The 57671-nt window shown below is 72.7% G+C and carries 45 protein-coding genes and 3 pseudogenes (2 of these 48 running past the window's edge); 32 read left to right on the top strand and 16 right to left on the bottom strand.

Annotation, left to right across the window (positions count from 1 at the left end; all coding sequences use genetic code 11):
* From FHU30_RS18170 to FHU30_RS18160, 3 genes are all read left to right on the top strand, one after another.
* Window positions 1-477, top strand: partial view of a pyridoxal phosphate-dependent aminotransferase gene (locus tag FHU30_RS18170; RefSeq protein WP_253877205.1) — the 3' portion only. The gene continues 690 nt to the left of window position 1, outside the view; only the last 477 of its 1167 coding nucleotides appear in the window; the start codon falls outside the window, past its left edge; it ends in the stop codon at window positions 475-477.
* A gap of 583 nt (window positions 478-1060) precedes the next feature.
* Window positions 1061-1615, top strand: coding sequence for a dihydrofolate reductase family protein (locus FHU30_RS18165; protein WP_253877203.1), 555 nt, complete (start codon window positions 1061-1063; stop codon window positions 1613-1615).
* Between the two features lie 1043 nt (window positions 1616-2658).
* On the top strand, window positions 2659-4608 hold the full coding sequence (locus FHU30_RS18160; RefSeq protein WP_253877201.1) for a glycoside hydrolase family 31 protein: 1950 nt from the start codon (window positions 2659-2661) through the stop codon (window positions 4606-4608).
* A gap of 932 nt (window positions 4609-5540) precedes the next feature.
* Here the strand turns inward: FHU30_RS18160 and FHU30_RS47115 are convergent.
* On the bottom strand, window positions 5541-6509 hold the full coding sequence (locus FHU30_RS47115) for an STM3941 family protein (RefSeq protein WP_253877199.1): 969 nt from the start codon (window positions 6507-6509) through the stop codon (window positions 5541-5543).
* A 206-nt stretch (window positions 6510-6715) separates the two neighbouring features.
* Between FHU30_RS47115 and FHU30_RS18150 the strand changes: the two genes are divergently transcribed.
* Genes FHU30_RS18150 through FHU30_RS18140 form a run of 3 tightly spaced genes read left to right on the top strand, consistent with a single transcriptional unit; the run spans window position 6716 to window position 8791 of the window.
* Window positions 6716-7411 carry an SseB family protein gene (locus FHU30_RS18150; RefSeq protein WP_253877197.1) on the top strand — a complete coding sequence of 232 codons (696 nt, stop codon included), beginning with the start codon at window positions 6716-6718 and terminating at the stop codon, window positions 7409-7411.
* An 11-nt stretch (window positions 7412-7422) separates the two neighbouring features.
* Window positions 7423-7980, top strand: coding sequence for a prepilin peptidase (locus FHU30_RS18145; RefSeq protein WP_253877195.1), 558 nt, complete (start codon window positions 7423-7425; stop codon window positions 7978-7980).
* Window positions 7981-8026: 46 nt separating this feature from the next.
* On the top strand, window positions 8027-8791 hold the full coding sequence (locus FHU30_RS18140) for a phytanoyl-CoA dioxygenase family protein (protein ID WP_253877193.1): 765 nt from the start codon (window positions 8027-8029) through the stop codon (window positions 8789-8791).
* 133 nt (window positions 8792-8924) lie between these two features.
* Here the strand turns inward: FHU30_RS18140 and FHU30_RS18135 are convergent, their stop codons facing one another.
* Window positions 8925-9602 carry a GNAT family N-acetyltransferase gene (locus tag FHU30_RS18135; protein WP_253877191.1) on the bottom strand — a complete coding sequence of 226 codons (678 nt, stop codon included), beginning with the start codon at window positions 9600-9602 and terminating at the stop codon, window positions 8925-8927.
* Window positions 9603-10413: 811 nt separating this feature from the next.
* Between FHU30_RS18135 and FHU30_RS18130 the strand changes: the two genes are divergently transcribed.
* Together FHU30_RS18130 and FHU30_RS18125 are read left to right on the top strand one after the other, a co-directional pair.
* On the top strand, window positions 10414-11694 hold the full coding sequence (locus FHU30_RS18130) for a DUF2252 domain-containing protein (protein ID WP_253877189.1): 1281 nt from the start codon (window positions 10414-10416) through the stop codon (window positions 11692-11694).
* Between the two features lie 935 nt (window positions 11695-12629).
* Window positions 12630-12863 (top strand): hypothetical protein, encoded by a 234-nt coding sequence (locus FHU30_RS18125; protein ID WP_253877187.1) that lies wholly within the window; start codon window positions 12630-12632, stop codon window positions 12861-12863.
* Between the two features lie 240 nt (window positions 12864-13103).
* On the opposite strand, the gene FHU30_RS18120 is transcribed toward FHU30_RS18125, so the two are convergent.
* The gene (locus FHU30_RS18120; protein ID WP_253877186.1) at window positions 13104-14312 is read right to left on the bottom strand and encodes a hypothetical protein; all 1209 of its coding nucleotides are present in this window, start codon (window positions 14310-14312) and stop codon (window positions 13104-13106) included.
* An 85-nt stretch (window positions 14313-14397) separates the two neighbouring features.
* On the opposite strand from FHU30_RS18120, the gene FHU30_RS18115 reads away from it, so the two are divergent.
* The gene (locus tag FHU30_RS18115; RefSeq protein ID WP_253877185.1) at window positions 14398-15243 is read left to right on the top strand and encodes an NAD(P)H-binding protein; all 846 of its coding nucleotides are present in this window, start codon (window positions 14398-14400) and stop codon (window positions 15241-15243) included.
* Window positions 15244-16282: 1039 nt separating this feature from the next.
* Window positions 16283-18517, top strand: a complete 2235-nt coding sequence (locus FHU30_RS18110; RefSeq protein ID WP_253877184.1) for an ABC transporter ATP-binding protein — start codon at window positions 16283-16285, stop codon at window positions 18515-18517.
* Window positions 18518-18962: 445 nt separating this feature from the next.
* Here FHU30_RS18110 and FHU30_RS18105 read toward each other — a convergent pair whose 3' ends face one another.
* From FHU30_RS18105 to FHU30_RS18080, 6 genes are all read right to left on the bottom strand, one after another.
* Window positions 18963-20378 carry an APC family permease gene (locus tag FHU30_RS18105; protein ID WP_253877182.1) on the bottom strand — a complete coding sequence of 472 codons (1416 nt, stop codon included), beginning with the start codon at window positions 20376-20378 and terminating at the stop codon, window positions 18963-18965.
* A gap of 435 nt (window positions 20379-20813) precedes the next feature.
* On the bottom strand, window positions 20814-21605 hold the full coding sequence (locus FHU30_RS18100; RefSeq protein ID WP_253878036.1) for an alanine racemase: 792 nt from the start codon (window positions 21603-21605) through the stop codon (window positions 20814-20816).
* Complete coding sequence (locus FHU30_RS18095) at window positions 21602-22006, bottom strand: alanine racemase (RefSeq protein ID WP_253877180.1); 405 nt, start codon at window positions 22004-22006, stop codon at window positions 21602-21604. The genes FHU30_RS18100 and FHU30_RS18095 overlap by 4 nt, the downstream gene beginning before the upstream one ends.
* Window positions 21984-23165 (bottom strand): ROK family transcriptional regulator, encoded by a 1182-nt coding sequence (locus tag FHU30_RS18090; protein WP_253877178.1) that lies wholly within the window; start codon window positions 23163-23165, stop codon window positions 21984-21986. Before FHU30_RS18090 ends, FHU30_RS18095 begins: the two co-directional genes overlap by 23 nt.
* 19 nt (window positions 23166-23184) lie before the next feature.
* Entirely contained in the window at window positions 23185-25575 is a 2391-nt protein-coding gene (locus FHU30_RS18085) for a serine/threonine-protein kinase (protein WP_253877176.1), read from the bottom strand.
* 67 nt (window positions 25576-25642) lie between these two features.
* Window positions 25643-26803, bottom strand: coding sequence for a DUF2332 domain-containing protein (locus FHU30_RS18080; RefSeq protein WP_253877174.1), 1161 nt, complete (start codon window positions 26801-26803; stop codon window positions 25643-25645).
* Between the two features lie 112 nt (window positions 26804-26915).
* Here FHU30_RS18080 and FHU30_RS18075 point away from each other — a divergent pair, with 112 nt between their 5' ends.
* The 5 genes from FHU30_RS18075 (at window position 26916) to aroQ (ending at window position 32178) form a co-directional block, all read left to right on the top strand.
* A complete protein-coding gene (locus FHU30_RS18075; protein WP_253877172.1) occupies window positions 26916-28472 on the top strand; it encodes a M28 family peptidase in 1557 nt (518 codons plus the stop codon).
* A 446-nt stretch (window positions 28473-28918) separates the two neighbouring features.
* Complete coding sequence (aroC, locus tag FHU30_RS18070) at window positions 28919-30097, top strand: chorismate synthase (RefSeq protein ID WP_253877170.1); 1179 nt, start codon at window positions 28919-28921, stop codon at window positions 30095-30097.
* An 8-nt stretch (window positions 30098-30105) separates the two neighbouring features.
* On the top strand, window positions 30106-30621 hold the full coding sequence (locus tag FHU30_RS18065; RefSeq protein WP_253877168.1) for a shikimate kinase: 516 nt from the start codon (window positions 30106-30108) through the stop codon (window positions 30619-30621).
* Window positions 30618-31685 carry a 3-dehydroquinate synthase gene (aroB, locus tag FHU30_RS18060; RefSeq protein WP_253877166.1) on the top strand — a complete coding sequence of 356 codons (1068 nt, stop codon included), beginning with the start codon at window positions 30618-30620 and terminating at the stop codon, window positions 31683-31685. The genes FHU30_RS18065 and aroB overlap by 4 nt, the downstream gene beginning before the upstream one ends.
* A 28-nt stretch (window positions 31686-31713) precedes the next feature.
* Window positions 31714-32178 (top strand): type II 3-dehydroquinate dehydratase, encoded by a 465-nt coding sequence (gene aroQ / locus FHU30_RS18055; RefSeq protein WP_253877164.1) that lies wholly within the window; start codon window positions 31714-31716, stop codon window positions 32176-32178.
* Between the two features lie 157 nt (window positions 32179-32335).
* On the opposite strand, the gene FHU30_RS18050 is transcribed toward aroQ, so the two are convergent.
* Window positions 32336-32905 carry a TetR/AcrR family transcriptional regulator gene (locus FHU30_RS18050; RefSeq protein ID WP_253877162.1) on the bottom strand — a complete coding sequence of 190 codons (570 nt, stop codon included), beginning with the start codon at window positions 32903-32905 and terminating at the stop codon, window positions 32336-32338.
* A 230-nt stretch (window positions 32906-33135) separates the two neighbouring features.
* Here FHU30_RS18050 and FHU30_RS18045 point away from each other — a divergent pair, with 230 nt between their 5' ends.
* The 4 genes from FHU30_RS18045 to FHU30_RS18030 all read left to right on the top strand — a co-directional run bounded on the left by FHU30_RS18045 (window position 33136) and on the right by FHU30_RS18030 (window position 36464).
* Window positions 33136-33576, top strand: a complete 441-nt coding sequence (locus FHU30_RS18045; RefSeq protein ID WP_253877161.1) for a PaaI family thioesterase — start codon at window positions 33136-33138, stop codon at window positions 33574-33576.
* 36 nt (window positions 33577-33612) lie between these two features.
* A complete protein-coding gene (locus FHU30_RS18040) occupies window positions 33613-34281 on the top strand; it encodes an enoyl-CoA hydratase-related protein (protein WP_253877159.1) in 669 nt (222 codons plus the stop codon).
* 66 nt (window positions 34282-34347) lie between these two features.
* Window positions 34348-35394, top strand: coding sequence for an LLM class F420-dependent oxidoreductase (locus tag FHU30_RS18035; protein ID WP_253877157.1), 1047 nt, complete (start codon window positions 34348-34350; stop codon window positions 35392-35394).
* Window positions 35395-35684: 290 nt separating this feature from the next.
* A complete protein-coding gene (locus FHU30_RS18030) occupies window positions 35685-36464 on the top strand; it encodes a DUF899 family protein (protein WP_253877155.1) in 780 nt (259 codons plus the stop codon).
* Window positions 36465-36475: 11 nt separating this feature from the next.
* Here the strand turns inward: FHU30_RS18030 and FHU30_RS18025 are convergent, their stop codons facing one another.
* Complete coding sequence (locus tag FHU30_RS18025) at window positions 36476-37717, bottom strand: flavin monoamine oxidase family protein (RefSeq protein WP_253877153.1); 1242 nt, start codon at window positions 37715-37717, stop codon at window positions 36476-36478.
* Between the two features lie 55 nt (window positions 37718-37772).
* Window positions 37773-37973: pseudogene (locus FHU30_RS46145) on the bottom strand (twin-arginine translocation signal domain-containing protein); the annotation flags it as partial.
* Between the two features lie 174 nt (window positions 37974-38147).
* On the opposite strand from FHU30_RS46145, the gene FHU30_RS18015 reads away from it, so the two are divergent.
* The 6 genes from FHU30_RS18015 (at window position 38148) to FHU30_RS17990 (ending at window position 43389) form a co-directional block, all read left to right on the top strand.
* Entirely contained in the window at window positions 38148-39227 is a 1080-nt protein-coding gene (locus tag FHU30_RS18015; protein WP_253877151.1) for a M24 family metallopeptidase, read from the top strand.
* Window positions 39228-39271: 44 nt separating this feature from the next.
* Window positions 39272-39829: an elongation factor P gene (gene efp, locus FHU30_RS18010; protein WP_253877150.1), complete on the top strand. Its 558-nt coding sequence runs from the start codon at window positions 39272-39274 to the stop codon at window positions 39827-39829.
* On the top strand, window positions 39829-40245 hold the full coding sequence (gene nusB, locus FHU30_RS18005) for a transcription antitermination factor NusB (protein ID WP_253877149.1): 417 nt from the start codon (window positions 39829-39831) through the stop codon (window positions 40243-40245). Before efp ends, nusB begins: the two co-directional genes overlap by 1 nt.
* 427 nt (window positions 40246-40672) lie before the next feature.
* The gene (locus tag FHU30_RS18000) at window positions 40673-41446 is read left to right on the top strand and encodes a methyltransferase domain-containing protein (protein ID WP_253877148.1); all 774 of its coding nucleotides are present in this window, start codon (window positions 40673-40675) and stop codon (window positions 41444-41446) included.
* A gap of 108 nt (window positions 41447-41554) precedes the next feature.
* Window positions 41555-42832 carry a DNA polymerase IV gene (locus FHU30_RS17995; RefSeq protein ID WP_253877147.1) on the top strand — a complete coding sequence of 426 codons (1278 nt, stop codon included), beginning with the start codon at window positions 41555-41557 and terminating at the stop codon, window positions 42830-42832.
* 146 nt (window positions 42833-42978) lie between these two features.
* Entirely contained in the window at window positions 42979-43389 is a 411-nt protein-coding gene (locus tag FHU30_RS17990) for an SCO2097 family morphological protein (RefSeq protein ID WP_253877146.1), read from the top strand.
* Window positions 43390-43642: 253 nt separating this feature from the next.
* On the opposite strand, the gene FHU30_RS17985 is transcribed toward FHU30_RS17990, so the two are convergent.
* The 3 genes from FHU30_RS17985 to FHU30_RS17975 are packed head-to-tail and all read right to left on the bottom strand — an operon-like array spanning window position 43643 to window position 48595.
* A complete protein-coding gene (locus FHU30_RS17985) occupies window positions 43643-46117 on the bottom strand; it encodes a transglutaminase TgpA family protein (protein ID WP_253877145.1) in 2475 nt (824 codons plus the stop codon).
* Complete coding sequence (locus FHU30_RS17980) at window positions 46114-47547, bottom strand: DUF58 domain-containing protein (protein ID WP_253877144.1); 1434 nt, start codon at window positions 47545-47547, stop codon at window positions 46114-46116. The genes FHU30_RS17985 and FHU30_RS17980 overlap by 4 nt, the downstream gene beginning before the upstream one ends.
* Window positions 47548-47551: 4 nt before the next feature.
* Window positions 47552-48595, bottom strand: a complete 1044-nt coding sequence (locus tag FHU30_RS17975; RefSeq protein WP_253877143.1) for an AAA family ATPase — start codon at window positions 48593-48595, stop codon at window positions 47552-47554.
* A 602-nt stretch (window positions 48596-49197) separates the two neighbouring features.
* Here FHU30_RS17975 and mraZ point away from each other — a divergent pair.
* The 5 genes and pseudogenes from mraZ to FHU30_RS17950 all read left to right on the top strand — a co-directional run.
* On the top strand, window positions 49198-49629 hold the full coding sequence (gene mraZ, locus FHU30_RS17970; protein WP_253877142.1) for a division/cell wall cluster transcriptional repressor MraZ: 432 nt from the start codon (window positions 49198-49200) through the stop codon (window positions 49627-49629).
* A 304-nt stretch (window positions 49630-49933) separates the two neighbouring features.
* On the top strand, window positions 49934-50920 hold the full coding sequence (gene rsmH / locus FHU30_RS17965) for a 16S rRNA (cytosine(1402)-N(4))-methyltransferase RsmH (protein WP_253877140.1): 987 nt from the start codon (window positions 49934-49936) through the stop codon (window positions 50918-50920).
* A 419-nt stretch (window positions 50921-51339) separates the two neighbouring features.
* Window positions 51340-51771 carry a cell division protein FtsL gene (gene ftsL / locus FHU30_RS17960; protein ID WP_253877138.1) on the top strand — a complete coding sequence of 144 codons (432 nt, stop codon included), beginning with the start codon at window positions 51340-51342 and terminating at the stop codon, window positions 51769-51771.
* Between the two features lie 775 nt (window positions 51772-52546).
* On the top strand, window positions 52547-54265 hold the full coding sequence (locus tag FHU30_RS17955) for a peptidoglycan D,D-transpeptidase FtsI family protein (RefSeq protein WP_504928365.1): 1719 nt from the start codon (window positions 52547-52549) through the stop codon (window positions 54263-54265).
* Window positions 54266-54357: 92 nt separating this feature from the next.
* A pseudogene (locus FHU30_RS17950) lies at window positions 54358-55866 on the top strand (UDP-N-acetylmuramoyl-L-alanyl-D-glutamate--2,6-diaminopimelate ligase); the annotation flags it as partial.
* 146 nt (window positions 55867-56012) lie between these two features.
* Here the strand turns inward: FHU30_RS17950 and FHU30_RS47665 are convergent.
* Window positions 56013-56126, bottom strand: a pseudogene (locus FHU30_RS47665) (hypothetical protein); the annotation flags it as partial.
* Between the two features lie 45 nt (window positions 56127-56171).
* Here FHU30_RS47665 and FHU30_RS17945 point away from each other — a divergent pair.
* Both FHU30_RS17945 and mraY read left to right on the top strand, forming a co-directional pair.
* Entirely contained in the window at window positions 56172-57611 is a 1440-nt protein-coding gene (locus FHU30_RS17945; protein WP_253877132.1) for a UDP-N-acetylmuramoyl-tripeptide--D-alanyl-D-alanine ligase, read from the top strand.
* On the top strand, window positions 57608-57671 hold the 5' portion of the coding sequence (gene mraY / locus FHU30_RS17940) for a phospho-N-acetylmuramoyl-pentapeptide-transferase (protein ID WP_253877130.1). Its footprint extends 995 nt past the window's final position; 64 of the gene's 1059 nt are visible here — the first part of the coding sequence; its start codon is at window positions 57608-57610; the stop codon falls past the right edge of the window. Before FHU30_RS17945 ends, mraY begins: the two co-directional genes overlap by 4 nt.

Raw genomic sequence — 57671 nt, 5'->3', positions numbered from 1 at the left:
TCGTCCACGGGCAAGACGTTCTCGGTGACGGGATGGAAGACCGGCTGGGTGTGCGCGCCCGCGCCCTTCGTGAACGCCGTCCGGACGGTCGCGCAGTTCGTCACGTTCACCGCCAGCGCTCCGTACCAGCGTGCGACCGCGTACGCGCTGCGCGAGGAGTCCGCCTGGGTGGAGAACCTGCGCAAATCCCTCCAGGCCAAGCGCGACCGCCTGATCAGCGGGCTGGACGCGGCGGGCTTCGAGACCCTGCGCCCGCAGGGCACCTACTTCGTCCAGGCCGACATCCGTCCCCTGGGCTTCGCGGACGGCCTCGAACTGGCCCGCGCCCTCCCCGAACGCGCCGGCGTCGTCGCCATCCCGACCCAGGTCTTCTACGACCACGCCGAGGCCGGCGCCCACTTCGTCCGCTTCGCCTTCTGCAAACGCGAGGACGTCATCGACGAAGCCGTAACCCGCCTCCGCCGCCTGGCCCCCTGACCAAACTCAAGCCACCCTGAGCGCAAACGACCAACCGAACACCTTCGAGCACTCCTGAGCGTCACCGCCCATTCCGACAGCTCTGAGCATCACCGGCCATTTCCGAACACCACGCGACCACCCGAGCATCCACTCGGGACGCGAACAAACGCACATCGACCGTCCCATCGCCGCTGCGGCCCAACCACGCCATCCGCCCCTCCCCGCATGCCCTCGCCGCCCTCGCCGGGCGTCCGCCAGGCGCGACGCCTTCGTCCGCGGGGGAGGCCGCGCCCTCATCAGCCGGGGACGAGTACCTCAGCCCACCCGACCAGCCAGGACGTCCCGACAACCAGAACACGTCGCCCACGCCGCCCGGCGAGGCGCCTGCGGCATTAGGGGGCTTTGCGCTCGGACCGACTGTCAGGGCTTGGCGGCGCTGGTGGGCATTTGGGACTTTGCGCGCCGACGGACTCTCAGGGCTTGGCTGCGGGGTCGAGAATGCGGGCTTGGGGCCCGGGTTTGCGATGAGTTCAGTGGTGCGCGATGGGTCGGACTGATGTCGGCGGCATGTACGGGCGAGCATCGATCAGAGGAGCACAGCGTGAGCGTCATTGTCATTCAGTTCATCACCGTGGACGGGGTCGTGTCCGATCCGGACGGGTCGGGTGGGACGGCGACCGGGGGCTGGGCTTTCCGGCACGGACCCGAGACGGTCGCCGGGGACAAGTTCAAGCTCGGGGCCACCCTGGACGAGGGCGTGATGCTCCTGGGCCGGACGACCTGGGAGCTGTTCTCGCAGCTGTGGCCAAAGCGCGATGACCCGTTCTCCGCCCGGATGAACGCCGCGCGGAAGCTGGTCGCCTCGCGAACCCTGACCGACGTGTCGGCGTGGCCGAATTCGCAGGTCATGGAGGGTGATCTGGTCGAAGCCGTCCAGCGCGAACAGCGCGACGTGATCATCACCGGGAGCCTCAGTGTTGTGCGAGCGCTGATGGCCGCGGACCTGATCGACGAGTACCGGCTGCTGACCTTTCCCACGGTTCTCGGCACCGGCGATCGCCTTTTCCCGGCGGACGGTCCGCCCGCATACCTGGAGTGCCTGTCCGCCGAGCAGGTAGGCGCCGCCGTCCTGGCCCGATACGCGAAGCCGTCCTGATGACGCCCTCCTCGGCACGCGGAGGGACGACGTCTCTCCCGCAATGCTGAGGGCCACACGTCCCTCGACACACTGAGGGTTCACGCGTCCCTCGACACGCTGAGGTTTACTCTCCCCTCGGCGCGCTGACGGGCCGCGCGTCGTCCGGTGCGCTGACGGGCCGCGCGTCGTCCGGTGCGCTGACGGGCCGCGCGTCGTCCGGTGCGCTGACGGGCCGCGCGTCGTCCGGTGCGCTGACGGGCCGCGCGTCGTCCGGTGCGCTGACGGGCCGCGCGTCGTCCGGTGCGCTGACGGGCCGCGCGTCGTCCGGTGCGCTGACGGCGCGCGTCCTCCGGTGCGCTGACGGGCCGCGCGTCGTCCGGTGCGCTGACGGGCCGCGCGTCGTCCGGTGCGCTGACGGCGCGCGTCCTCCGGTGCGCTGACGGGTCGCGCGTCCATCGGTCCGCTGCTGGGGTGCGCGTCCCTCGGCGGGCTGGGGGCATGCGTCCCTCGTCGCGCTGAGGGGCGCACGTCTTCGACATGCTGAAGGAACACACGCCTCTCGACCCGGCGAGAGGGGTACGCGTCCATTGCTGCGAAGGGGGCTCACGGGCCCCTCGGTGCGCTGTGGGGTACGCGTCCGTCGTCGCGATGAGGGCTCGCGCGCCTCGGCGCGCTGAGGTGTCACCTGTGCCTCGGTCCGTCGAGGGATGACACATCGCTCAGCGTGCCCAGGGGGGGGACGCGGTCCTCCGAGTACGGAGGGGGATGCTTCGCTTGTTGCGTTGAGGAGGATGCGGAGCGTGGGGGTTGGGGGTGTGGTGAGTATTGATCTTCGGTGGGTGCGCATTTACGCTCGGGATGCTTGAGAAACGCTCACTATCGAGCATTCCTGTGAGGTGCCCGTGCCGCGTGTCCATCGACGCAGCCGTCCAGTCCGCCGTGGAAGAAGTACCGCCGCGCTCGCCGCAGGCGCGCTCGTCGCGTCGCTGACCGTTGTCGCGACGCCGTCCGCCCAGGCCGAGAACGCTCATCCGAACAACATCGGTACCGTTCGAGCATCCGTGAAGCAGGATGGTCGAACGGTCACGGTCGAAACCCGCGGGTACCGGATCGACATCGGGCGCAGCCCGTTCTCGATCACCACGCGCCGCGCCGGGAAGACCGTCCTCGCGACCGCGGCGGGCGGCGCGTTCGACGTCACCCGGCCGGACGGGACGCGCATCACGCCGACGCAGGTCAGGAAGGCCCGCTGGTCGCACGGCACGCTGAGCCTGGACGTCGCGACGTCCGACGCGGCGGCGACGCTGAACGTGAAGATCACGCCGTCCGCCGACCGGTACCAGGTGCGGACGGCGGTCACCGGCACCACGGCGACCGCCGCCGCGATGCACCTGGACATGGCGTCCGGAAAGCACTGGTACGGGCACGGCGAGGCCAAGAGCGACGCCGAGGGCGAGCCCGACACGCGGCAGCCTTGGCCGCTGGACGCCGCGACCGGCAAGGAGCAGGTCAACGACACCGCGTTCGGCCCGGCGTCCTACCTGATGATCGAGCCGTTCTGGTTCACCGCGACGTCCGCCGGGCTCTACATGAAGACCGGCAACCTCATGCACGTGTCGCTGGGGCGCGTCCACCCGGGGGTCGCGGACTTCGAGGTCACCGACACCTCCGCCCTGGACGCGACCGTGTTCGTCGAGCGCGACCCGCGCGCGGTGTACCAGGACTACATCGGCATCGCGGGCAAGCCGCAGAAGATCGGCGCGACGCCCGACCAGTTCGAGAAGCCGCTCTGGAACTCGTGGGCGCAGTTCTACTCGACGGTCGACCAGAAGGGCTTCCTTGAGTACGCGCGTTCGCTGCACGACGCGGGCGTCCTCGGGCACACCATGCAGCTGGACGACGGCTGGATGACGCATTACGGCGATTACACCTGGAACACCAAGTTCCCCGACCCCAAGGGCATGTCCGACCAGATCCATGCCATGGGGTACAAGTTCGGCGTCTGGATCACCCAGTGGATCAACCTGGACGCCGACAACTACCAGGTCGCCAAGGACAAGGGCTACCTCCTCAAGTCCAAGCAGGACCCGTCCCAGCCGTGCACCGTGACCTGGTGGAACGGCAAGGCCGGGCTGATCGACCTCGGCAACCCCGACGCCTACAAGTGGTACGAGGGGCAGCTGAAGAAGCTCCAGGCCGACTACGGCGTGGACGGCTTCAAGTTCGACACCCGCTTCTTCGACGAGCGCTGCGCCGCGTCCAACGGGCTCGACGCCGCCGGATACCGGAAGCTCGGCGCCGAGCTGGCGCAGCAGTTCGACCTCCAGGGCGCGGGCATCCGCGTCCACTGGACGGGCGCGCAGAAGTACGGCTTCGTCACCCGCACCGTGGACAAGGGCACCGACTGGGCCTCGCTCAACGCCGCCGTCAAGCAGAACCTCGCCGTCTCGGTCATCGGCTACCCGTTCGTCGCGACGGACATGATCGGCGGTTCGGACAGCATGCCGCCGCCCGCGAGCGATGTCCTCGTCCGGTGGGCGCAGGCCGCCGCCGTCATGCCGATCGAGTACTCCTCGACCTCACCGCTCAAGGTGTACGACTTCGTGAACAAGAAGTGGGTCACCTACCCGCCCGAGGTCGCCCGCGACTACGCCGCCGCGACCCGGCTGCACGCCGCGCTCGCCCCGTACATCCGCGTCCAGGCGGCCCGCGCCGTCCGGACGGGCGAGCCGATCATGAAGCCGCTGTTCTTCCAGCACCCGGACGATGCCGCGTCCTACACCGTCGCGGACGAATGGCTCCTCGGCGACGCGCTGCTCGCCGCCCCCGTCCTCGCCGCCGGGACGGCGCGGGACGTCCACCTCCCGCCGGGCCGCTGGTACGACGTCGTCCGCCACCGCGTCATCAAGGGCGGTGACCTGCACGGTTACGCCGCCGACCTCAACACCGTGCCCCTCTTCGTCCGAATGGGCACCCCCGACACCGCCCGCCTCCTCAAGATCCTCAAGTAACCCCGCGCGCCCCCGGCCCGTTCGTAAAACGGGCCGGGGGCGTCGCTCGCGCAGCCCAGCCTTCGGCTGCCGGACGCCCCGCTCCACCTTCGCTATCGGACGCTCTCGCCGCTCCAGCCCTCGGCCGCCGGACGCCGTCGCCGCCCCGGCCTTCGGCGTCCGTGCCGCTTGAGCGGTCGGTCGTCGGAGGCCCACGACGCTTCGGCCGTCAGCATTTGGACGTCCGCTCCACTCCGGTCGGCTTCTGGACGTTCGCGTCGTTTGAGCCGTCGATCACCGGAGGCCTGCGCCGCTTCGCCCTTCGGTTACTGGACGCCCGCGCCGCTTCGGCCGTTGGTATCGGGCGTCCGTGCCGCTTGAGCCGTCGGCCGTCGGAGCTCCGCACCGCTTCGATCGTCGGGATCTGGACGCGCGCGCCGTTTCGGTCGGCTTCTGGACGTCCGCGTGGTTTGAGCCGTCGATCATCGGAGGCCTGCGCCGCTTCTGCCTTCGGTTACTGGACGCCGGCGCCGCTTCGGCCGCCGGCATCGGGCGTCTGTGCCGCTTGAGCCGTCGGCCGTCGAGAGGCCGCACCGCTTCGGTCGTCGGCATTTGGACGCGCGCGCTGTTTCGGTCTTCGGTTGTCGGACGTTTGTGCCGTTTCGGTCATCGGTTGTCGAGCTTCGCGCTGCTTCAGCCTTCGACTGCCGGACGTTTCGCTGCTTCAGCCTTCAGCCGTTCTCGCTGCCCCGGCCTTCAGTTGTCGGACCTCCTGCCCGCTCCGACCTTCGACTCTCGGACGTCGTCTGCGGGCTAGCCCGCAGACGACTGGCGAACGACGCGAAGCCCCACTCGCCGCCTGGGTGGCAAAGAGTGAGGGCGGGAGGTTGCGGGCGGACCAGGGCGGCAGACGGGGGATCGAGCGGGGCGGGAGGGGGACGGGTCAGGACGGGTCAGGTGGTGCGGATGGGGTGGCCGGTCCAGGAGGCGGCGGCGGTGGCGACCGTGTGGGCTGTGGTGTCGGTGTGGCGGTCGGCGAAGGAGAGGGGAGTGGCGTAGGCGGACAGGGACCGTTCGGCCGCTCGCGCGTAGGGCCCGGTGAGGGTCGCGATGAGGGTTTCCGGGGCGTCCACGGCCAGGGCCAGCACGTGGGCGCCGCCGCGCCGTTCGTTCAGGGTGATGACGCGGATGCCGGTCACCCTGCTCCAGGGGACGGTCGTGTTCCATCCCGCGATGCGGACGCCCTCTTCTGAGAGAGTCACCATCGGGTTGTGCTTTCGAGCGCGAATGAGCACCCAAGCGAGCAAACCGAACACGATCAGGGAGCCCGCGCCGCAGACGACGACCGGGGTCGTGTTCCGTCCGATCATCGCCATCGCCACGGCGGCCAGGGCGAGCACCAGCGCGATGCCGCCGAAGCGGACGGTCAGGCTGCGCATGTTGATCCGGACTTCCAGCGGCTGACCGGGGACGGAGCCGGTTCGGCCCGGCTCCGGCACGGCGGCGCCAGAGGTGTCGGCCGGGCCGGCGGTGGACGATGTGCGGTTCCAGGCGGACGTGTCGCTTGGAACAGAATCGTTCAGGGTGATGATGCGGTTGAACACGATCACTCGTCCGCGGGCCCAGGCGAGCAGGGCGAGCACGAACGGCAGGCTGACCACGGCGGCGATCACCGCCACGGCCGGGGCGCCGATCGCGCCGAAGGCCTGGAGGAGGCCGAGCCCGGTGCCGAGGACGAGGATGTAGATCAACAGGGCCAGGCGTACCCGGCCCCGCACGCGGCCGAGTTCGAGGCGGGCGTAGTTGACCGCGATCCACTGTGCCTCGGGCTCGACGGTGCGGCCGGTCATCAGCAGCTCGCGGCGGATGAACGGGGCGAGCATGAGCCAGCGGGATCGCACTTCGGAGGCCTGGTCGGACACCTGGATCTCCCTGGACGAGGGCGGAGACCGTCCACGGACGGGCGCGCACCGGGCCCGGGACAGGTCGGCGGGGGAGGCGGCGAAAGCCGGAAACCTGCGGATTACATCACATCCGGCGAAAGGCGGCGAGCAATACATGACGCCCATCACGGGACGTGCCGGGCTCATGTCCCAACGTCGCCGCCGCGCCCGGTAACCTTCGTGCCGTGCCGGACCTGACCATTCCCGAACCCCAGTTCCCCGACGACGACGGGAGCGCCGACCCGCGGCTGCGGGACGCGCTCGCCTCCTACGCGGCGGGTCGGGTCGGCGGGCACGTGGTGCTGGAGGAGCTCGCCGGCAAGCGCCTGATCGTCCCGATCGTGGCCGTCCTGACCGAGGAGGAGGACGTCGCGCCGGGCGAGCCGCGCCGGGAGAAGTCCAGCGACATGGCCCTGCCCACGCTGCTCGGCGAGGACGGGCGGCGCGGCGTCCTCGGGTTCACCTCGATGGAGGCCATGGCGGCGTGGCGGCCGGACGCCCGGCCCGTCGCGGTCACGGCCCGGCAGGCGGCCGCCGCCGCGCTCGACGACAGCGCGCACGCCCTGGTCGTGGACGTCGCGGGCCCCGTCCCGTTCGCGGTGGACGGCCTGCGCCTGCACCTGCTCGCCGAGGGCCGGCCCGTCCCGCCCCCGCACGAGGACCCGGACGTCCTCGCCGCGATCGATGCGGCGTTCGGTTCGGAACCGAGCGTCCAGGGTGTTCGGGTGTTCGAAGGTGAGCATACGGACCTCTCTGTTCGTTTTGCGGTCGCGCCCGGCCACGATGAACGTGTCACGGTCCAGCGCGTGTCCGACCGGCTCGCCGAGGTCCTGCGCGGACGCATCGTCGGCGGCGTCGAGCTGAGCGTTTTCCGCCGCTAGGCTGCGGCCCCATGAGCGCCCCCGTGTGGTCGGTCCGAGCCGACTGGACCGAACCGCTGCGGAACAGGTGGACTCTCCCGGGCTGCGCGGTCCTGGCCCTGGCGCTCGGAGTCCGCGTCGGCTGGGGAGCCTCGCTCCCGGCGTTCGTCTTCCTGGGCGTCCTCTGCGTGCTGCTCGGTGCTGTGGACGTCGCGCTGAAGCGCCTACCCGACCCGCTGACCCTGCCGTCCGTCCCGATCGCGGCCGCGCTGCTGCTGATCGCCGACCCGTCCCGCTGGACGGGGATGCTGGCAGGCGCGGGCCTGCTCTTCCTGGTGTTCGCTGTTCAATGGTTCATCGTTCCGAACGCGATCGGTATCGGCGATGTGAAGCTCACGCTCGTCCTCGGCCTCTACCTGGGTTGGCTCGGCCGCACCGGCTGGGTCACCGGCCTGTTCGGCATGTTCGTACTCGGCGGTTTGTTCGCCTTGGGACTGCTCGTGTCCGGTCGAGCAGGACGCAAGGACCAGGTGCCCTACGGCCCGTTCATGCTGGCCGGAACGCTCCTCGCGGTCCTCCTCCACGCCTGAATATTCGCTGGACGCCCCGGCGGACCGTCGGGCAGTCTGCCGACCGATGGACACCGAGAACTTCATCCGCACAGGGTTCGTTCACCTGCCCGAAGCGTTCCCGCGCGATGTCGCCGACGAAGCCCGCGCGCTGCTCTGGCAGGCGTCCGGCTGCGACCCCGACGACCGGACGACCTGGACGCGCCCGGTCATCCGCCTGGTCGACGGGGGCCAGAAGCCGTTCCGCGAGGCCGCCCAAAGCGCGCGCTTGCACGAGGCCTACGACGCCCTTGTGGGCGAAGGCCGGTGGGTCCCCAGGGAGACGGTCGGCGGCAGCGTCGCCGTCCGATTCCCCGTCCCGGGAGATCCGGGCGACGACGGCTGGCATATCGAGTCCAGCTTCCCCGGCGGCCCGGACCCGAACGACTTCACGAATTACCGCGTGAACCTCACCTCGCGCGGCCGCGCCCTGCTCGTCCTTTTCCTCTTCTCGGACGTGGGCGAAGACGACGCGCCCACCCGAATCCGCGTCGGCTCCCACCTGGACGTCCCGCCTCTCCTCGAACCCGCAGGGGAAGACGGACTCTCCTTCATGCAAATCTCACAAAAGGCCGCTGCCGCGACTGAGTACCGAGAAGTAGCCCTGGCCACAGGCCGCGCAGGCGACGTCTACATATGCCAACCCTTTCTGGTCCACGCAGCCCAGCCGCACCGCGGAACCACAGTGAGGTTCATGGCCCAACCAGGCATCGAACCCGCCGTTCCGCTGACCGTGGACGGCCCGTCTCCGGTAGAACGAGCCATAGCCCGAGGCCTCTCCAACAGGCCCTAGCCCGAGGCCTGTCCAACAGGCCCTAGCCCGAGGCCCGAACCGGCCTCTGACCGACCCCTCGCCAGCCCCCGAACGGCCCTGGCCTGCCCCTGAACGGTGCCCAATGCTCGTTCGCCAGTGGAGTGGTTACCGTTTATCGGGCTCGGGGAGTCGGGATTCCCAGAACGGGTAGGCAGGCGGCGACGCCTTTCAAGGTGATGACATCGCGGCGGGTTCTGCGCCACTGGTCGCGGGTGAGGCGCCAGCGGCGGAGTTCGGCGGGGTCGCCTCGGCGGGTGTCCCAATCCATGCCGTTCGGTTCGTAGCCAAGGGCTTGCGAGACGCGGTTCGAGGCGATGTTGTCGACGAATGCGGCGCTGTCGGCCTGCCGGGCACCGAGTCCTTCGAAGGCCAGATGCAGGATGGCCTGCCGCATCTCTTTGCCGACGCCCTGTCCGCGCGATTCCGCGCTGAGCCAGGAGAACGTGTCGACCGTCCCGAACTTGGAGAAGTTGGTGCCGATCAGGTCCTGAACGCCGACCGGCCGGCCGTACAGGAACACCACGAAGTAGAGGCGCCAGAAGCCTTCGGTAACGCGGCCCCGGCCGGCCCAGATGGCGCGAAGCCAGGCCCATTCGCGTTCCGGGCCGTCCTTGTAGTGGGAGATCGGGTCGTCGAACGGCCACGGCGGTTCCTTGACCACGCCTTCCCGGACCACGGGAACGAGCTGCTCCAGCAGGTCGTCCGTTGCCCCGAGCAGGGACAATCGGGGTGTGTGCACCTCAAGGTTCAGCGGCGGGTAGGCGGAGGCGGTTCTGGCGTTCGGCGGCACGGACGCAACCGTAAGGGGCGACTTCCGAACGCGCACCCGAATACTTCCGCACAAGCGCACAAGGGAACCGAACACTCCCGCACAAACGTGCAAGGGCCGAACACCTTCGCGCAAGCGCGCCAGTGACCGGAACGGCGACCCGGACCGCGTGGACAGAATCGCGCAAGCGTGCACCGGCCGCGCAAGCGTGCACGGGATCGCGCAAGTGTGGACGGGGCCGCGCGAGTGTGCATGGGCGCGCGAGCGTCCACGGCGCACGAGCGTGGACAATCGCGCGAGTGTGCACGGGTGCGCGCGAGTGTGGACGGGCCGCGCGAGTGTGGACGGCTGGCGCGAGTGTGGACGGGGCCGCGCGAGTGTGGACGGCTGGCGCGAGTGTGGACGGGGCCGCGCGAGTGTGGACGGCTGGCGCGAGTGTGGACGGGGCCGCGCGAGCGTGGATGGGATTGCGCTGGCGAGCCGGGGCGGGGTCGGCGAATACGAAGCCCATTGATTTCCGACGCTCGGCGGTCAGGGGACGCGGCGCCGATCAGGGCCGAGGGAAGGCTGCGGCTCGGCCTGAACCAGCTGATCTAGGCGGCAGGACGGGGCTTGGTGGCGCCTCCGCGTGGGCGGCCGAAGGCTCACCGGACGGCGGGAGTCCGGGGTGATCGGCCAGGGCGGCGTCTTACCCGTCCAGATGTGGGGGCTGTTCGTTCGGTAAGTGCGAGATGGTCGGTGTTCAGGGGCTTTCGAGGGTCTTCGGACCGGCAGAATGGGCGCGTTGTCCCGCGATGGGAAGCGGGACGGAGTCCGCATGGAGGAGTGCCGGATGGCGAGCATCACCGAGGTTCTGCGCGACCTGACGCCCGGGGAGCGTCAGGAGCGGATCGTGGATGTCCTGGCAGAGGCGTACCGCGATCTGATGCGCCGCAGCCCCGCGGAGTTCCGGCGCCGGTTCCGCCGCATGGCCGCCGACCCGTTCGCGTTCTACCGGGGCAGCGCGCCGCTGTTCTACGCCGACGTCGTGCGCGACGACGACCCCTGGGCGGACGAGCGGACGTCCCGCGTGTGGATCCAGGGCGACCTGCACGCGCAGAACTTCGGCACCTACATGAGCGCCGACGGCGTGTTCATCTTCGACGTGAACGACTTCGATGAGGCCTACCTCGGACATTTCACCTGGGACGTGAAGCGGTTCGTGGCGAGCCTCGCGCTGCTGGCGTGGGGGAAGGCGATCTCCGACGCGTCCATCCGGCGGCTGATCGAGACGTACGTGCGCGCGTACGTGGACCAGGTCCGGCATTTCGCCGAGTGCGAGGGCGACGAAAAATTCGCGATCACTCTGGACACCGCAGACGGCTACGTCCGCGATGTGCTGATCGACGCGCTCGGCTCCACGCGCGTCGCGCTGCTGGACTCGATGACGCTGGTCGAACGGCACGAGCGGCGGTTCGCGGACGGTCCCGGCGTCCGGCGGCTGGACGACGCCGAGCGCGCGAGCGTCGAGAAGGCGTACGCGAGCTACCTGGACACCATCCCGCACGAGCGCCGTTTCGGCAGCCTCACCTACAGCGTCAAGGACGTCGTCGGATCGTCCGGTTTCGGCATCGGATCGGCCGGCCTCTCGGCCTACACGATCCTGGTCGAGGGCCACACGCAGGCGCTGGAAAATGACGTGATCTTGTCGATGAAGCAGGGGAACATCGCCGCTCCCTCGCGCGTCGTGGACGATCCGCACATCCGCGAGTACTTCGAGCACCACGGACACCGCACGGCGGTCTCGCGCCGCGCCCTCCAGGCCGCCACCGACCCGTGGCTCGGCTACACCGAACTGGACGGCACCGGCTACGTCGTCCAGGAACTGTCCCCGTACGAGGCCGACCTCGACTGGGCCGCGCTCACCGAGCCGGACGAGATGATCCCCGTCCTGGAGCACCTCGGCCGCGCCACCGCGAAGATCCACTGTGTTTCCGACCGCGACTCCGACCACACCCTGGTCGACTTCCAGGTCGAGGAGGCCGTGACGGCGGTGATCGGCCCGGACGAGGACGCCTTCGTCGACGCCTTCCGCTCCCGCCAGGGCCCCTTCGCCATGCTCTGGCAGTCCTGAGCCGTTTCCGGCTCTGCGTCGGCCTCGCCGCGCTTCCCGGGCCCTCGGCCAATGCCGGAGGGCCCGGGCCTCGCGCGATGGACGGTTTGCGATGCTCCGCCGCCATGCTTTCGGACGGCCCGTCGAGGCACCGTCTTGTCGGTTCGCGCTCGCGTCGGCGCAGGATCGGCCGGTTCAGTGCGGAGAGGGCTCGGGCGCTGGCCGACATGCCCGGCGCTCCGCTCGGGACGTCCCAGGTGAGGCAGGCCGAGGCGGTCGGCTGAGGGGCGCAATGGGCCGCAGGGCCGGGGTGGACTGCGGAGGCCGCGGAGGGCTGCCGGGACCGTGGTGGGCTGAGCGGAGCGCCGCGCTGCTCTGCTCTGCTGGCTGGGCGATGGTGCCACTGGACGAGATGGTCGGCGCGTCCGAGGTCGACGGCCCGTGGACGCGGTTGACGCCTCATGACGGCGGCGACCGGACGTTGATCCCGCTGAGACCGGGCAGCCCGGCCCGGTCCAGGCATGTGCTTGACCTGCACAGGGTCCGGTGAAGCGAGGGTCCGCCGTCGCTGAGATCCTTGCGACAAGGTCGTTATAAACGGATTCTCAAACGTGATCAACTCATCGAATCGCCGCGGCATCTCATGGGTCGTGAACATCAACCCTCGAAAGGCGGCGTTCCTTGCCGCCACGATCTGCTTGACGGCCGGTCTTACGGCCTGCGGATCGAAGTCCGATGATGCCGGGAAGTCGTCCGGCGCTCCGTCAAGCTCGACCGGCTCGCCGAACTCGTCTGCGGGTCAGGGTTCGTCCCCGGGAACTCAGCCGAGTGGGACCGGAAAGCCGGCGAGTGGCAGTGGCGGCGGGAAGGGGTCCGTCAAACTTGCCCTGACGGCGGCCGTGCGGCAACAACTCGGCGACGCGTACTTCGCCAGGATGTCCGACAACTATAAAGGTGTGACTCGGGGCCAGGTCGTGGGCCCGGTCCACGTCTTCTACGGCAAGGTCGGCGACAAGTACTACGCGGTGGGCGACGTCAGCCTCAAGGGCAAGCCCATCACGGCGCAGGACGGGCCGCATGTTTGGGAGCGAGGCGCCACCGACTGGGAGTACGAGGGTGACACGGGCGGCGATCTCTGCGGCAAGGTGCCGGAGGCGCTCGTCAAGGCATGGGGAAAGGCGTGCAGCTGATTACCGAATGACATGAACTGAGGCTCGGGCCTGTCGTAAGTCATTTGCGACAGGCCCTTGGGCGCGTTGATCGGGGAGAGCGTCCAGCAAAGGACAGATGTAATGCCAGGATCGCTGGCGCGTGAATTTTGGCCCCGCTCTTCTCAACTCACCGGAATTCCGCGTTGAAGGCGCAGTGGCAGGGCGCGACTCGGTGGCCGGGTCGCCGCATTGTCACCACGCGTTTCGACAAGCGTGAGCTCATTCAGCAGGCGCGCCTGAGCAGGCGGACGGGGTCGGGAGGCGACCTGCGAAGAAGGCCGCCGGGGGCACGCCGAGCATGCTTCGGAACTCGGCGGTCATGTGGGACTGGTCGTAGTAGCCGGTGGCCGCCGCGAGTTCGGCGAGCCGCGTCGGAGTGTCGGCGTCGTGCCCGGAGCGTGCGGAGCGGTCTCCGATTTGCCCGAACTGCGCGGGTGAGGCGGCGTCCTGCGCAAACAGCGAGGGCGTAGCGGTGGCGTGCGCAATCTGCCTGGACGAAGTGGTGGCGTACGCAAGGTGCGCGGGCGAGGCGATGGGTTGCGCAAGTTGCGCGGGCACGCCGGTGCGCTGTGCGGTCCGCTGGGGACTGTTGGCTGCGGACGCTTGATGAACGGTGCTTCCAGCTCCCCCGGCGGCACGCGCGAAGGCAGCGTCCCGCCGGTCGGACGGCGAGTAGAGGACGTCCAGCCGATCGGAAAGGGCGGAGGGGCCGTCCGGTTGATCGGACGGGGTGGAGAGGGCTTCTGTTGCGGAGTGTGGTGTGGGCGAGGCGCCTTCGCGGGCGAAGGGGGTGCTGGCCTGGGGGAACTGAGCGAAGGGATCCGGGACTTCGAGGGATCGGAGGTTGCCGGAATTCAGCGCGGCGCGGAGGCGGGTGATGCGGGTGAACGCCTTGGGTGGGAGGCCGGCGTTCTCGGTGAACAGGCTGCGGAGGCGGCGCTCGCTGACAGCGAGGCGGTGCGCCAGGTCGGGCAGGCGCGACGGGTGCGCGGAAGCCAGTTCGTTCGCCGCCGCGTGGACGAGGTCGTCTTCGGGACGTGGGCCGTCCGCGTGCCGGGACCTGGCGTCCAGAGCGGCCTCCAGGTGCTCGGCGATCAGCGTCGGGTCGCCGTCGAGGCTGCGGAGACGGCGTTCTAGACGCGAGCCCTCCAGGCCCCAGAGGTCGGAAAGCGGGACGACCCTGTCGACCAGGCCGGTGATCGGCACGCCGAGTGCGGCACGGGCCGTCCCCCGACGCAGCCGGGCTCGGATGCAGAGCAGCAGGTCCTTGCCTGTGAAGTAGGCGGCGCGGGTGCGCGGACCGGCGACGAGCAGGTCGGCCGGTCCCGTCGCGGTCCGCCGGAACACCAGGGAGGTGGAGGCGTCCGGCAGGTGCGCGAGTCCGGCCGACGCGGACTCGCTCAGATCCCGCACCGATTCGATCAACACGTCCTCACGCTACCGCCCAGGTCCCGGGGTCGAACGTGCCGGATTTTCCAAGAGGGGACGGTCGCCCGGCCGGGAGGCTGGAGCCATGATTCTTGTTACGGGTGCGACCGGAACCGTCGGTCGCGAGCTGGTCAGGGTGTTGGCGGCGCGCGGGGAGCGGGTTCGTGCGGTGACGCGCGAGCCGGCGAAGGCGTCCTTTCCGGACGGTGTGGAGGTCGTCCGAGCCGATTTCGACGATCCCGCCTCTTTGGAAGACGCCGCGAAGGGGGCTGACGCGGTCTTCATGCTCAGCGCCCCCGGGCCCTGGATCGTCAGGCATGACGAGGTGATCCTGGCGGCGGCGCGGGCCGCGGGCGCGGGCAAGATCGTGAAACTTTCCGCGATCGGCACCGGCGATCACCCAGAGGATCGCGACTGGCACCGTCCAGGGGAGCAGGCGCTGAAGGAAAGCGAACACGCCTGGACGATCCTGCGACCGTCCAGCTTCGCGTCCAACACGTTGCACTGGGCGGACGCGATCCGGACCGGTCAGCCAGTGCCCAATTCCATGGCGGACGGGCGGCAGGGCGTCATCGACCCGGCCGACATCGCCGAGGTCGCCGCACACGCCTTCGTCTCGTCCGATCACGATGGACGGACCTACACGCTCACTGGTTCAGAGGCGATCAGCGTCCTGGAGATGGCGGACGTGCTCGGCGAGATCATCGGACGCCGCGTCGAGACCGTCCCGCTGGCGCTGGAGGACTATCGGGAGCGCCTCACCAGGGCCGGGCTCGACCCCGCGTTCGTCACGACCGCCGTCGAGGGTTCGCGCCTCGTCGCGTCCGGCGGAAACGAGACCGTGACCGACGACGTCGAACGCGTCCTCGGCCGTCCGCCCCACACCTTCGCCGACTGGGCAAGAGCGAACCGCAACGCCTTCGCCAGCTAGAACATCACAACGCAACGCCCCGTCTGCCCCCATGAGCCGCCGCGGCAAGTTCCCCGATCAAGCTGCCCACGTGCCGCGCCTCCGTCCACTAGCCGGACCGCCCCCGATCGACCGCAGCGCGGACCGCCATCGAGCCGTCCTTCCGAGCGCGTTTCGAGAGGTCGGTCGCCGTCGCGTCAAGCGCGGACCGAGAGGTAGATCCCTTGCCCGTGGGCCCAGCGCAAGGCGTCGGCGGGGCGTTGCGTGGGCGCGGTGCGAAGGGCCGCGGGTTGTCGCGTCGAGCGCGCTGGAAGAGGCCGTTGAGTGGTCGCTTGGGGCACGGCGGAAGGTACGGGCGGGCGTTGCGCGGACGCGGCGGAAGGTGCGGGTGGGGCGTTGCGTGGACGCGGGGCAAGGTGGCGGCGGGTTTGTCGCGGGAACGCCAGGCGAGGTCGGCGGGACATCGCGTGGGCGCGTTGCGCGGTGGCGGCGGGATGATGCGTGGGGGCTATGCGCGAGGGTGATGGCTTGTCGCGTGGCGCTGTGCGAGAGGGCGATGGGTCCTTGCGTGAGCGTGGTGCGGAGGGCCGCGGGCTGTCGCGTCGAGCGCGGTGCAAGAGGCCGGTGAGTTGCCGTGTGGGCTCGGGCGGGGCGTTCCGTGGGCGTGGATCTAGGCGGCAGCGCGGGCGTCGCGGGGACCGGGGTGTGGGCTTCGGCGGGGTGTTGTGTTGAGTGCGGTGGGGGCGGCTGTCGCGGTTGCGGGGTGGGAGGTCACATTCGCGGTACTTCGGTGGGGGTGGCGTGGGCTCGGGGGACTGTTCGGGTACCTACTCGCTGCCGGAAAAGTCGCGCTCGTGCGCGGCTTCGCGAGGGTGAAGGGCGGTGGGAGCGCCGGATGAGGCTGATCAGACGGGGGACCCGACGAACACGACGGACGACCGATGCCCAGGCTTCCGGGGCGACGAGCGAGGCCGGGGAGAGCCCATCGGCCGAAGGGGTGCCGGAACCCGCCGGAGATCTGGGCGGTGAGCAGCGTGTCCGGGGTGGTCGAGAAGCGGACGTGGGCGATCCGGACGGGCTAGGCGAGCAGGGCCGGGACGGTCTGGGCGGGTCCAGCCGGGACGGGCTGGACGAGGCGGGCCGGGACGGAGTGGAGGAGGCGGGCCGGGGCGGTCGAGACGCGGGCGTGGGTGATCCGGGCGATCTGGGCGAGCCCGGCCGGGACGGGCTGGACCGGCCCGTCCAGGAGGGGCTGGCCGGGCCGGGCCGGGACGGGGTGGAGGGGGCGGGGCCGGAAGACGGGGCCGAGGCGGGGCGGGGAGAGGAGGAGGGCGAGGCGGTTGGGGGGCCGTTGTTGGGGCCCAAGTTGTCCGAGCCGCATGGGTGGTACGGGCGGGCCGAGGAGATGGCGCGGACGGACATGGTGACCATGACGCGCCGGTTGCCTCGCCTGATCGGGCAGGTCGGGCGGCTGGGGTGGCAGGCGAGCCGGCGGGACCTGGTCGTCACTGTGGTGTTCAACGCGGTGGCCGGGGTGTTCACGGCGTTCGGGCTGCTCGCGACGACGCGGGTGCTGACCGCGCTGTTCGCGGCGGGGCCGACGCCGGACCGGGTGCGGGCGGCGGCGCCGGCGCTCGCGGTGGTCGGGGCGGCGATCACCGTCCGCGCGTCGTGCTCGCTGCTCGCGCAGTGGTCGCAGGCGCGGTTGCGGCCGCAGGTGGAGCGGATCGTGGAGCAGCGACTCTACGAGGCGACGACGGCGATCGAGCTGGCGTGGTTCGACGACGCCGACCATCAGGACGCGCTGCACCGGGCGCGGTTGCGGGGGCTCGACTCGGCCTCGTCCATGGTGGACAACGCCGTGGACCTAGGGACGGCGGTCGTCGGGGTCGCGGCGGCGGCGGGGGCGCTCGGCGTCCTGCATCCGGTGCTGCTGCCGCTGCTCGTGCTGACCGCGCTGCCCGAGGCGTGGGCGGCGGTCCGGTCGGCGCGGCTCGGGTACCTGGCGCAACTGTCGCTGGTCGAGGTGCGCCGCCGGAGCTGGATCATGACGGACCTGATGACCGGGCGGGACCACGCCGCCGAGGTGCGGTCGTTCACGGTCCGGCCGCACCTGCTGCGCCAGTACGGGGCGCTCGCCGACCACGTCCGGCGCGTCCTGGTGGCGGTGGCGCGGCGGCGGACGCTCACGCAGGTGTACGGGGACGTGCTGCGCGGGGTCGCGACGGCCGTCCTCTACACGGTGCTCGGGGTGCTGCTCTGGCAGGGGATGATGCCGCTGGCCGTCGCGGGGACGGCGGTCCTGGCAATCAGGACCGGGCAGCAGTCGCTCCTGAACCTCGTCCACGCGCTGAACCGGACGTACGAGGACGGCCTGTACTTCGCGGACTACCTCGGCTACGTCGAGATGGCTGAGCGTTCGATCACCCGCGAACACGAAGTGCTCGAACGAGCAGAGAACGGTGTTTCGCTGCGCGATTTCCGCCTGATCAGCGTGGAGAACATCACCTTCACCTACCCCGGCGCGGACGAGCCGGCGCTGCGGGACGTGTCGGTCCACCTGCGGCGCGGCGAGGTCGTCGCGCTGGTGGGGGAGAACGGGTCGGGCAAGACGACGCTCGCGAAGATCCTCGCCGGGCTGTACACGCCGGAGGACGGCCGGGTCCGCTGGGACGACGTCGTCGTCACCCGCCTCGACCCGGACGTCCTGCGCCGCGACATCGCGGTCGTCGCCCAGGACCACACGCACTGGCCCATGACCGCCGCCGACAACATCGCGATGGGCGACGACATCAACGTCCCCGCCGCGCGCCGGGCCGTGCAGGACGCCGCGTCCGACTCGGGCGCGGACGAGGTGATCGAGGCCCTCCCGTTCGGCTACGACACGCTGCTCGACAAGCGCTTCGACCAGGGCCAGGAGCTGTCCGGCGGCCAGTGGCAGCGGCTCGCCGCGGCGCGCGGCTTCTACCGGGACGCGCCGCTGCTGATCTGCGACGAGCCGACCGCCGCCCTGGACGCCCGCGCCGAGCACCGGCTGTTCGAGCAGATCCGGGCGCACGCGGCCGGCCAGGGGCGCACCGTCCTGCTGATCACGCACCGTCTCGCCAGCGTCCGGCACGCCGACCGGATCTACGTCCTGGAGAACGGCCGCGTCACCGAGCACGGCGCGCACGCCGACCTCATGGCCCGCAACGGCCTCTACGCCGACCTCTACACCCTCCAGGCCTCCGCCTACGACATCGACGGCACGTTCCTCAACACCCCCACCGCCGAACCCGACCTAGCCGCCGACTGACCCCCACCCACCCAAGCACCGGACCCCGTCCCGCCCAAGCACCGGACCCCGTCCCGCCCAAGCACCGGACCCCGTCCCGCCCAAGCACCGGACCCCGTCCCGCCCAAGCACCGGACCCCATCCGAAGCGCCGGACCCCATCCGAAGCGCCGGACCCCGGCCCAAGCGCGGGACCGCGCTTAAGCGGCGGACCTCGTCCCAAGCGGCGGGTCCCGTCGCAAGCGCCGGGCCTCGGCTCAATCGCGGGGCCTCGGCTCAAGCGGTGGACCCCGTCCCAAGTGCCGGCCCCCGTCCCAAGCGCCGGGCCTCGGCCCGATCGCGGGGCCTCGGCCCAAGGGGCGGAACCCGTCCCAAGTGGCGGGCCTCGGCCCGAGCGCGGGGCCCGGCTCGATCGCGGGCGGGAGGCAGGGACGGGGGTGCTGGAGCGGGGTGATGCTGGGGGCGGGCTAGTGCGCTGCGGTGGCGGGGGTTTCGTCGTCGGTCCAGACGCGGCCCATGGCGTCCAGGAGGGTGGGGCGGTTGCGGACGATCCAGGCGAGGTAGGCGAGGCCCGCGGCCATCCAGACCACGATGAGGACGAGCGCGACGCGGTTCGGCCCGGTCGGGAGCGGGACGAGCTGCCCGTACATCGGGAGGAGGAGCAGCAGCGCGGCCAGAACCGGGATGACGCCGTGGCGCAGCGCGGAGAACTCGGCGCGGTGCTCGCGGCGGTAGTAGCGGACCAAAGCGATGCTGATCGAGATGTAGACCAGGACCATCGCGACGCCGACGATCTGGCCCGCGAAGCCGTACATGCCGAGCGGGCCGATCCACAGGCCGCCGACCAGGGTGGCGGCGAGCGAGAGGATCATGTAGCAGGCCAGCGCGGCCTGCGGGACCTGGCCGTGGCCGACGGTGCCGAGGACGCGCGGCAGCAGCCCCTCGCGGCCCATCGCGAAGACCACCCGGACCTGCGCGGTGACGCCGGAGATCAGGTTGGCGAACTGGCTGTTCAGGACGGTCAGCGCGAGCAGCCAGCCGAGGCCCCAGTAGCGGTGCATCAGGGTCGTCCAGGGCTCGGCGTCGTTGCGCAGCGCGGCGTGGTCGCCGAAGCCGGTCGCGGCGGCGAACCCGGAGAGGACGTAGAACGCGCCGATCGCGAGGACGGCGGTGAACAGCGCGATCGGGATGGCGCGCCGCGCGGACCGCGCCTCCTCGCCGAGCGTGCCGGCCGACTCGAAGCCGATGAACATCAGGATGCCCCAGAGCATCCCCTTGCCGAGGCCGCCCAGGCCGTCCGGCGAGGAGGACGGGCTGAACGGCGCGAGGCTGACTCCGTCCGCGCCGCCCTTGCCGAGGATCATGCCGAACAGCGCGAGCAGCACACCCAGCTCCAGCACCAGGAAGACCAGCGCGGTCTTCGCCGACTGGGACACCCCGAGAGCGCTGATGCCCCACACCGCGGCGCCGTAGAGCAGGGTGAGCAGCCACCATGGAACGTTCCAGCTCAGTTCCGCGCGGAGGAAGTCGTGCGTGTACGAGCCGATCGCGGACAGCAGCATCGGCGCGACCATCCCGTACGCGAGCAGCAGCAGCCATCCGGACGCGAACCCGCCGCGCCTGCCGAACCCGTGCGAGTTGAAGGTGTAGGCGAAGCCCGCCGTCGGCAGCTTGCGCGCGAACGAGGCGATCACGGAGGCGACCAGCAGGCACACGACCATCGCCAGCAGGATCGCCAGCGGCAGCGCGTACCCGGCCGCCGACGCGGCCAGCGGCGTGTTGAAGAAGACGCTGGTCGCCGGGCCCATGAAGGCCATCGAGATGACCGCCGCGCCGACCGCGCCGAGCGCGCCCCGGCGCAGACCGGGTGATTGCTGGGACATTCTTCCCTCCAGGGGCTGGAACGGACCGCCGGAAACGTGGACTTCGGGTTGCCGCCGGGCCCGGGGCCAGGGGCCCGGAGCCGGGTGCCGCTAGAAAGCGGCTGTGCGGCGAAGTCAGGCGGCGCCGCTGGGCGATGCGGCGGCATTGTGGGTCTGGGTGATGTGGTCGAACGAACGTTGCTGAGCGAAGGTGACTGAGTGAACGCGGCCGAGCGAACGTGGTCGAGTGAGCGTGGCTGAGCGAATGTGGGCTAGTGAGCGTGGCTGAGCGAATGTGAGCGAATGGGCGTGGTCGGGCGGAGGTGGGCGAGCGAACGTAGTCGGGCGAATGTGGTCGGGCGAATGTGGTCGGGCGAACGTGGGTGAGTGAACGTGGTTGAGTGAATACGGCCGGGTGGATGATGACGTTGGACGGGTGTGGCTGGGTGGGTTTGGTTAGGCGACGCCGTTCGTTGGGTGGCCTTCGGCGTCGTGGACGGGGTGGAGGTTGAGGGCGCCCTCGCGGATGCCCGCCACGGCCTGCGTCCGCCCCCGCGTGACGAAGACCTGCGGACGGAAGCAGAAGACGACCGTGTCGCCCGTCCGGACGCCTCGTGCGCGCGCGTCGGGGATGCGGCAGTAGTAGTGGATCGCGCCTGGATCGGCCGTCTCGACGTCCAAGACCTGCAAGGAGTCTTCGGACGATCCGACGAGCGCTCTCAGCTGGTAGTCGCCGAGCACCTTGTCGACGTAGTAGCCGGCGGCGAACACGTAGGCGTCGTCGCCGTCCAGATGCGAGACCTCGGAAACATAGACGATCGCCGGGACCTCGGGCTGGGACGGGTCGAACAGGTGCAGCGGCGTCGTGCCGTGCAGGCCGTTGCCGGGTTCGACGTGCGTCGCGCCGAGCCGCGCCTGCTCGGCGAACGTCCCGGCGGACGTGGTGCCCGGCGCGTTGACCTGCGTGATCTCGAACCCGGCGGCGCGCAGGCGGGCGGCCGCTTCGAGCGCGGTCGCGAAGTTCCGGGTCGGGACGACCGTCCGCGCGGACGCGTCGGCGAGCATGCACGGGAAGTTCGTGACGCCCGTGACGCGCAGCCCGTCGAGCGCGTCGACCTGCTTGGCCGCGTCCTCGATGGAAGCGAGCGGGAAGCCTCCGGCGTGTCCGAAATAGTAGGTGTCCTCCGGGCCGCGGACGCGCAGGAGCACCGGCTGGACGCGTCCGGCGCGCTCGGCGGCGGCGCTCAGCCGTTCGGCGACGGCGAGGTCGAAGACGGTGAGACCTCGGGTTCGGCGGCGATCACCGCGTCCTCGGTGCCCCGGTGCGGCTGGACGAGATGACCGACATGCCCGACACGGACACCCGCCCGCCGGACCGCCTCCATGTCCTGGAGATCGACGCAGACGGCACTGCCGATGCCCGCCTCGGCGATCGCGCGCAGCGCGTCCGGGTTACGACCGAACTGCTTCGACATGGCGTAAAGGTTCAGGCCCGCTGATCGAGCGGCCGCGACTTCCGCGGCGGTATTCGCGCGAAGCGCGTCCAGATCGATGAGGTAGGTGTTGGCGCGCACGCGTCCCTGCCGGTGCAGCCGCACGGCGGTGGCGGCGAGGGCCGGGTTGGTGTCACGCAGACGGCGCAGGAACATGGCTTCCCTCCCGATCGAGGTGGTCGAGGACGGACGCGGCGACACCGCCGAGGTCCGGCTGGTCGACGTCCAGGTCGCGGTACAGCGCGTGCAGGGCGGTCACCCACGCGCCGACCGCGCCGCCCGGCTCGCCGAGCGCGGACGGCCGCAGCTCGGGCGGCGGTTCGGTGACGTCGGCGAGCCGCTCGCGCAGGCCGTCCAGCCAGGGCGCGAAGGACGGCGCGACACCGCCGGACAGCACCACGACCTCGGGCTCGTACGCGACGGTGACCGCCGTGAGCAGGGTGGCGAGGGCCTCGCGCGCCTCGTCCAGGACGGCCCGGGGCGCGCCCTCGGCGAAGATCCGCGCGGCGTCCGGGACGGGGTGGCCGAGGGCGCGGGCGCGCCGGACCATGCCGCCGCCGGAGATCGCGTCCTCCAGCGTGCCCGGCCCGTGCCGCAGCACCCCGAACTCGCCGACCGACCCGGTGCGTCCGGTGAGCGGGCGGCCGTCCAGCGCGACCGCCGCGCCGAGGCCGGTGCCCGCCGCGATCATCACGACCGAGCCGCGTCCCCGCGCCGCGCCCGCGGTCATCTCGCCGACCAGCGCCGCGTTCACGTCGTTGCCGAGCAGCGTGGTGCCGGGCAGGTCCGCGGCCAGCGCGTGCCGGAACGCGGTGCCTTCGAGCTGCGGCAGGTTCGGCGCCGTCCGGACCGCGCCCGTGGCCGGGTGGACGGCTCCGGGCAGCCCGACGGACGTCGCGACCAGATCGTCCCCGGCCAGCTCGCGGACCCGTGACGCCAGCCATCCCGCCAGCTCGGACGTGGTGGTCTCGTGCGGCGTCGGCTCGCGGTGCCACGCCCGGACGCGTCCGGCGGCGTCGGTGACCAGGAACCGGGTGGTGGTGCCGCCGAGATCGACACCGCAGACCGCGCGGTCCTCGCCCGCCAGCCGCAGCGCGAGCGCCTGCCGCCCGGGCCCGCGCCCGCGCTCACCGCCCGCCAGCGGCCCGGCCTCGCGGACCAGGCCGTCCCGCACCAGCTCGTCCACCACGCGGGTGACCGTAGCCTTGCTCAGCCCGGTCGCCTGCGCGACCGCGATCCGGCTGGCCGCGCCGCCCGCCAGCAGGGTGCCCAGCACCGCCGCCCGGTTCGCCCGGCGCGCGTCGCTGCTCTCCACCCGCGTCCCCCTTTTGGTTTCAGGGTGAAACTAATAAGCGCAGGTATACCCGGCGGGCCACGCGCACGTCAAGGACGAGTCGGACGAACGTCGAGGTCAGGAGCCTTGCAGGTAGTTCCGGAGCTCTCGCGTGTAGCCGAGGACGGCCTTCCGCTCGTCCGCGGACGGGGCGGTTCCGAAGCCGTTGGGACCGGATCCGGGCGCCTCGGTCTCGGGGAGCAGCCGAGGACCAGGAGACGGTGATGATCAGGTTGGAGACGCGGAACGACGCGGACGGCGCCGGCCAGTTGGCCTCCTCGCGGATACCCGCGAACCCGGGCATTCCCGACAGGACCCCGTACGCGTCGCCGAAGCCTCCGCGCGCACGGGCCGACGCGCCGAACATCAGCACGTGGCGGTAGCGGTGCTGGCTCACGGTCAGCTCGCCGAGCCCGAGCGGCCCGGCGCTCGTGACGTTCCACGCGCAGTCGGGCCCGGCCTGGTTGCTCGGCGTGGTGGGGTTCTCATGGAGCGACGGCGGCTGCAACGCTCCGCAGGGAAGCGCGTGCGCGAACTGCCCCTTGTCGATGAACCCACCCGGATCGGCCTCCAGGACGCCCACGACCACGGCGACGACCAAGAGGAGCACGAGCACGGGCCTTGAGGGTGCCTTCTTGCGCCGCCACCATGCCGGCAGGATCCGCCTCCGCCGCGGACCGGCCGCAGCAACCGACGCCACAGACACCTCATCACGCACCAAGGTCGACCGCCCCCGCCGAACACCCCCACCAACAGCCCCAAAGCGCCCACCGGTCACCCCCGTCGCACCCCTCACCCCGCCACGGCCACTCCCACCGCCCGCCCCGCCAGGGCCGCGCCCGCCGCCCGCGCCACCGAGGCTGGTCCCGCCGCTCGCGCTGCCCGCCCCGCCGGGGCCGCCCGCGCCACCAGGCCCGCCTGCACCAGTCGCACCGGCCGCGTCGCCAGCACCGGCGGAGCCGCTCGCGCTGCCCGCGCTGCCCGCGCTGTTCGCGCTGCCCGCGCTGTTCGCGCTGCCCGCGTGGCCAGGGCCGCCGGGACCGTTCGCGCTGCCCGCGCTGCCAAGGCCGCCCGCCCCGCCGGGGCTGCTTCCGCCGCTCGCGCCGCTCTCACCAACGAGGCTGCTCCTGCCGCTCGCGCCGCCAGGGCCGTTCGTCCCGCCGGGGCCGCTCGCATCGTTCGCGCCGTCCGCGCCGTCCGCGCCGTCCGCGCCGTCCGCGCCGTTCGCGCCGTCCGCACCGCTCGCACCGCTCGCACCGCTCGCACCGCTCGCGACGTTCGCGCCGCCCGCGCGGGTCGCACCGCCCGCGCGGGTCGCACCGGTCGCGCTGCGAGGACCGGCGGAGCTGTTCGCGCTGCTCGCGCGGCCAGGGCTGCCGGGGGCGGTCGGGCCGCTTGCAGCGGTTGTGCTGTTGGGGCTGCCAGGGGCGGTTGTGCTGCTCTTGCGGCCAGGGGCGCTCCCGGCGCTTCTGGTGGTCGGGCTGGTTGCGTTGGACGGGGTGGTTTCGCTGGTTGTGTTGGAGGGGCCGGATGCTTCGAAGGCGAACTCTCTGAGGTCGGTGGCGACGGCAGAGGCTGGGCCGGGGCGTTTGGTCTGTGGCTTGCTCAGCAGCGCGCGGATCAGGTCGGATAGTTCCTGCGGGACGTCCGGACGCTTCGATCGCGCGAGGGGCGGGGGAGACCTGAGCACGGCCCGCCGCATTGCGGACGCCGACGACCACGAGAACGGCGGCGAGCCGGTGAGTAGCGCATATACGAGGCCGCCGAGCGCATACAGGTCCGTCTGGGCGTCCAAGCGGCCGCCCGAGGACAGGCGCTCGGGGGCCAGGTGGGCGATCGTTTTTCGGGTCGCTTCGTCATCGGCGTCGAGCGCGCCGCCCGCTTGCCGCGCGTGGGCGGCGGTGATGCCTGCGAGGCCGAAACCCGTGACCTTCACCGCGTCCTGCGGGGACCCGTCCAGCAGGGTCACGTCGGCCGGGGTGAGGCTGCCGTGGACGACCTTCATCCAGTGCGCGGCGTTCAGGGCGTCCGCGACCTGTACGCCGATCGCCGTGGCCCGCTCGACGGGCAGGCCGTCCGGGTGCTCCTCGATCAGCTTCGCGAGGGAGCGTCCGGACGGCCGTTCCATGACCACGTAGAGGTCGTCGCCGTGCGTCCCGCAGTCGCGGGTCTGCGCGATGTTCGGGTGGTGCATGCGGGAGCAGACCTTCACGTCGCGCGCGAAGGCGGCCATGAGCGAGCCGTCCGGATCGTCCGGTGCGGGGAGGAGGCGGACCGCGACCGGACGGCTCAGGCGCAGGTCCGTCGCGCGCCAGGAGCCGTCCGCTCTGGGGCCGTCGGGTGGCGCGTCCAGTCGGTATCGGTCCGCCAAAATGTCCCCGCGTTCGGTCACCTTCCGATCATGGGGCACTTCCGGTCGTCCGCACTACCGAAACGGCATGTCCGCATTGCCCGGGGGTTCAGCGCCAGCGGGCCGGGACGCCGTGGTGCGGGGTGTCGGCGAGGACGCGCCGCTCGCCGCCGAAGTGCGGCCAGAGCCGCAGCGTCAGCACCGGAAGGCTGTGGTAGTCGCCGTCGACCGCCTGCTCAAGGTGGAGGTGCGCGAAGGGCGCGTCCGGCGTCGCCTGGGCTCCGGCGCGTTCCACGGAGGCGGTGACCCGCGCCTGCTCGGCGGGCGAGAGGTACTGCCACATGATCGAGTGCCACACGACCGTGACCACGTCCGGACACGGCTCGACGCCTTCGAGGAAGGACGCGGCGTCCGCGCGGACGACTGTCGCCGGGACCCGCGCGGCGACCTCCAGCGCGCCGCGCAGCCGGGCGACCCGCTCGTGTTGGTCGGGCCAGACGAACGACAGCAGCCGGGTCCCGTCCGCGACCGGGTCCACCGGGGCGAGGTCGCAGCCCGTCCGCTCGATGATCGACAGCCCGGACGTCAGCGGCGGCGGCGAGCCGAGCCAGCAGTCGCGCAGCACCACCGGCGAATCGGACGGGCCGAAACCCACGTCCGCTGACGCGTGACCGGAAGCCGGACCGCCCGGTACGTCGCCGGAACCCGCGCTGGCTGACGCGTGCTCGGGGCCTGAACTGCGCGCGTGCCCGGAGCCCAGGGCGGCTGGTATGTCGTTGGGGGCTGCGCCGGCTGACTCGTAGCGGTAGTGGTCGGCGCGGAGGTTGAGGCCTGCGCTCGCCCCGACCTCCAGCAGGCGGACGGGGCGCTCGCCGATCGCGGCCATGATCGCCAGCAGGCCGCCGGTCAGCGGGGCGGCGCGGCCGACCTCGTTGGTCTGCGGGGCGCCGGTCATCGCGGCGCGCACCTCGTCCGGACGGTCCGCCAGCAGCGCCCGGAACGCGGGCCAGGCGGCGAGCGGGTCCGCCGTCCCGCCAGCTGTCGGGTAGTGCGCGGCCAGCTCGGGCGCGCGGCCCTCCAGCACCAGCCGGTGCACCGCGCCGAGCAGCCGCAGGGCGCGGCCGGCGTCCGGGCCGTCCGTCATCAGGTCCGCGACCGGACCGTCCGCGTCCTTCGCGGCGCGGCGCAGGAGCTCCGCGTACATGGGGGAGCCGCCTTGCTCGCAGGTCATCGCCTGGGCGAGCAGCGCGGCGCGGATCTCAGCTGTCATGTCCTGAATTCTGCCCGTTGACCCAAAAGATCTTGATTGGGACGATCGCGTCCACTCACATCCGCGATCGGGGGGCTCCGCGAGGGGCGAATCAGGGAGGCGCATGACGCCCATGGACCGACACGGAGGACGACACCGCAGGCGTGCCGTCGCGGTGCTCGCGGCGGCGGCCCTCGCCGCCGGGCTCGCAACGGCCGCGCACGCCGACGCCGGCAGGACCGACACCAGCAGCAACACCAAGCTCGCCCGCAAGCTCGTCAGGGAGGTCACCGCGGACAACGCCTGGCGGCACCTCCAGGCACTCCAGAAGATCGCCGACCGGAACAAGGGGATCCGCGCGTCCGGAACGCGCGGCCACGTGGCGTCCGCCGAGTACGTCGAGAGCAGGCTGCACGCTGCCGGGTACCGCACGACCCGGCAGCCGTTCACCCACGACGACTTCGTGTTCATCGCCTCGGAGGGCCGCGTCGTCGCGCCGTCCGCCCGGACGCTGCACCCGCTGGTCGCGCGGTTCTCGGCGAACACGCCGGAGGGCGGCCTGACCGCGCCGCTCGCCGTCGTCCCGTTCGCCGGGGACGCGACGCCGGGCTGCGAGCCGTCCGACTACGCCGGCGCCGACTACACCGGGAAGATCGCCCTGATCCCGGCGGGCGGCTGCGGCAACACGGTCAAGCAGAAGACGGCCGCCGCCGCGGGCGCCGCCGCCGCGCTGATCAACACCAACAACCCCAACCCGGACATGATCCTGCGCACCCGCCTCACCGCGGCGGACGTCAAGATCCCGGTCGCGTCCATCGGACGGGGCGAGGCCGACGCCCTCGCCGCCGACGCGCGGAGCGGACCGGTCACCCTCACCGTCGACCTGCGCGGCCGCGCCACCAAGGTCGACACCTTCAACGTGATCGCCGAGACCCCGACCGGACGCGCCGGCAACGTCGTCATGCTCGGCGCGCACCTCGACAGCGTCACCGAGGGGCCGGGGATCAACGACAACGGCTCGTCCAGCGCGATGGAGCTGGAGACCGCGCTCCAGCTCGCCCGGCACTTCAAGCAGGTCAGGAACAAGGTCCGGTTCGCGTGGTGGGGCGCCGAGGAGCACGGCGACCTCGGCTCCGGCGCCTACGTGGCGCAGCTGTCCGACCGGGAGAAGGCCGACCTCGCCCTCTACCTGAACTTCGACATGATCGGCTCGCCGAACTACGCCCGGATGGTCTACGACGGCGACGACAGCGACCACGAGGGCGCCGGCCCCGGCCCGGAGGGCTCGGCGCAGATCGAGAAGGTGATCACCGGCTTCCACGGCTCGCGCGGGCTGCCGACCGTCGGCCGCGACTTCGACGGACGGTCCGACTACGGCCCGTTCATCGCCGCCGGGATCCCGGCGGGCGGCGAGACCAGCGGGTCCAACCTCATCAAGACCGAGGAGTGGGCGCGGCTGTTCGGCGGCAAGGCCGGGCAGTCACTCGACTGGTGCTACCACTCGGCCTGCGACACCGTGCGCAACGTCAACCGGACGATCTTCGGCCAGCTCGGCGCGGGCATGGCCTGGGCCACCGGCCGCTTCGCCCTCGACATCTCCGACGTCACCGGCGACGACCCCGTCCAGCGCGCGCACGCGCGAGCGAAGGCTCCGAAACCCCTCGTCCACCTCACCGCGGACGAGGACTGACAACCCGCCCCCGAACGCCCGGCCCGACCGGGTCCGCACGTCCTGACCGAAGGCCGCGCATGTCTCGACCCGGAGGCCGTGCGCGTCCCTGGCCTGAAGGCCGTGCGCGTCCTGCCCCGAAGGCCGCGCGCGTCCTGACCCCAGAGGCCGCGGGCGTCCTGGCCTGAAGGCCGTGCGCGTCCTGATCCGAAGGCCGTGCGTGTCCTGACCCCGGAGTCCGCGGGCGTCCTGGCCTGAAGGTCGCGCGCGTCCTGATCTGAAGGTCGCGCACGTGCTGCGCCTGAAGGCGGCGCGCGGCCTGGTTCGGACGGCCCGGGTGTCGTGATCCGGGGGCCCCGCACGTTCTGCATGTCCAGGACGTGCGGGGCCTCCCCCGGCGGACGCGGCGGTCTCAGAAGCTGGACACCGGGCCCGAGCGGCCCCGGCGACTCAATAGGATCGTGGGCATGCTGCGCTGGTTGACCGCGGGGGAGTCCCATGGCCCGGCCCTCACCGCGATCGTGGAGGGCCTTCCGGCCGGTGTGCGCGTGACCTCGGCGGACATCGCCGAGGACCTGCGCCGCCGGCGGCTCGGGCACGGGCGGGGCGCCCGGATGAAGTTCGAGCAGGACCAGGTGTCGATCCTCGGCGGTGTCCGGCACGGCGTGACGCTCGGCGGGCCGGTGTCGATCCAGGTCGGCAACACCGAGTGGCCCAAGTGGGAGACCGTGATGTCGGCCGACCCGGTGGACCCGGACGTGCTGGCCGCGCAGGCCCGCAACGCGCCGCTCACCCAGCCGCGTCCCGGCCACGCCGACCTCGTCGGCATCCAGAAGTACGGTTTCGACGACGCCCGGCCCGTCCTGGAGCGGGCGAGCGCGCGGGAGACCGCCGCGCGCGTCGCGCTCGGCACGGTCGCCAGGGCGTTCCTCAAGCAGGCCCTCGGCGTGGACGTGGTGAGCCACGTCGTCTCGCTCGGCGAGATCGAGGCGCCGGAGGGCGTCGCGCCCGGCCCGGACGACCTCGCCGCCGTGGACGAGTCGCCCGTCCGGTGCTTCGACGCCGACGCGTCCGCGAAGATGGTCGCGCACATCGACGAGCTGAAGAAGGCCGGTGACACGGTCGGCGGCGTCGTCGAGGTGCTCGCCTACGGCCTCCCGCCCGGCCTCGGCAGCCACGTGCACTGGGACCGGCGGCTCGACTCGCGTCTCGCCGGCATCCTGATGGGCATCCAGGCGATCAAGGGCGTCGCGGTCGGCGACGGCTTCGAGACCGCCCGGCGGCCCGGCTCCCGCGCGCACGACGAGATCGACAACACGCCTGACGGCGTCCGGCGGAGAACGAACCGGGCAGGCGGCATCGAGGGCGGCATGACCACCGGCGAGCCGCTGCGCGTCCGCGCCGCGATGAAGCCGATCTCGACCGTCCCGCGCCGGCTCGACACGATCGACGTCGCGACCGGCGAGCCCGCCAAGGCGATCAACCAGCGCTCCGACGTCACCGCCGTCCCGGCCGCGGGGGTGGTGGCCGAGGCGATGGTCGCGCTGGTCCTCGCGGACGCCGCGCTGGAGAAGTTCGGCGGCGACTCGGTCGCGGAGACCGCCCGCAACCTGACCGGATACCTGTCCTCCCTCACGATCAAGTAGAGGAAACGATGGCCCGTCCCAAGGCCGTGATCATCGGCCCGCCCGGCTCCGGCAAGTCCACCGTCGGCGCGGCGCTCGCCGCCCGCCTCGGCGTCCCGCTGCGCGACACCGACGCCGACGTGGAGGCCGCCGCGGGCAAGCCGATCGGCGAGATCTTCGTGGACGACGGCGAGGAGCGCTTCCGCGAGCTGGAGCGCGCCGCGGTCGCCGCCGCGGTCGCCGAGCACGAGGGCGTCGTGGCGCTGGGCGGCGGCGCGATCCTGGCCGCCGAGACGCAGGAGCTCCTCGCCGGCGGCCACACGGTCGTCTACCTGGAGGTCGGGCTGGCCGAGGCGGTCAAGCGCGTCGGGCTCAACCAGGCGCGTCCGCTGCTCGTCCTGAACCCGCGCAGCCAGCTGCGCAAGATGCTCGAAGAGCGGCTGCCGATCTACGAGCGGCTGGGCACCGTCCGGGTCAAGACCGACGCCCGGACGCCCGAGGAGGTCGTCGAGGAGATCGTCGCCGCGCTGGAGACCGCCTCGTGACCCGACGCGTCCACGTCGGCGGGGCGGACCCGTACGACGTCGTGATCGGCGAGGACGTCCACGGCGCGCTGCCCGGGCTGCTCGGGGAGCAGGTCCGGACGGTCGCGGTCGTCCACGACCAGGCGCTGTCCGGGCTCGTCCGGCCGGTGGTCGCGACGCTGGACGCGGCCGGGTACGCGGTGCACGAGCTGCCCGTGCCGTCCGGCGAGGCGGCGAAGGAGGTCGGCGTCCTCGCCGGGCTCTGGTCGCGGTTCGCCCAGCTCGGCATGACGCGGACGGACGCGGTCGTCGGCGTCGGCGGCGGCGCGACCACCGACCTCGCCGGGTTCGCCGCCGCGTCCTGGCTGCGCGGTGTGAAGGTCGTGCACGTCCCGACGACGCTGCTCGCCATGGTGGACGCGGCGGTCGGCGGCAAGACCGGCATCGACATCCCCGAGGGCAAGAACCTGGTCGGCGCGTTCCACCCGCCCGCCGGGGTGCTGTGCGAGCTGTCCGCGCTCGCGTCCATGGACCGGGTCGACTACGTCAGCGGGCTCGCCGAGACGATCAAGGCCGGGTTCATCCGGGACCCGAAGATCCTCGACCTGGTGGAGGCCGACCCGGAGGGCGCCGCCCGCCCGGACGGCCCGCACACCGCGGAGCTGGTCGAACGCGCGGTCCAGGTGAAGGCCGACGTGGTGTCGGCCGACCTGAAGGAGAGCGGCCTCCGCGAGATCCTCAACTACGGGCACACCCTCGCGCACGCGATCGAGAAGGCCGAGGCGTACCGCTTCCGGCACGGCCACGCCGTCGCCATCGGCATGGTCTACGCCGCCGAGCTGGCCCGCCTCGCCGGACGCTCCGACCTCGTGGACCGCACCGAGCGCGTCCTCGCGTCCGTCGGGCTGCCGGTCACCTACAACGCCGACGCCTGGGACGAGCTGCGCCCCGCGATGACCATCGACAAGAAGTCCCGCGGAGCGACGCTCCGCTTCGTCGTCCTGGACGGCCTGGCCGAGCCCGGCCGCCTGGAGGGCCCGGACGAGGCCCTGCTCACCGCCGCCTACCAGAGGGTCGCCCTGTGAACTCCGCCGCCTACCGGGGGATCGCCCTGTGAACTCCGTCCTCGTCCTGAACGGGCCGAACCTGCGCCGCCTCGGCACCCGCGAACCGGACGTCTACGGCGCCGACACCTTCGACGACCTGGTGGCCCTGTGCCGCGACACCGGCCGCCGCCTCGACCTGCACGTGGAGGTCCGGCAGACCGACGACGAGGCCGAGATGATCGGCTGGGTGCATCAGGCCGCGGACGAGCGCATCCCGGTCGTCCTGAACCCGGCGGCGTTCACGCACTACTCCTACGCCCTCCGCGACGCCCTCGCGCAGCGCACCGCGCCCCTCGTCGAGGTGCACATCTCCAACCCGGCCGCGCGCGAGGAGTTCCGCCACAACTCGGTCGTCGCGGGCGTCGCCACCGGGACGATCGCGGGCTTCGGCCTCATGTCCTACGTCCTCGCCCTCCAGGCCATCGCCGAGATCCTCGCCGAACAGTCCCAGAACCACCCATCGACCGACTGACCGCCCAGTCCCGGACGCCGTCCGGCGGCGGGCTGATCGCGCTGGCTCGGATGCCTTCCGGCGGACGGCTGACCGCGCCGCGGCGCGCCGCGGCTGCGAGCCGCGCAGATCCAGCCGCCCTCCAGCCGCCCTCCGGCGGCTGACCCGGGACCGCCGGCTACTCGATGGCGGTGCGGGTGAGGGCTTTGAGTTCGGCGACCACGGCGTCCAGGGGGCGGAGGTCGCGCTCGGCGCGGCAGAGGATCGTGGCGCCCTCGACCGCGGACACGATGAGGGTGGCGAGGCGGGCGGCGCGGTCCGGGGAGGCGCCGGCGTTCTCCAGGCCGGTGGCCAGGGTGTCCTGCCAGCGCGCGAAGGCGCTCGCGGCGGCCTGGACGAGCTGCGGCGCGTCGTCGTGCGACTCGACGGTGACCGCGACGACCGGGCATCCGGCGCGGAACTCGCTCTTCAGCAGGACACCGCGCCACCAGCCGACGAAGGCGTCCACGGCCGAGGCCGCGTCGCCGCCCTCCACGGCGGCCTGGATGCCCGCGTTCAGGAACTCGCCCGCGTACTGGACGGCCTCCTCGGCGAGCTGCACCTTGCCGCCCGGGAAGTGGTGGTAGATCGACCCGCGCGGGGCGCCGCTGTGCGCGATGACGTCGCGGAAACCCGTCCCGGAGTAGCCGCGCTCGCGGAAGAGGTAGGCGGCGCTGCGCACCATGCGTTCACGGCTGTCGGTACCCATACCTGCGATTATGACATTCATCATAAGCTTCCCGGGTTGACCATGACGAGCGTCATAGCGACGCTGGGTCATGACGGTCGTCATAACCGTCGCGGCTGGGCCGCCGGAAGGTGGAGGCCCCACGAAGGGGTGCCGGAAGGCGGAGGTTGGACCGCCGGGCCGCGACAAGGGGACGCCGGAAGCCGGGATGTTGGAAGGCCCGGGACGCTGGGGACGCTGGAGGGTGGACGTTGACCGCGGGTCTGGAACAGCTGAAGCAGGCGATCAACATGGGGGCGGAGACGGGTGTCGGCGTCGGCGCGCTGCTCGGCATGACCGCCGAGACGCTGGAACCGGGGCGCGTGGTGTTCGCGCTGACGCCGGACGCGCGGTTCAGCAACCCGCTCGGGACGGTGCACGGCGGCGTCCTGTCCACGCTGCTGGACTCGGCGATGAGCTGCGCAGTGCACACCACGCTGCCCGAGGGCGCCGGCTACACGACGCTGGAGCTCAAGGTCAACTTCGTCCGCGCGGTGCCGGTCGACGGCGGGCGGCTGAGCTGCGAGGGGACGACCGTGCACGTCGGACGGCGGGTCGCGACGGCCGAGGGCCGGATCGTGGACGGGAACGGGAAGCTGGTCGCGCACGGCACGACCACCTGCATGGTCTTCCCGCCCGTTACCGACCAGTAGGGTTCGGGGTGGGCCACTCATCGGACGGAGAGCACCGTGATCGAACTGAAGCGCGAGGGGGACGTTTTCGTCCTGCGCATGGACGCGGACGAGAACCGCTTCCACCCCGACTTCCTCGCGGCCGTGGAGCAGGCGCTGGTCGAGGTCGAGGAGGCCGAGGGGCCCAAGGCCCTGGTCACCACCGGCACGGGCAAGTTCTACTCCAACGGCCTCGACCTGGACTGGCTCGGCGCGCACCAGGACCTGTTCGCCGAGTACCTGGAGTCGGTCCACGCGGTGTACGCGCGGATCCTTGAGCTGCCCGCGCCGACCGTCGCCGCGATCAACGGGCACGCCTTCGCGGGCGGCGCGATGCTGACGCTGGCGCACGACTTCTCGGTCATGCGCACCGACCGCGGCTACTTCTGCCTGCCCGAGGTGGACCTCGGCATGAGCTTCACGCACGGCATGAGCTCGCTGATCCAGGCCCGGCTGACCGCCCCGGTCGCGCACGAGGCCATGATCACCGGACGGCGGTACGCGGCCGAGCAGGCCCGCGAGGCCGGGATCGTGCACGCCACCGCCGCCGAGGCCGACGTGCTGCCCGCCGCGATCGGGCTGGCAGCGTCCCTGGCCGGCAAGGACGGCAGGACCGTCAAGGCCATCCGGGAGGGCATGTACCGGCCGGCGATCGCCGCGCTGCGCGGCCCGGCCCTGGCGAAGTAGCCCGCACCGGCTACGTTGAACACCAACAGAATCTGATTCGGTTCGTCTGCGGGAAGGATGCCGGGCATGCGCATCGGGATGGCCCTGAACTACTCGGGCGGCTTCAAGGAGACCGTCGCCGAGCTGGCCGACTATGAGAAGGCCGGCCTCGACATCGTCTACGTCGCCGAGGCCTACAGCTTCGACGCGGTGAGCCAGCTCGGCTACATCGCGGCGAAGACCGAGCGGCTGGAGATCGCGTCCGGCATCCTGCAGATCTACTCCCGGACGCCGACCCTGATGGCGATGACCGCCGCCGGGCTGGACTACGTGTCCGAGGGGCGGTTCACGCTGGGCATCGGCGCGTCCGGGCCGCAGGTCATCGAGGGCTTCCACGGCGTCCCGTACACCGCGCCGCTCGGCCGGACGCGCGAGATCGTCGAGATCTGCCGCAAGGTGTGGCGGCGCGAGCGCCTGCAGCACGAGGGCGCGCACTACAACATCCCGCTGCCGGAAGGCCAGGGCACCGGCCTCGGCAAGCCGCTGAAGATCATCAACCACCCGGTGCGCCCGGACATCCCCGTCCTGATCGCCGCGATCGGCCCGAAGAACGTCGAGATGACGGCCGAGATCGCCAACGGCTGGGAGCCGATCTTCTACCTGCCGGAGAAGGCCAAGGACGTCTGGGGCGAGGCCCTGGCGGCCGGCAAGGCCAAGCGCGACCCGGCCCTCGGCGAGCTGGACGTCGTCGGCCAGGCGCACCTAGCGATCGGCGACGACGTGCAGGACTTCCTGGAGTTCGGCCGTCCGATGGCCGCCCTGTACATCGGCGGCATGGGCGCCAAGGGCAAGAACTTCTACAACAACCTCTGCCGCCGCTACGGCTGGGAGAAGGAGGCGGAGGAGATCCAGGACCTCTACCTCGCGGGCAAGAAGGACGAGGCCGCCGCCAAGGTCCCGTACGAGCTGCTGGAGAAGATGTCGCTCATCGGCTCCGAGGGGCACGTCCGCGAGCGGCTCGCCGCGATGAAGGAGTCCGGCGTCACGACCCTGAACGTCGCGCCCATCGCCGGTGACCACAAGGGCCGCATCGCCCTGATCGAGAAGATCAAGAAGATGGCCGAAGAGGTCTGACGCCCTCCGCCCGTCCCGCCCCGGTGAGCCAGGTCACCGCCGGGGGGTCTGACGTCTACTGGACGGCCCGCCGCCGGTGAGTCCTTCTCACCGCCGGCGGGCCGTCGGCGTGAACGGACGGGACCTTTCGCTCGCGGTCCTGCTCGTTTCTGTTCTTCTGATGTGCGGTTCTTCGGATGTGTCGTTTGACGAGCGGTTCTTCGGATGTGCTCTGCGATCGCGATGAGTTCGCGGCCGGGCGCGAGTCGTTCTGGGTGACGACCAGAACGACGCCCCATCGGGAGGACACCATGACGAACACGCCGGACGACCCGACCGCCGCGCTGCCCGGACGTCCGCCCATCGTCGACCGCGACACCTGGCAGGCCGCCCGCGACGAGCTGCTGATCCGCGAGAAGGCGCACACCCGCGAGGGCGACGCCATCGCGGCCGCCCGCCGCCGCCTGCCGATGGTGGAGTTCGACGGGACGACCGAGATCGTCGGCCCGGACGGCCCGATCCCCTTCATCGACCTGTTCCAGGGACGCGAGGAACTCCTCGTCTACAAGCACATGTGGCACGACGGCGCGCCGCACCAGGGGCAGTGCGAGGGCTGCACGACCATGGCCTGGCACCTGCGGGACGCGGTCTACCTCAACGCGCGCGGCGTCTCGTTCGCCATCCTGACCACCGGCAGGTGGGACGAGGTGGCCCCCTTCGTCGAGTTCATGGGCTACACCCAGCCCTGGTACTCGGTCCGCGACGTCCCGGAGCCCGTCGGCGGCGCGATGGGCTACATCACCAGCTACCTGCGCGAAGGCGACCGGACGTTCCTGACCTACGCCACGAACGCGCGCGGGAACGAGCCGGCCACCGGCTCCTTCGGCCTGCTCGACATGACGCCGTACGGGCGCGGCGAGGCATGGCAGGACAACCCCGAGGGCTGGCCCAAGGGGAACCACCCCTGCTGGTACTGGCGCACGGACGTGAACGGAAACGGCGACTGGGGCCCGTCCAGCCGTCCCGCCCCCCAGTGGACCCGCCCCGGCGCCACCCCCGAAACCACCCTCGGCCGCCAGGGTGACCACTGACACCACGAGTCTCAGAGCGCGGCGGTTACTTCCTTGGCTGCGCGTTCGCCGGAGCGGACGGCGCCGTCCATGTAGCCGGTCCAGAAGGTGGAGGTCTCGGTGCCCGCCCAGTGGATGGGGCCGCACGGTGTTCGCAGGGCGGGGCCGAACTCGGTGAGGACGCCGGGCGGCGCGATGCCGACGGGGCCGCCGCCGCTCCAGGTCTCGTTGTCCCAGCGCTGGAAGGCGGTGCGGACGGGCGTCCTCGCCTTGTCGCCGAACAGGGCGGTGAAGGACGCGAGGCCCGCGGCGCGGACGTCGTCCGGCGACGCGCCGTCCAGCCTGCGGATGTTCGACTGGTTCATGAAGCCCATCAGGATGCCGCGCGAGCCGTCCGGCGGGCTGTTGTCGAAGGTCGCGTCGATCGCGCCGCTGTCGGCGACGGCCTGGCCGGTCAGGCCGTCCGCGCGCCAGAACGGGGTGTCGTAGACCGCGACGAACTTGGCGATCGAGCCCATCGGGTAGCGCTGCATGAGCTGCGCGCGCGAGGCGGGCAGCGCGGGGGAGTAGTCGATCCTGTTCGCGATCGCCGGGGACATCGCGACGACGGCGCGGCGGCAGGTGGCTGTGACGCCGTCGGCCGCGACCGTGACCGTTCCGCCGTCGACGGTGATCGAACGAACAGGCGCGTTGTACCGGATCCGGTCGCCGAGCTTGGCGGCGAGCCGGAGCGGCACCTCCTGCGAGCCGCCGACGAACCGCGACTCCTGGCCGCCGCCCTTGGTGTTGATCAGGCGGTCCACGGTGCCGGGGTTCGACTCGTCGCCCGCCGAGGCGATGTAGTTCAGGACGTAGAGAAGCGACACGTCCTTCGAACGAACAGAAAGCGTGGACGAAACGAACTCGTCCATCAGGAAACGCGCACCCGAGCTGAGCGAGTGCGAACGTGACCAGGTGAAGAACGTCTGGCTGTCCCAGTCCTCGGCGTCCGGGGCCTTCCACGGCTCGCCGACCGGGACCTTGCTCGCCATCCCGCCGAGCATGAGCAGCGCGGTCTCCAGGTCCAGCACGCCCCAGTCGGGAGGGACGGCGCCGAGCAGGCCGTCCGTCGCGTAGAGGGAGCGCTTGCCGTCGCGCAGGTAGACGTTCTTGCCGGTGTTGTAGGTCGGGAACGTCGCGACGCCCATGTCCTTGGCGAGGGCGGCGATCCGGTCCTGCGTCGGGCCGATGAACTCGGCACCGCCCTCGCTGGTCGTCCCGTCGCCGAGGGGCATCCCGTAGACGCGTCCGCCGGGGGCGGTCGCGGGCCTCCAGGACGAGGACGGACCGTCCGGCGTTGCTCAGGTCGCGGGCGGCGGTGAGGCCCGCCAGGCCCCCGCCGACCACCACGACGTCCACGGAAAGGGAGGCCGTTTCACGGGCGGGGGCGGCGGCGCGGGCGGGGGAGGCGAGTGCGGGGGAGGTGACGGCGGCTCCGGCGGCGGTGAGCGCTCCGGTGCCGAGGAGTCGGCGGCGGCTGAGGACGGACATGAGCATCTCCAGTGGGGGAGGGGCGAGCCGCGCTCGGAGCGGTCCGCTGCGCGGGCCGCGAACGGCGCCCTCTGGGGGGTCGGGGAGAGATGATCAGCTGCGCCGGACACCGTAGGGCACCGCTGCGGGGAAGTCGAGAGTTCTTCACGTTCAACGATGAACTACAGTCCGATCATGGGGGAGACACAACGCGAACGGCGGCGGGCGCTCGGCGCGCTCGTCGCGGCGGCTGGCGCGGACGCGCTGCTGGTCACGCGCCTGGTCAACGTCCGGTACCTGACCGGGCTGGACAGCTCGAACGCCGCCGCGCTGATCCGCGTGGACGGCCCGGACCTGCTCTGCACGGACGGCCGGTACGCCGGGACGGCGGAAAAGGTCGCGTCCGACATGGAGATCGTGGTCGACCGGAACCCGGACGCCGCGCTCGTCGGCCTCGCCGCCGACGCGGGCGCGGACACGCTCGGCTTCGAGCCGCACCACCTCACCGTCGAGCGCCACGCCGAGCTGGTCGCGCTCGACCACGGGGTCGCGTTCAAGCCGCTCGGCCACCAGGTCGAGGAGCTGCGCGTGGTGAAGGACGAGGGCGAGATCGACCTGCTCCGGCGGGCGTGCGAGATCACCGACGAGGCGTTCGAGGCGCTGCTGCCGTCCGTCCGGCCGGGGATCACCGAGCGTGCGCTCGCGGTCGAGCTGGACCGCTACATGATCGACTTCGGCGCGGACGGTCTGGCCTTCGACACCATCGTGGCGTCCGGGCCGAACGGCGCGATTCCGCACCATTCGCCCGGCGCGCGCGAGCTGGCGTCCGGCGACCTGGTCACCTTCGACTTCGGCGCGCTGGTCGGCGGTTACCACGCCGACATGACCCGCACCGTCGCGGTCGGCGCGCCCGCCGCGTGGCAGCGCGAGCTGTACGACCTGGTCAGGAGCGCGCAGCAGGCCGCCGTGGCCGCCGCGGAGCCGGGCGCGGAGTACGTCGCGGTGGACGCCGCCGCGCGCGACCTGATCGCCGGGGCGGGGTTCGGCGACGACTTCCCGCACGGGCTCGGGCACGGCGTCGGCCTGGAGATCCACGAGGCCCCGCTCATGGGGCCCCGCGCGACCGGTAAGCTGGTGGATCGAGTTCCGATCACCGCCGAGCCGGGGGTCTACCTCGCCGGCCGGGGCGGAGTCCGCATCGAGGACACGCTCGTGGCGCGGACGGGCGGGCCGGAGCTCCTCACCAAGACGACCAAGGACCTGCTCGTCCTCTAGCCGACCGGCGGACGGGGCGCGGTCCGCCGACCGGGAGAACACCTGTGGCGACGACGAACGACCTGAAGAACGGTATGACGCTGAGGCTGGAGGGCAACCTCTGGACCGTTCTGGAGTTCCAGCACGTCAAGCCCGGCAAGGGCCCCGCGTTCGTCCGCACGAAGATCAAGAACGTGCTCACGGGCAAGATCATCGACAAGACCTTCAACGCGGGCAGCAAGGTGGAGGTCGCCTCGGTCGACAAGCGGGACATGCAGTACCTGTACCGCGAGGGCGAGGACTTCGTCTTCATGGACACCGAGACCTACGAGCAGCCGCACATCCCGGCCGCCGTGGTCGGCGACGCCGCCAAGTACATGCTGCCCGAGCAGACCGCGGTGATCGCCTTCAACGAGGAGAACCCGCTCTACGTCGAGCTGCCCGCCGCGGTGGTGCTGGAGATCTCCGAGACCGAGCCGGGCCTGCAGGGCGACCGCTCCACCGGCGGCTCCAAGCCCGCCACGCTGGAGACCGGCGCCCAGGTCAACGTCCCGCTGTTCATCACCACGGGCGAGAAGATCAAGGTCGACACCCGCTCCGGCGAGTACCTCGGCCGCGCCTGATGGCCGCTCGCACCAAGGCGCGCAAGCTCGCCCTGGACGTGCTGTTCGCCGCCGAGCTGCGCGAGGAGAAGCCCACCGAGGTCCTCGCGCAGCGCGGCCGGCCGAACCAGGGCGAGCTGGCCGAGTACCCGCACGCCGTGCGGATCATCGAGGGCGTGGAGCGCAACGCCGAGCGCATCGACGAGCTGATCTCGACCTACGCGACCGGCTGGACCCTCGACCGGATGCCGGTCGTCGACCGCAACATCCTGCGCATGGGCCTGTTCGAGCTGCTCTGGGTGGACGACGTCCCGGACGGCGTGGCGGTCAGCGAGGCGGTGTCGCTCGCCACCGAGCTGTCCACCGACGAGTCCCCGCGCTTCGTCAACGGCCTCCTCGCCCGCATCCAACAACTGAAACCGTCCCTCTCGGTGTAACGGAACCCGGGCTGACGGGCTTGTCTCGGCAGGGGCCCGGCCAGGCACGCGAACGCGCGTAACCAACCGCGCGGGCGCGATGCCGAAGGCGAGCGTCCGCGCGGTTGATCGCAAAGCGATGCCGCCTTCGCCAGGGCACGGTCACGGAGCGAGCCACCAGGCGAGCGCAGTGGGCCGGGACCTTTCCAACAGAGCCTAGGGCCTGTTTCGAAGTGGCCTCGGCCATGCGCGCGAACGCGTGACCAGCGCGGTGCCGCGACGCCGGAGGCGAGCGGCACCGCGCTGATCGCGAAGCGATGCCGCGTTCGCCCAGGCACGGTCACGGAGCGAGCCGCTAGGCGAGCGCAGTGGGCCGTGACTGCGTAAGCACGCCGCTAGGCGAGCGCAGTGGGCCGGGACTTTGAAATACGGCCTAGGGTGGGGGGACATGAGCGGTGAGAGGGGCGCGGGCGCGCCCGCGCAGCAGAACTGGCGCAACCGCGGCGGCGGCCGGGTGCGCGGCGCGGTCCTTTGGGACGTGCTGCGCGAGGTGCTCGCCCGGGTGGCCCCGCAGGGCCCGTGCGACGTCGTGGACGTGGGCGGCGGCACCGGCGGGTTCGCCGTGCCGCTCGCCGAGCTCGGCCACCGGGTGACCGTGGTGGACGCCAGCCCCGACGCGCTCGCCGCGCTGGAGCGGCGCGCCGCCGAAGCCGGCGTGAGCGTCCGCGCGCTTCAAGGCGACGCGGGCGACCTGCCCGACCTGCTCGGCGAGTCCGCCGCCGACCTGGTGCTCTGCCACAGCGTGCTGGAGTACGTGGACGACCCGGCCGAGGCGATGGCCGCGCTGACCCGGGTCGTCCGGCCCGGTGGCGCGGTCAGCGTGCTGGTGGCCGGGCAGATCGCCGCCGCGCTGCACCGCGCCGCCGCAGGCCGCTTCGACGACGCGCACCGCGTCCTCACCGACCCCGACGGCCGCTGGGGCGAGCACGACCGGATGCCCCGCCGCTTCACCCGCGAGACCCTCGCCGAGCTGGCCGGACGCGCCGGACTCACCGCCCGCGAGCTGCACGGCGTCCGGATCTTCGCCGACCTCGTCCCGAGCGCCCTGCTCGACGAGGCCGGCGCCACCGAGGACCTCGTCGCCTTGGAGCGTGCCGCCTCCGTCCACCCCGTCCTGCGCGAGCTGGCCACCCAACTCCACCTCGTAGCCGAACGCCCCTGATGGCGGCCCCTCCGCCCGGCCGACCCGGCGCCGGGATGTGGTGTTCTCGGAGGTCGTGAGGGGATTCGGGTGGCGCGGACTGTCGGACCGGGGATCTAGGTTGGTGGCATGAGCCGGAAGCAGCAGCTGCATCGGCCGGGGCCGCAGCCCGGACCGCCCGCCGACGACACGGGTTGCTCGATCCTGCACGTCGACATGGACGCGTTCTTCGTCAGCGTGGAGCTGCTCGACCGGCCCGAGCTGCGCGGGCGGCCGGTGGTCGTCGGCGGCCTCGGCGGCCGGAGCGTGGTGTCGGCGGCGTCGTACGAGGCGCGCGAGTACGGCGTCCACTCGGCGATGCCGATGACGAGGGCGCGGCGGCTCTGCCCGCAGGCCGTGGTGCTGCCGCCGCGGCACGAGCGGTACACGGCGGTGTCCCGGGCCGTGTTCGAGATCTTCCGGTCGATGACGCCGCTGGTGGAGCCGCTGTCGGTGGACGAGGCGTTCCTCGACGTCGCAGGCGCCCGCAAGCTGTACGGGCGGCCCGCCGAGATCGCCCGGCTCGTCCGCGAGAAGGTCTTCGAGCAGCAGGGCGTGACGTGCTCGGTCGGGGTCGCGCCGACCAAGTTCGTGGCGAAGCTGGCGTCCACCCGCTGCAAGCCGAACGGCCTCCTGGTCGTCCCGGCGGACGGGGTGGAGGAGTTCCTGCACGCGCTGCCCGTCGCGGCGCTGTGGGGCGTGGGGGAGCGCACGGAGCAGCAGCTGGCCCGGCTGGGTCTGCGCTCGGTCGGGCAGCTCGCCCGGGTGCCCCTCGCCACGCTCCAGCGCGAGCTGGGCAACGCCCTCGGCGCCCACCTGCACGAGCTGGCCTGGGGGCGCGACCCGCGGCCGGTCGTCCCGGAGAGCGCGGACAAGAGCATCGGCGCCGAGGAGACCTTCGACACCGACCTGGACGACCCGGACGAGATCCGCCGCGAGCTGCTGCGGCTGGCCGAGAAGGTCGGCGCGCGGGTCCGCGCGGCCGGGTACGCGGGCCGGACGGTGAGCATCAAGCTGCGCGACGGCGACTTCAAGACGATCACCCGCGCCCGGACCCTCCGCGAGCCCACCGACCTCGCGAGAGTGATCTATGTCACAGCGTGTGAGCTCTACGAGGCGTCCGGCTGGGAGCGGGTACGACTCCGTCTGGTGGGCGTGCGCGTGGAGAACCTCACCCCCGCCGGCGACGCTCCGCGCCAGCTCGCGCTGGACGAACCGGAGACCGGCTGGCGGGAGGCGGAGCGCGTGATCGACCAGGTCGCGCACCGGTTCGGTACCGGCGCGGTCCGTCCGGCCGCGCTGGTCCGGCGGAGCGACGGGCGCCCCACCGCCCGGGACGGACGGGACGGCGGTGACGGGAGGGGATGAGGCGGATGCGGAGATGAACGGCGAAGGGTCCGCGGTAGGCCGTTCGCTTTCGTTGACCTGTCCGGGCTCGTATTCTGGGCATATCACCGTTGAGGTTCTCGTCCTGCATCGGATACCCCGTCGCGGGGCAGTCGTTGGGAGGCGCCGTGCCGCTCTCTGATCACGAGCAGCGCATGCTCGACCAGATCGAGCAGGCGTTGTACGCCGAGGATCCGAAGTTCGCCCATGCGGTGCGCTCCACGAGTCCTCAGGTGCACTACAAGCGCCAGATGATCAAAGCCGCGCTGGGCTTCGCCGTCGGCGTGTGCGCCCTGATGGCCGGGCTGGTGGCGAACGCGGGAGCGGTCACCATCGCGGTCAGCGTGGCCGGGTTCCTGCTCATGGTCGCCTGCTGCGTCTGGGCGCTCACCAGCTGGAAGCGCATGACCGGCATCGCCGAACCGGCCCGCGGCGGCCGCCGCGCCGCCTCCGGCGGAGGCCGGTCCCGGCGCTCCCAGCGCTCCGGCTTCATGGAGCGCATGGAAGAGCGCTGGCGCCGCCGCACCGAAGAGCGCTGACCCCCGCCGAGCCCGCCCGCGCATCCCCCCACCGCGCGAGGCGGGCCCAGCACTGCCCCAACCCCAACCCCATGGCCCCGATCCCGGTCCTAGTCCCAGCTGCGGCTGTGGCTTGTGTCGCGGGTTGGGGAGGGGGGGGTGTCCAAGTGAACGGGTGTCGGACTTTGGCGCGTCTCCGTTAGGAGGCGCGTTTTTTGTGTCGGGTTGGCTACGTGGTCGTCCCCGTCCCCGGTTGGGGACGGGGACGGGGGTGTTAGGGGCGTTTTCTGGGGAGGTGGGTGCGGGTGAGGGTGATGAGGTGGGCCAGGGCTTGTTCGGCTCGGCCGGTGGCTCGGGCGGTGCGTTCGCCGGCCACGCGGGCGGCGTCGCGGGCCTCGGCGACCGTGGAGGCGGGCAGCAGCCGGGCGCGCCAGCGCGTGGTGGCCGTGGCGGACGAGGCGAACGCCGTGCGCATCGTCCGGACGTCGGCGCGGAGGACGTCGGTGGGCGGCGGGGGGCGGTCCGCGGGGGCGTAGCGGGCGAGCTCCTCGGCGGTGGCGATGCGGCGCAGCGCGGTGGCGGCGGTCTCGTCCAGGCCGAGCAGGTCGTCCAGGCGGCGGACGGTTGCGCGCGGCGTCTCGCTGGACGGCCAGGAGACGCCGTGGTCGATCGCGTCCGCGCGGAGTTCGCGCCACGCGGCGTGGGCCGCTTCGATGGGCGGCCGGGGCCCCCTCGGGCCGGTCGGACGGGACGTCTCGGGCCCCGGCGGCGGCTCCAGCGCGGCCGACCAGCGGCGGCGCCGGGTCAGGATCCGCACGGCCGGCGCGGCGGCCAGCAGCAGGACGACCAGGACGCCGCCCGCGATCCAGGGCGTGTAGTCCGGTCCGTGGTGCTTCGGCTTGGCGTTCAGCAGCGGGTTCCCGCCGACTCCGGGCAGGTCGTTGCGGTGCCGCTCGCCCGGCGACGCCGACGCGTGCGGACCCGACGACGTGGACGGCTCCGGCTGCGAGCCGGAGTTGCCGTTCCGGTTGGGGTCGGACCCTTCCGGAGGCAGCGAGTAGACCGGTTCGGTCGCCGTGCCCTGGCCCGTCGCGCCGGTCGGCGTCGGCTCGAACCGGACCCAGCCCGCGCCGTCGAAGTACAGCTCGGGCCAGGCGTGCGCGTCGCGCCCGCGCACCTCCCACTCGCCGGGACGCACCTCGCGGCCCGCGGTGTACCCGACCGAGACCCGCGCCGGGACGCCCAGCGTCCGGGCCATCACGGCCATCGCGGCGGCGAACTGCTCGCAGTAGCCGCGCTTGTCCTTGGTCAGGAAGTTCAGCAGGTCCGAGCCGTGCTCGGGGGTGCCGGCGTTCAGGTCGTAGCGGAACTCGCCGCCGGTGAACCACGCCTGGAGCTTCACGGCCGCCTCGTAGGCGTTCCGCGCGCCCTTGGTCTTCTGGGCGGCGATGTCGTGCACCTTGGACGGGACCGACTTCGGCAGCCAGACGTAGTCCGCGAGCTGCTCGCTGGTGTAGGAGTTGCCCGCGGCCAGGTCGGACGGCGACGGCAGCACGCGGCGGCTGGTCACGTCGAACGTCTTGCCGCCCGCGCCGTCCTGCAGCGAGTAGACCATCAGGGTCGGCGCGTGCACCCGCCAGTCGCCCTTGATCCGCACCTGCACCGGCGCGTACGGCATCGGGAGGAACTGCAGGTCCTTCAGGTCCTTGCTGACCTTGATCCGGGTGTCCACCGTCCGGGTCGGCGCGACGGTGAGGCCGGGCGGCGCGGGCAGCGGCGCGGAGGTCACCCGGTCCTTGGCGGTGCTCGGCACGCTGTAGGTCCAGCGGTCCCCGTCGAACCGGTCGAGCGCGTAGAGCCGCAGGTAGTCGGGCCGGTCGCTGTCGTTCGACCGGTAGGTGAGGACGACCCCGTCGTCCGGGTTGGTGAGCTGCTTGGACAGGCTGACCATCGGGTCGGGCGTGGTGACCGTCCGGGTGCCGTCGCCGCCGGTGCCCGCGCCCTTCCCGCCGAACACGCCGCGCGGGTGGATGCCCGGCACGGCCATCGGCAGCAGGACGGCGACCGCGACGGCGGCCAGCCCGATCCGGCGGCCGCTGCTGGCGAGGGCCGAGGCGTCCGGACGCTCCCGGTCGCCGGGCGTCTCCTCGTGCCAGCGCGGGGACGAGATCATCCGGCCCCAGCCGCCGACGCTCTCCCGCGCGTCCGCCATCAGCAGCGCGAGGAACCCGGCCGCGCCGAGCCCGAACGCGATCCAGTTCACGCCGTGCTCGCGGATCGCGGCGGGCACGCTGTACATGGCCAGCAGCGGCAGCCCGGCGGGCGCCGCCCGGCGCAGCCGCACGGCGAGCAGGTCGACGACGGTCGCGACCGCGCCGACGCCGATCGTGACGATCAGGTGCAGGCCCTGGCCGTCCGGGACGGGCGCGGCGTACCGGTTCGCGGTGGACCAGCCGTCGGCGATCAGCTCGCGCAGCCCGTCCAGGGACGCGGGCGTCGGGACGAACCCGAGCAGCGCCTGCCCGGGCGTGAACACCAGGGTGCAGTAGAGCAGCAGCGCGAGCGCCGGGCCGAGCGGGTCGAACACCGCCGGGATCCGCAGCCGCCGCACGGCGACCGCGCCCGCGCCGGCCGCGATGACCGCGCCGGCCGCGTGCCAGAACCACTGCCCGCCCATGAACAGCGGATACAGCCCGACCGACCCGGCCAGCGTGGCCAGCCCGGCCATGACCGTCATCCGGATCCTCATGCCGCGCCTCCGCCCCCGGTCCCCTGCGTGTAGCTGATGCCGGCGTCGACCGGCTCGGACGTCGCGGCCCAGGCCGCCGCCAGCTCCGTGGCCGTCCGGACGATGGCGACCCGCCACCCCGCGGCCCGCAGCACCCGCGCCGCCCCGACCCCCGGCACCTCGTCCGCCCCACCCGGCCGCTCGCCGCCTCGGCCGGTGCGCGCGGCGCCGGCCAGGTCTTCGAGCCCGCGGCCGGACGAGTCGTCCCAGCCGGTTCGCGGGTCCCCGTCCCCGCTGCCCCGCGCGTTGTTCCGGTGGGCGCGGGCATCGCTCGCGGCGGCGGCCTCCGGGTCGACCAGGATCGCCACGCACGCCGTCGTCCCGCGCCGGACGGCCGCGACCGCGCGCGCCTCATCCGGTGTGAGCAGGCCGAACACGGCCACGACTAGGCCGTCGCCGTCCCGGCCGGAACCGCCGATCAGGGCGGCCAGGCCCGCGTCCAGAGTGGTGAGGTCGCCGGGGCGCGCGACCGCCAGGGCGTCCAGCAGCAGCCCCTCGAACTCGCCCGCGTAGTCGGCGGACGCCGCGAGCCGCTCGCCCGCGTCGGTGACCAGGCGCAACGCCAACCCGGCCCGGCCGAGGTGCACGCCGACCGACGCGGTCGCCGACACCGCCTGCTCGAACGGCGCGCCGGGGCCCTCGCCGCCGTACGCCATCCGGCGGGTGTCCAGGAAGAGCGCGCCGCGGCTCTGCCAGTGCTGCTCCTCGCGCCGCACCATCAGCTCGCCGCGGCGCGCGGTGGACCGCCAGTGGACGCGCCGCAGGTCGTCGCCGTGCCGGTACTCGCGCGGCGCGACGTCGTCCTCGCCCGCCGTGGAGACCGTCCGGGCGAGGCTGTCGCCGCCCCCGGCCCACGCCCCGGCGATCCGTCCGGACGGCAGCGGCACGATCGCCGGGGTGACCGTCAGCGTGTCGGTGAGGCTGAACGAGCGGACCAGCTCGACCATCCCGAACGGGTCGGCGAGCCGGACGGTCAGCGGCCCGACCCGGAACCGCCCGCGCACGTCCGACCGGATGCGGTAGCTCAGCTCGCGCGACCCGCGCGGCTCGATCCGGTCGATCACGAACCGGGGCCGGCCGCCGAGCGCGAACGGCACCCGGTCCTCGACCATCAGGAGCCCGCTCGGCAGCCGGGACACGTTCTCCAGCCGCAGCTCCGCGCGCGACTCGTGCCCCACCGGCAGCCGCGGCGGGTCGAGCCGCCGCGCGCACGCCAGCCGGTACCGGGTCCGCGAGACGCCCCAGGTGCAGATCAGCGGCAGCGCCAGGACCAGCACCCCGGCGCGCAGCAGGTCCCGCTCGCCGAGCACGAACGCGCACACGATCGCGGTCGCGCCGGCCGCCACGAACGACCGGCCCCGCGTCGTCAGACCCGCCAAGGCCCGTCGCACCGCGTCACCCCCGGGGGGACGGGACGGGCAGCCGGTGCACCAGCTCGGTGACCACGTGCTCGGGCCGCCGCCGCTCGACCTGCGCCTCGGCGGTCGGCAGCAGCCGGTGCGCCAGCACCGGGACGGCCAGCTCCTGGACGTCGTCGGGGAGCACGTAGTCGCGGTCGTCCAGCGCCGCGTACGCGCGCGCCGCGCGCACGAGGTGGAGGGTCGCCCGCGGGGACGCGCCGAGCCGCAGCTCCGGGTGGTTGCGCGTCGCGGTGACCAGGTCGATCGCGTACTGCCGGACGGACGCGGCGACGTGCTGGCGCCGCACCACCTCGATCAGGTCCCGGACGTCGGCGGCGTGCGCGACGGGCTCCAGGTCGTCCAGCGGGTTCGCCTCGCCGTGCGCGTCCAGCATCTCCAGCTCGGCGGCGGGGTCGGGGTACCCCATCGAGATCCGGGCGGTGAACCGGTCGCGCTGCGCCTCGGGGAGGGGGTAGGTGCCCTCCATCTCCACCGGGTTCTGCGTCGCGATCACCATGAACGGGCGTTCCAGCGGGTAGGTCGTGCCGTCCACCGTGACCTGGCGCTCCTCCATGCACTCCAGCAGCGCCGACTGGGTCTTGGGGGAGGCGCGGTTGATCTCGTCGCCGACCACGATGTTGGCGAACACCGGGCCCGGCTTGAACTCGAACTCGCGCAGCTCCTGGTTGTAGGCGCTGACCCCGGTGATGTCGCTCGGCAGCAGGTCGGGCGTGAACTGGACGCGGCGCACCGAGCAGTCGACCGACCGGGCCAGCGCCTTGGCGAGCATCGTCTTGCCGACACCGGGGACGTCCTCGATGAGCAGGTGGCCCTCGGCGAGCAGCACCGTCAGCGCGAGCCGCACCGCCCTGGGCTTGCCCTCGACCACCGTCTCCACGGCGTCCCGGATGCGGCCGCTCACCCTGGCCAGGTCGTCCAGCCCGCCGCCGCCCAGGCCGCGCGAACCGTCCGCCGGGCGGGGCACGGACGCCGAACGCCCGGTCCCGGTCGACGGGTCCCCGTGCATCCCTACTGCCACCAACAACCCTCCTCAGCCGTCCGGGCCGCCCCGACGGCGCCGCGGTGCGCCCCCCGAACGGCCGCCGCGCCGCGTCCTCGGCTGAGGATCGGCCGCGCCGCCGCCGTTCCACCGGCGGGCGCCGCCTCCGGTGCTCCACCGACAGTACGTCTCCCCGCCGACGGCCGCGATGGCCGTGGGGAACGGGAGCCCATTGTGCTCCACCGGAGCGGTCGCCACAGCCCGCGCGGCGCTCCACTTTCCCCCAGCGGACGCCCGGACGGGGGGTTCCGGACGCCCGTCCGGGACGGCCGGAAACGCTCCGGGCTGCGTCAGGACGCGGTGTCAGGACCTTCCGGCCAGGGGGTTCCACGGCCTTCCGGCCGGGGTGCGGCAGGACCGTCCGTCCGGGATGTGTCAAGACCCCGCGACGGCCGCTCGTCTGCGGGCCGCCCGCCGCGCCCCACCCCGCCCCCTCGCCACCCCACCCCGGCTGACCTGCGGAATCGTTCGCGAAATCGGCGCGCGGCAGGTGTTTTCGTAGTTGACGGTGGGGAAGAGTGGAGTAGAGTGGGGCGCCGTGGGGAGCAGTAGCGCCCCATGCGGCGCGGGAGGTGGGGCCGGTGTTCCTCGGCACCCATACGCCGCGCCTCGACGACAAGGGACGACTGTTCCTGCCGGCGAAGTACCGCGAGGAGCTGTCGGGGGGATTGGTGATCACGAAGGGCCAGGAACGCTGCCTGTACGTCTTCCCCATGGCGGAGTTCCAGCGCATCACCGAGGCGCTTCGTGCCGCGCCGGTCACCGAGCGCACCGTGCGGGCCTACAGCCGGGTCTTCTTCGCGAGCGCATCCGACGAGGTCCCCGACAAGCAGGGCCGGATCACGATCCCACCCCCGCTGCGGAAGTACGCCGGGCTCACCCGCGACTGCACGGTCATCGGCGCGAACTCGCGCCTGGAGATCTGGGACAGCGGCGCCTGGGAGTCCTACCTCGAACAGGAGGAGCAGGCGTTCGCCGACATCTCCGAGGAGGTGTTGCCCGGGATTCTCTGACGATCTGCTGAGCGTCGGTCGCGACGACCGGCACTGGCCCGCGTTCGGCCAGGTCTCCAGCCGCTCTCCAGGCCCTCTGGCGCAGCTTCCCCGGCGCCAGAAGGCACCCCCCGCGGTGACGCGGTGATCTTCCTCAAAGGGCAGCGGATGGGGACCTGGCCGGACGAGGCCGCCGGGGTGCCCGCACAGGGGGTTTCACAGGGCACCCGCACCGGCAGGCCGCGCACCGGCCCGCACGCGGGCCGAGCGGCCGACGATGCCACGCATTCCGCGAGCGAGGTGGCACCGACATGGGGGGTGGAGCATGGACGTGGGCGACCACGCGGCGGACGCCGGTCACGTTCCGGTACTGATCGACCGCGTTCTCGAGATTCTGGCGCCCGCCGTCCAGGCCGCCGCCGACTCCGGGCGCACACCCGTCTACCTGGACGGGACGCTCGGCATGGGCGGCCACGCCGAGGCCATGCTGACCGCCCACCCGACGCTCCGCCTGATCGGCCTGGACCGGGACACCTACGCGCTGGAGCGCTCCGCCGCGCGGCTGGAGCGCTTCGGCGACCGGGTCTCGCTCGTCCACGCCGTCTACGACGACGTCCCGGCGGTCCTGGACCGGCTGGGCGTGCCCGCGGTCGACGCGTTCCTGTTCGACCTGGGCGTCTCCTCGCCGCAGCTGGACGAGGCCGAGCGCGGCTTCGCCTACTCCTACGACGCGCCCCTCGACATGCGGATGGACCGCACGCAGGCCCTCACCGCCGCCGAGGTCGTCAACACCTACCCGCCCGCCGAGCTCGCCCGCATCCTGCGCGAGTACGGCGAGGAGCGGTTCGCCCAGCGCATCGCGTCCGCCATCGTGCGCGAGCGCGCGAAGGAACCGTTCGAGTCGACCGCACGCCTCACCGAGCTCGTCCGCACCGCGATCCCGGCCGCGACCCGCCGCACCGGCGGCAACCCGGCCAAGCGCACCTTCCAGGCGCTGCGCATCGAGGTGAACGGCGAGCTGGAGATCTGGCGCCGGGCGCTGCCCGCCGCCCTCGACGCGCTCCCGGTCGGCGGCCGGGTCGCCGTGCTCAGCTACCACTCGCTGGAGGACCGCATCACCAAGCAGGTCCTCGCCGCGGCCACCGCCGACCACACCCCGCCGGACCTGCCCGTCCCGCTCCCGGAGTACCAGCCGCGCTTCCGGCTGCTGACCCGCGGTGCCGAGGTGGCGTCCGAGTCCGAGACCGAGACCAACCCACGGGCCGGATCGGTGCGGCTGCGCGCCGCCGAGCGGGTCCGGGAGGCCACATGAGCACACGGACACGCCAGCCGGGGACCGCGACCCCGCCCGTGCCCACGCAGCGCCGCGAGCGCCGCCGCCGGCCCGAGCCCCGCACCCGCACCGCGGAGCCACCCGCACGCCCGACCGACGACGCCGCACCGACCCGCGGCGAAGCCGCCCCGCGCGAAGCCACGCCCACGCGCGCAGGGACGTCCGCCCGCCAAACCACACGCTCACGCGACGGCAGCACCTCACGCGAAGCCACGCCCACGCGCGGAGGGGCCTCGACGCGCGAAGGGACGCGTTCACGGGATGGGGCGTCCACCCGGGGGGGCTCGGGTTCGCGCGGGGGTGCGGGGGTCAAGAGGCGGCCGGGGGGCGAGCCTGCGACCAAGGCGCGTGCCACGAAGACGGCCCCGTCGGGGGCGGCGCGGCGGACGGCTCGGGCGGTGCGGCAGTCGGCGCCGCCGCGGACGCCGTTCGTGCTGCTCATCGTGGGACTGCTGGGCGGCGCGCTGGCCAGCCTCCTGCTGCTCAACACCGTGCTCGCCGAGGACGCGTTCACGCTGTCCCGGCTGCAGCAGAACAACAAGCTGCTCGACCAGCAGCGGCAGCAGATGCAGAGCGACATCGCGCGGGAGGAGGCGCCGGCCTCGCTGGACGCCAAGGCCCGCGGCTACGGCATGCGGCCGCCGACGCAGCCCGCGTGGATCTCGCCGGACGGCACGGTGACCGGGACGCGCGGCGTGCGCCCGGTGCCGAACGCCGCCGCGGCGACCGCGGGCGCGGCGGGCGTGCTCGGCGTGCCCGGCGCGATCATCCCGGGCGAGGGCGTGCCGAGCGCGCCCGGCGCGGGCGACGGCGGTCAGGGGGCGCCGTGAGGACGCCTCGGGAGGCGCGGTGAGCAGGCGTCCGGCCGGTCCGCCGTCCGGGCGCGGGCGGGGGCCCCAGGGCCGGGGACCGCGCGGCTCGGGCGGCGCACCGCCCCGGCGGCCGGCGCGTAACGACATGGTCCCGCCGCCGCGTCCCAAGAAGGACGGCGACGGCGGCAAGACCCGCGACAAGTCCGAGCCCAAGCCTCGCGACGCGTCCTCGCGCTCGCGGGACGGCGCGGACGGCTCGTCCCGCACCCGCGAAGGCCGCAACGCCAAGGACGCCCCCACCCGCGACGGCAAGGGCGCCTCCTCGCGCACCGGCCGCGACGGTAAGGGTGGTTCCTCGCGCGCCGGCGCGAGTGGTTCCGGCCGCGGCGGTAGTGAGGGCAAGGGCGGTTCCGGGCGTAGCGGCAAGGGCGCCTCGACACGCAGCGGCGCAGGCGGCTCCGGCCGGGCCGGTAGCACCGGCGCGAGCGGTTCCGGCCGCGGCGGTAGCGGTGGCACGGGCGGTTCCGGCCGAGGTGGGCGTGCTGGGAAGGCTGCTTCTGGGCGCGGTAAGGGGGCCACCTCGCGGATGCGTGAGGGGGCGCCGCCGTCCGCGCGGACTCGGGACGGGCGCGCAGGTTCGGGCCGCGGACCCGGCCGGACGGGCGAGAGCCGCAGCGGCGGACGCGTGGACGGGCGCCGGACGCGCGCCGGGGCGCCGCAGCGCGGACGCGGCGGACCGCCGAGAAGGCCGCCCAGGCGCAAGATCAGGGTGCCGTTCCGGCGGCGCGACCCGATGAAGCGGCTGAACGCGGGCCTGCTCGCCGTCGCGTTCGTGCTGTCGCTGTTCGCCGGGCGGCTCGTCCAGCTCCAGACGATCGAGTCGGGGCACTACACGGCGCGGGCGCTGGAGCAGCGGCTCCGCAAGATCGACCTGCCCGCCGTGCGGGGCGACATCACCGACGCGCAGGGCAACCCGCTCGCGATGACGGTCGAGGCGCGGCTCATCTACGCCGACCCGAAGGTGATCAAGCCGGAGAAGCGGCAGCCGATCGTGAACGCGCTCGCGCCGATGCTCGGCGTCGATCCCGCCACCATGCTCAAACGGCTGTCCAAGCCGAACAGCCGGTACGAGGTGCTCGCCCACGGCGTCCGCCCCGACCAGGCGCGGCTCGTGCTGGGGATGAAGTTCCTCGGCATCGGGACGTATCCGGAGTACCGCCGCGAATACCCCAACGACTCGCTCGGCGCGGGCGTGATCGGGTTCGTGAACGCGGAGGGACGCGGCGGGGCAGGCCTGGAGTACTCGCTGAACAAGCAGCTCGCCGGGCGCGCCGGCTGGCAGCGGATCGAGATCAGCCCGGACGGCCAGCACATCCCGATGGGCGAGGACCAGAAGCGCCCGCCGGTGCCGGGCAAGGGCGTCCGGCTGACGCTGATGCGGGACGTCCAGTACAAGGCGCAGCAGGCGATCGAGGCGCAGGTGAAGGCGACCGGCGCGCGCAGCGGCAGCGTGATCGTGATGGACCCGCGCAACGGCCAGCTGCTCGCGATGGCGTCCGCGCCGGGCTACGACCCGAACGAGTACGGAAAGTCCGACTGGCGGCTGTGGGGGAGCCCGCTCGTCCAGGAGGCGTACGAGCCGGGCAGCACCGGCAAGGTCGTCACGGCGGCGGCGGTGCTGGAACGCGGCGGGATCACGCCCCAGACGCCGTTCAGGGTGCCCTACAGCGTCCGCAAGTACGACCGGACGTTCCACGACTCCGAGCAGCACAGGACCGAGAAGCTGACCTTCGCCGGGGTGCTGGCCAAGTCCAGCAACGTCGGGACGATCCTGGCCAGCGAGCACATCGACCAGAACACGCTGTACCAGTTCCTGCGCGACTTCGGGTTCGCCCAGAAGACCAACATCGGGCTGCCCGCCGAGACCGCCGGGCAGCTCCGGCCGCCGAACCAGTGGTCGGGCACCGACCGGTACCCGATCGCGTTCGGGCAGTCGATGTCGGTGAACGCGCTGCAGATGGCGAGCGTGTACTCCACGATCGCCAACGGCGGAGTGCGGGTCGCGCCGAACCTGGTCGCGGGCACGACGGGGGAGGACGGCTCGTTCACCCCGGCCGCCGCGCCCGCGCAGAAGCGGGTCATCAGCCCGCAGACGGCGCAGGAGATCCGGGACATGCTGGAGGGCGTCACCACCAAGGACGGCACCGCGCCGAAGGCGCAGATCCCCGGCTACCGGGTGGCGGGCAAGACCGGCACCGCGCAGATCGTCAACCCGAGCACCGGCACCTACGAGGACGGCGGCTACACCGCCTCGTTCGCCGGATTCGCCCCGGCGGACGCGCCGCAGCTGGTGGTCCAGGTCGTGCTCCAGCACCCGAGTAGGGGAAGCTACTTCGGTGGGGACGTCGCGGCCCCGGTGTTCCGGGACGTGATGGGCTTCGCGCTCCAGTCGCGGAAGATCCCGCCGAGCGGCAGCAGGGCGCCGTCGGTCAAGATCTACGCCGACGACTGAGCGAGCCGGTAGCCTGACCCGCCGTGAGCTCCGCACCGTTGACCCCGCACATCCGTCGAGAACCGGCTCCGGCCCGCACCGAAAGACACGCCATGCGCCCGACCTCCAACCCGGCCCGTCAGCTGACCGGCCTCGCGTCGACGCTGGGCCTCGCGGCCGCGGACGAGTGGTCCGGGGTGACCGTCTCGGGGATCACGCACGACTCGCGCGCGGTGCTGCCCGGCGACGTGTACGCGGCGCTGCCGGGCGCGCGCGTGCACGGCGCGCAGTTCGCCGTCCAGGCGGCCGAGAAGGGCGCCGCGGCGGTCCTGACGGACCCGACGGGCCGGGAGCGCGCCGAGCAGGCGGGGCTGCCCGTCCTGATCGTGGACGACCCGCGCGCGGTGCTCGGCACGGCGTCCTCGTGGGTGTACGGCGACCCGGTCGCCGACCTGACCCTGATCGGCGTGACCGGCACCAGCGGCAAGACGACCACGACGTTCCTGCTGGACGCGGGCCTGCGCGCGGCCGGGAACACCACCGGCCTGATCGGCGGCGTGGAGATCCGGGTCGGCGACGAGACCGTCCCCGGCGAGCTGACCACGCCCGAGTCGACCGACCTGCACGCGCTGTTCGCGATGATGCGCGAGCGCGGCGCCCGCGCGGCGGCGATGGAGGTGTCCAGCCACGCGCTGGAGCAGAACCGGGTCGGCGGCGCGCGGTACGACGTCGCGATCTTCAACAACCTGTCCCAGGACCACCTGGACTACCACCCGACGATGCGGGACTACTTCCTGGCGAAGGCGAAGCTGTTCACGCCCGCGTTCAGCCGGGTCGGCGTGGTGAACCTGGACGACCAGTACGGCCGCGAGCTGCTGGAGGTCGCGACCATCCCGACCACCACGTTCTCGGCGTCCGGCGACGCCGAGGCCGACTGGCGCGCGGTGGACGTCCGGATCGGCGCGGACGGCAGCGTGTTCCGCGTGCTCGGCCCGGGCGGCATCGAGGCCGACGCGTCCGTCCAGCTGCCCGGCCCGTTCAACGTGGCGAACGCGCTCGGCGCGATCGTGGCGCTGGTGGAGGCCGGGATCACGCTGCCGGTGGCGGTGCGCGGCGTCGCGTCGCTGACCGGCGTCCCGGGCCGCCTGGAGCGCGTGGACGAGGGCCAGGAGTACGTCGCGCTGGTCGACTACTCGCACAAGCCCGGCGCGGTCGAGGCGGTGCTCACCTCGCTGCGGAAGGTCACCGAGGGGCGGCTGACGATCGTGCTCGGCTGCGGCGGCGACCGGGACCGCGGCAAGCGCCCGCTGATGGGGGAGGCGGCGGTGCGGCTGGCCGACATGGCGTATTTCACCAACGACAACCCGAGGTCGGAGGACCCCCTGGCGATCCTCGCCGCTATGGTCGAGGGCGGGCTCAAGGTCCCGCAGTCCGAGCGCGCGCACCTCGTGGTCGAGCCCGACCGCGCCGCCGCGATCGCGCTGGCGATCGGCCGGGCCCGCCGCGGCGACGTCGTGGTCGTCGCGGGCAAGGGCCACGAGCAGGGCCAGTACGTGGCCGGCGAGGTGCACCCGTTCGACGACCGGCGGGTCGTCCGCGCGGCGATCCGGGCCCAGCAGGACCGCGCGCGCGACCGGGACCGGACCGCGGACCCGGGCGCGCCGTCCGGCCGGGACGGCTCCGCCTGGGATGCTTCCGACCGGGACGCGTCCGACCGGGACGCACTCGGAAGGGACGCACCCGACAGGGACGCACCCGACAGGGACGCACCCGACAGGGACGCACTTGGAAGGGACGCACCCGGAAGGGACGCGCCGGGCCGGGACGCCTCGGGCGCGGACGCGTCCGGCCGGGACCCGGCCGGGCGAACCCGGGCGGGCACTGGCGCGTCGAACGGGCAGGACGTGAGAGGGGACGGGACGCAGGCGTGATCCCACTTCCGCTGTCGACGGTCGCCGAGCTCACCGGCGGCACGGTGACCGGCCTTCCGCCGGACGGGCCCGAGCCGGTGGTGCGCGGCCCCGTGGTGATCGACTCCCGGGAGGCCGTTCCGGGCGCGCTGTTCGCGGCGCTGCCGGGCGAGCGCGCCGACGGGCACGACTTCGCCCCGGCGGCCTTCGCCGGGGGCGCGAGCGCCGTCCTGGCGGCCCGCCCGGTGGACGGTCCGGCCGTGGTGGTGCCGGACGTCCAGGAGGCGCTCGGGCTGCTCGCCCGCGGCGTCCTGGCCCGGCTGCCGGACGCCGTCGTGACCGGCGTGACCGGCTCGGCGGGCAAGACCTCCACCAAGGACCTGATCGCCCAGGTGGTCGAGCGGGCCGGGCCGACGATCGCGCCGGTCGGGTCGTTCAACAACGAGATCGGGCTGCCGCTGACCGCGCTGCGCGCCGACGAGGGCACCCGGCACCTGGTGCTGGAGATGGGCGCCCGCGGCATCGGCCACATCGCCTACCTGTGCGGCATCGCGCGGCCCGCGATCGGCGTGGTGCTGAACGTCGGGTCGGCGCACCTCGGCGAGTTCGGCTCCCGGGAGGCCGTCGCGCAGGCGAAGGGCGAGATGGTCGAGGCGCTGCCCGCGTCCGGCACGGCCGTCCTGAACGCCGACGACCCGCTGGTCGCGGCCATGGCGAGCCGCACCGAGGCGCAGGTCGTCACGTTCGGCCGCGGCCCGGACGCGACCGTCCGCGCCGTCGACGAAGACCTGGACGAGGCCGGACGAGGCCGGTTCACCCTGGTCACGCCCGAGGGCGAGGCGAAGGTGGCACTGCGCCTGGCGGGCGCGCACATGGTCCCGAACGCGCTGGCCGCCGCCGCCGTGGCGCGCGCCGCCGGGATGGGCGTCGCGGACGTCGCGGACGCCCTCTCGGCCGCGGGGCCGCGCAGCCGCTGGCGGATGGAGGTCACCGACCGCCCGGACGGCGTGACGGTGATCAACGACGCGTACAACGCCAACCCCGAGTCGACCCGCGCCGCGCTGGACGTGCTCGCGCACCTCGCGCGGGGCCGCCGGGCCTTCGCGGTGCTGGGCGAGATGGCTGAGCTCGGTGACACCTCGGTCGCGGAACACGCCAAGATCGGGCAGCATGTCGCGCGCAGCGGAGTCGCCGGCCTCGTGGTCGTCGGGGACGCCGCCGCGCCGGTGGCCGAAGGGGCCGCGCAGGTGGCGGCATGGACGGGAGAGTTGGTACAGGTGGATGACGTCGGCGCGGCGGTGACCGCGCTCAGCGGGCGGCTCCGGCCGCACGACGTCGTACTGGTGAAGGGGTCCCGGGTCGCGGGCCTGGAACGGGTCGCCGCGGCCCTGCTGCCGGAGGCGGCCGGGCCGGACGGGGCCGCGCCGGACGCGCCCGCGGGGGGTGCCCGGGCATGACCAACATCATCATCGCCGCCGGGGTCGCCCTGCTGTTCGGCATGGTCGGCACGCCGGTGT

It is taken from the genome of Actinomadura rupiterrae, from assembly GCF_024172125.1.
Taxonomy (GTDB): domain Bacteria; phylum Actinomycetota; class Actinomycetes; order Streptosporangiales; family Streptosporangiaceae; genus Spirillospora; species Spirillospora rupiterrae.
This window is presented reverse-complemented; position numbering and strand designations above follow the sequence as displayed.

Excerpts from the sequence above, each read along its gene's own strand:
- FHU30_RS18145 (WP_253877195.1), top strand. The coding sequence starts at position 7,423 with ATGAGCGCCCCCGTGTGGTCGGTCCGAGCCGACTGGACCGAACCGCTG.
- FHU30_RS18140 (WP_253877193.1), top strand. The coding sequence starts at position 8,027 with ATGGACACCGAGAACTTCATCCGCACAGGGTTCGTTCACCTGCCCGAA.
- FHU30_RS18130 (WP_253877189.1), top strand. The coding sequence starts at position 10,414 with ATGGCGAGCATCACCGAGGTTCTGCGCGACCTGACGCCCGGGGAGCGT.
- FHU30_RS18115 (WP_253877185.1), top strand. The coding sequence starts at position 14,398 with ATGATTCTTGTTACGGGTGCGACCGGAACCGTCGGTCGCGAGCTGGTC.
- FHU30_RS18105 (WP_253877182.1), bottom strand. The coding sequence starts at position 20,378 with ATGTCCCAGCAATCACCCGGTCTGCGCCGGGGCGCGCTCGGCGCGGTC.
- FHU30_RS18095 (WP_253877180.1), bottom strand. The coding sequence starts at position 22,006 with ATGTTCCTGCGCCGTCTGCGTGACACCAACCCGGCCCTCGCCGCCACC.
- FHU30_RS18080 (WP_253877174.1), bottom strand. The coding sequence starts at position 26,803 with ATGACAGCTGAGATCCGCGCCGCGCTGCTCGCCCAGGCGATGACCTGC.
- FHU30_RS18075 (WP_253877172.1), top strand. The coding sequence starts at position 26,916 with ATGGACCGACACGGAGGACGACACCGCAGGCGTGCCGTCGCGGTGCTC.
- aroC (WP_253877170.1), top strand. The coding sequence starts at position 28,919 with ATGCTGCGCTGGTTGACCGCGGGGGAGTCCCATGGCCCGGCCCTCACC.
- FHU30_RS18065 (WP_253877168.1), top strand. The coding sequence starts at position 30,106 with ATGGCCCGTCCCAAGGCCGTGATCATCGGCCCGCCCGGCTCCGGCAAG.
- FHU30_RS18050 (WP_253877162.1), bottom strand. The coding sequence starts at position 32,905 with ATGGGTACCGACAGCCGTGAACGCATGGTGCGCAGCGCCGCCTACCTC.
- FHU30_RS18035 (WP_253877157.1), top strand. The coding sequence starts at position 34,348 with ATGCGCATCGGGATGGCCCTGAACTACTCGGGCGGCTTCAAGGAGACC.
- FHU30_RS18030 (WP_253877155.1), top strand. The coding sequence starts at position 35,685 with ATGACGAACACGCCGGACGACCCGACCGCCGCGCTGCCCGGACGTCCG.
- FHU30_RS18025 (WP_253877153.1), bottom strand. The coding sequence starts at position 37,717 with ATGCCCCTCGGCGACGGGACGACCAGCGAGGGCGGTGCCGAGTTCATC.
- FHU30_RS18015 (WP_253877151.1), top strand. The coding sequence starts at position 38,148 with ATGGGGGAGACACAACGCGAACGGCGGCGGGCGCTCGGCGCGCTCGTC.
- nusB (WP_253877149.1), top strand. The coding sequence starts at position 39,829 with ATGGCCGCTCGCACCAAGGCGCGCAAGCTCGCCCTGGACGTGCTGTTC.
- FHU30_RS18000 (WP_253877148.1), top strand. The coding sequence starts at position 40,673 with ATGAGCGGTGAGAGGGGCGCGGGCGCGCCCGCGCAGCAGAACTGGCGC.
- FHU30_RS17995 (WP_253877147.1), top strand. The coding sequence starts at position 41,555 with ATGAGCCGGAAGCAGCAGCTGCATCGGCCGGGGCCGCAGCCCGGACCG.
- FHU30_RS17985 (WP_253877145.1), bottom strand. The coding sequence starts at position 46,117 with ATGAGGATCCGGATGACGGTCATGGCCGGGCTGGCCACGCTGGCCGGG.
- rsmH (WP_253877140.1), top strand. The coding sequence starts at position 49,934 with ATGGACGTGGGCGACCACGCGGCGGACGCCGGTCACGTTCCGGTACTG.
- FHU30_RS17955 (WP_504928365.1), top strand. The coding sequence starts at position 52,547 with ATGAAGCGGCTGAACGCGGGCCTGCTCGCCGTCGCGTTCGTGCTGTCG.